Origin of the sequence: Ralstonia sp. GX3-BWBA (assembly GCF_003290055.1) — a bacterium.
GTDB classification, from domain to species: Bacteria; Pseudomonadota; Gammaproteobacteria; order Burkholderiales; family Burkholderiaceae; genus Ralstonia; species Ralstonia holmesii.
On sequence record NZ_QMKS01000009.1, the window covers coordinates 509,559 to 566,159 of the forward strand.

Consider the following 56,601-nt stretch of genomic DNA (forward strand, 5'->3'; position numbering starts at 1 on the left):
AGCGTCTTTGAACGCGATGGCACCTGCGGCGACCAGCGCCGAATACTCGCCGAGGCTATGGCCGGCCACGACGGTCGGCGTCGGGCCACCGGCAGCCTGCCATGCGCGATAGACAGCAACAGCTGCTGTCAGCATGACGGGTTGCGTGTTGGTCGTCAGATTCAGTTCTTCAGCCGTGCCTTCGGCGATCAGCTTGCCGATGTCCTGGCCCAGCGCGTCGGACGCCTCGGCCAACGTGGCCGCCACGGCCGGATGATCGGCAAACGCATTGAGCATGCCGACCGATTGCGAACCCTGGCCGGGGAAGACGAAAGCGAATGTCATGGCTCGTATTGTTCGTTCTGGAAATTCGTCGATCAGAAGCGCAGCAGCGCGGCGCCCCAGGTAAAGCCGCCACCTACGCCTTCGAGCATCACGTGCTGACCGCGCTGGATGCGGCCATCGCGCACAGCAACATCGAGCGCCAAGGGAATCGAGGCAGCCGACGTGTTGCCATGCTCGTCGACGGTCACGATCAGGCGCTCGTTCGAGAGGCCCAGCTTCTTGGTCGTGCCCTGCATGATGCGGATGTTCGCCTGGTGCGGGATCAACCAGTCGACTTGCGAGGCTTCGAGCTCCGCGGCCGCCAGCGCTTCACGGGCAACCTTGTCGAGCACCGTGACGGCCAGCTTGAAGACGGCTTGACCATCCATGTACAGGAAGGCGCTACCCTGAATTGCCCCTGCGGCCACGTTGCCCGGCACGCACAGGATGTTGGCGTGGCTGCCGTCAGCATGCAGCGCAGTCGACAGGATGCCCGGCTCGTCAGAAGCCTGCAGCACCACGGCACCAGCGCCATCGCCAAACAACACACAAGTGGTGCGGTCGCTGAAATCGATGATGCGCGAGAAAACTTCCGAACCGATCACGAGCACGTTGCGGTACGCACCCGAGCGGATAAATTTGTCGGCGGTCGCCAGCGCGTAGACGAAGCCGGAACACACGGCCTGTACGTCGAACGCGGGACACCCGTTGGTGATGCCGAGCTTTTGCTGCACCAGGCAAGCCGTGCTCGGGAACACGAAATCCGGCGTGGAGGTCGCCACCAGGATCAGGTCGAGTTCGGAGCGATCGATGCCGGCAGCTTCGATAGCGCGCTCAGCCGCCTTCACTGCGAGGTCGCTGCACGTAACATCAGGCTCGGCGAAATGACGCGCCCGGATGCCGCTGCGCGAGACGATCCATTCGTCGCTCGTCTCAATACCCTTCTCGGCCAATTGGGCCGCCAGTTCGTCATTGGTAACCCGCTTGGGCGGCAGGTAGCTGCCCGTACCGATGATCCTTGCGAAACGTGTCATGTGCGGTGGGGTGAAATCTGACTCGGGAGCGACGCGTTCAAGCAGCGTCGGCAGCCGGAGTGGAAGTGGAGACCGGCGCAGCGCCCGCTGCGTCATGGTGCGATTCGAACGCCTGCGCAATGCGGGCGATCACGCCGTTAGCCGCAGCGTCGTAGGCACGTTTGATGGCCCATTCGAACGCGTAGGCATCGGCCGAGCCGTGGCTCTTGATGACCAGACCACGCAGGCCGAGCAGCGCGGCGCCATTGTAGCGCCGATGGTCCACGCGCCGTTTGAAACGCGTCAACACTGGCAGCGCCACGACGGCGAGCAGCTTCGTGAACAACGAGCGGCCGAATTCCTGGCGCAGCATCTCACCGATCATCTTGGCCAAGCCTTCGGTGCTCTTGAGCGCTACGTTACCGACAAAGCCATCACAGACAACGATGTCGGTCGTGCCCTTAAAGATGTCGTTGCCTTCAACGTTGCCGAAGAAGTTGAGATCGGAGGCACGCAGCAACTCACCCGCCTGCTTGACGACCTCGTTGCCCTTGATGACTTCTTCGCCGATGTTCAGCAGCCCAACCGTCGGACGAGGCTTCTGTTCAACCACCGACACCATCGCCGAGGCCATCTGCGCGAACTGCAGCAGATGCTCGGGCTCGCAGTCGGCATTGGCGCCAAGATCCAGCACGGTGGTGCCAGCACCTTTCTCATTCGGGATCGCGGTGGCGATGGCTGGGCGGTCAATGCCGTCCAGCGTCTTGAGAACGTAACGCGACACCGCCATCAATGCGCCGGTATTACCAGCGGAAACGCACGCCTGAGCGACGCCGTCCTTGAGCTGATTGATGGCCACGCGCATCGAAGAATCTTTCTTCTTGCGCAGCGCAACCTCGACCGGATCGTCCATCGACACCACCTCGGAGGCGGGAACGATGTGGACGCGCGGGTTCGCGCTAGCGTGAAGTCGCTTAAGCTGCGCCGCAATGGCATCAGGCTGCCCGACGAGCAGCATTTCGACGTCTTCGTGTGCGGCGAGAAAATGAATCGCTGCAGGGATTGTCACGCCAACGCCGTGATCACCACCCATGCAGTCGATGGCAAGCTTGATGGTCATGCGAGTCTGAGTTGCGGTTTCATGTGCGGCTCCGGCCGTTGGCGCGCGTATGGTACACAAACCCGTACACGCATTGCCGAATTTCGCTCAACAAAAAAGCGGCAAATTGGCTTGCCGCTTTTTCGCTTGCATCATGAACCTGTGCGTTCAGACCAGCCCAACACGCTTGCCAGAAAACTGGCAAATCGCATCAGTCGTTCTTGGTCTTCACAACCTTGCGGCCACGGTAGTAGCCGTTCGGGCTCACGTGGTGACGCAGGTGCACTTCGCCGGTGGTCGGCTCGACAGCGACCGGGGCCACCGTCAGGAAATCGTGCGAACGATGCATGCCGCGCTTGGACGGCGACTTCTTGTTTTGTTGAACAGCCATGACTGACTCCTAAGCAATTTGATCAATTTTATCACATCACACGGAGCCGGAGCGTAGCCATTCCGGTAGGCGTGTGAAACGTACTGCCATCAGCGCGCGCAATACTCGCGCACGCCTAATGTTTGGTCTTCAGGTTGGCCAGCACCGCGAACGGCGACGGCTTCTTTTCAGCTTCAGCCTCCTCCGGCAATACCTCATCCGGACAGGCTGCATGACGCGGCGACACCGGCAACGCCAGCAACAGCTCATCTTCGATCTGCGTGATCAGATCAAAGTTGCGCGAGCCGACGATGACATCGGCCTCATCGTCATCCAGCGGAGCGGCATCGGCCTCGGCTTCCGAGCGCATGACCTCCAGGCGCATGCGCACCGGCAGAGGTTGCTCGTACGCTTTGAGGCATCGCTGGCATTGCAGCCAGACCGCACCCTCCACTTCCAGATCCACGAAGAGCCGCTGGCGCGGCAACTGACCGGCGGTGGCTTCCTCGCGCACCAGCCCCTGCAGCTGCCAACGGAACTGCGCGTTGGCGTCAGCCGGAGCATCGGCTGCTTGCTCGGCAAGCAGGCGATGCATGTCGGTCAGATGGACCGCGCCACTTGCCGGCTCGCCTGCGCGAATGAACGCGAAAAGATCGAATGCACGAAAATCCACGAATCGAACCTGCTAAACGCGTTGCTGTTGGTGCGCGAACCGGATCGACCGCCCTGCAGCGCCCGACACCTTGCGCCTGGGCGCCCGGTTTGCGACACTGCGCGGCCAAACCGCGAAACGCGGGATTATAGCGGGCAGAAACCTCTGGCGTCAAAAGGTTTTGCTCAAAATCCACTGCATCTTCAAGCACTTATGACTTCTGCATCGCGTCCGCCGCTAATTCTTGCCTCCAGCTCGCCATATCGGCGGGAATTGCTCGAACGCTTGCGCCTGCCGTTTGAGATCGTGGTACCGAACATTGACGAGACCCCCGCTCCGGACGAGTCACCCGACCGGACCGCTCTGCGCCTCGCCCGGCAAAAGGCGGAGAAGGTCGCAGCGGGCCATCCCGGCGCGCTGGTCATCGGCTCCGATCAGGTCGCCACACTGGACGGCAAGCAGGTCGGCAAACCCGGCGACCATGCCCGCGCACTGGCGCAACTGCACTGGATGCGAGGACGCACCGTCACATTCCATTCAGCGTTGTGCCTGTACGACGGCCGGACCGGGCAGCACCAGAGCGAGGACATCCGCACGCTGGCGACCTTCCGCGATCTTTCCGATGAGGAATTGGACGCCTACTTGCATCTGGAACACCCGTACGACGTTGCAGGAAGCGCCAAATCGGAAGGTCTGGGCATCGCCTTGCTTGAACGCGTGGAGTCGTCCGACCCGACCGCGCTGGTTGGCCTGCCGCTGATCGCCCTGACCAGCATGCTGCGCAACGTTCACTACCCGCTCTTCGCCTGAACCATGGCCGGTACGCTTTACCTCATTCCAAATACGCTGGGCTCGCGCGATGCGGCTGACCCGCTCCCTGACGTGATTCCGGCCGGCGTGCAGCAGGTCACCGCGCGACTCGATTACTTCGTCGCGGAGCATGCCAAGACCGCACGCGCGCTACTGAAGAAGCTGGCCGAGACCACGCCGCTGGCGCGCCCACTGCAGGAAATCACCATCCGCGAGCTGAACGTCAAAACGCCCGAATCGGAGCTGGAAGCGCTGCTGGCGCCGGTGGTTGCCGGCCAGGACGCGGGGCTGATGTCGGAAGCCGGCGTGCCGGCGGTGGCCGATCCCGGCGCGAATCTCGTGCGTCTCGCGCACCGACGCGGCGTGCGCGTAAAGCCACTGGTGGGGCCGAGTTCGATCCTGCTGGCGGTGATGGCGTCTGGCTTGAACGGCCAGAGCTTTGCGTTTAACGGCTATCTGCCGGTCGACGCCGCGGAGCGTAAGACCAAGCTGCGCGCGCTGGAGCAGCTTTCACGCTCAGCGGGCCAAACACAGGTGTTTATCGAAACGCCATACCGGAACGGCGCGTTGCTCGAGGCCATTCAGGCTGGCTGCGCGCCGAGTACGCTGCTATCGATTGCAGTGGACCTGACGCTGCCCGACGAGCAGGTCGTCACACTGCCGGTGAGCGACTGGCGCGCCGACCGCATGAACCTGCACAAGCGGCCGGCAATCTTCTCGCTGCTGGCGCGGTAGCGCGCCTCTTCCCTCTTCTACTCCTTCATCAGCAGCTTGAGCTGGCCCGTAGAGGCCAGCGCCTTCACAGCGCCCGCGCCCATGGCCGTGCCGAGCTTGCGTGCCACGCGCGAGGCGAAGTTTTCCTTGACGGTGTAGTCGACCACGTCCGGAGCCTTGATGACGCTGCGAGCGACGAAATCCGAGCTGCCGATCGCGTCGGCCAGACCAAGATCCACGGCCTTGGCGCCCGTCCAAAACAGGCCCGTGAACAGCATCGGATCGTCCTTCAGACGGTTGCCTCGCCCCTGCTTCACCACATCGATGAACTGCTGGTGCACCTGATCGAGCATCTCCTGCGCATACTGCTTCTGCTGGGGCGACACGGGCGAGAACGGGTCGAGCATCCCCTTGTTCGAACCGGCCGTGAGCAGGCGGCGCTCCACGCCCACCTTGTCCATCAGACCAGTAAAGCCGAAGCCGTCCATCAGCACGCCGATCGAGCCGACGATGCTGGCCTTGTCGACGTAGATTTTGTCGGCAGCTGCGGCCACGTAATAACCGCCTGACGCGCACATCTCTTCGACCACAACGTACAGCGGAATCTTTTTGTACTTGGCGCGAAGACGGCGGATTTCATCGTTGATCATGCCCGCCTGCACCGGCGAGCCGCCCGGCGAATTGATCTTCAGGATCACACCGACGGTGTTGTCGTCCGCAAACGCGGCTTGCAACGAGGCGTTGATGTTCTCGGCGCTGGCGTTTGTATTGGCCGCAATTTCGCCGTCGAGCGTGACAACCGCCGTGTGGCGGCCCGTGCTGACGGTCTCGCCTTCCAGACTGGCGAACGCGTAAATAAGCACCCCGATCAGGCCCAGTGTCACGAAGCGGAAAAAGATGCGCCAGCGGCGCGCGGCGCGCTGCTCACGGACGGTTGCCATCAATACTTTTTCCAGCACCTCTCGCTCCCAGCCGCCGGCCTGCGCGGATGCTGCCGGCGCAGATGCCGATGCGGGCTTACCGGCAGCCGGGTTCCGCAATTCGGCTTCAAGCGGATGATCAGCGTGCTGGGTGACTTCCAGCGCTTCTGATTTGCCTGCACCCTCGTTGGGGGCGTCGTCGGGCCCTTTCGGCGGAATCGAGTCGGTCATAGACAAGGAGAAAAACGGTCGAGAAGAAAAACTGCGCTGCTAGGCAGAAGGTGTTCGCACCGGCGCGGGCACGGGCGCCCGAAATAGCGCATCCGGCTGCCACCAGTCTGCGCCGTCGCGCTCAGCAACCTCAAGCTTGGACAAATGCGAGCCCCGGCAAGGGCCGCCGACGCACCGGCCAGTATCCGGCTCGTAAATGGCGCCATGCGTTGCACACATCAGATACAGGCCCGAACTTTCAAAAAACTGGCCTTCCTGCCAATCCATTTCCATCGGCACATGCGCACACTGGTTCAAATAACCGTGGACGCCGCCCGCGTAACGGACGACAAACGCGCTGACGAGCCGCCCGCGCACCTCCACCTGAAACCGGACCCCCAGGCCGCCATCTTCCAGCGCGGCGCCCTCGCACACACGAATTTGCTCATCCATATCAGGCATGTTGCGTCAGCCAATTGTGTAAATCGGGAACCGACTTGGCGCTATACAGTGGCGTAAGCGAATCCAGCACATCGGCAGGATGCGCGCCGTATGTGACGGCTACGCCGGCGGCGCCCGCATTGGCCGCCATCTGCAGATCGTGCGTCGTGTCGCCAATCATCACCGTGCGCTCGACCTCCATGCCGAGATCGCGCGTGAGCTCGAGCAGCATCGCGGGGTGCGGCTTGGAGAATGTCTCATCGGCGCAGCGCGTGTTGTCGAAGACGCCCGTCAGATTCGTCGCTTCCATCGCACGTTGCAGGCCAACGCGGGATTTGCCCGTCGCCACGGCAAGCAGATAATTCTGGCGGCGCAATGCCTCCAGCATCTCACGCACACCCGGAAACAACACGAGCTGCGCGTCGCGGCTGAGGTAATGGAAGCGATATCGGTCAGCCAGCTTGCCGTAGTCGGCAGGATCGAGGGTCGGCACAGCATATTCGAGGGCATCCCGCAGGCCCAGTCCGATGACGTGGCTCGCCCGTGTATCGTCGGGCACCGGGAGGTCAAGATCCCGGCATGCAAGCTGGATCGACCGGGTAATGGCCGACGTCGAATCCATCAACGTGCCATCCCAATCGAAGACGATCAGATCAAAGCGCTGCTGCGGCATCGGAATCGGGGCCCTGGAAAGCGTTTAGGAAATCGGCACACTCGGCGGGCAACGGCGCATTGAACGTGACGATTTCACCGCTTTGCGGATGCGTCAGCTGCAGGCGATGCGCATGCAAGAACATCCGCGCCAGCCGCGGCGAAGCATTCGCACGGGATAGAGCCTTGTTCAAGGCGAAATCGCCGTACTTGTCGTCACCCAGGATCGGAAAACCGGCGTGCGCGAGATGCACACGTATCTGGTGCGTACGCCCGGTCTTCAGCTCGGCCTCCAGCAATGTGTACGGGCCAAAAACCCCCACCTTGTTGAAGATCGTGTGCGACGCTTGCCCATCCGCCTGTACACGCACCCGGCGCTCGCCTTCCGACGTGGTGTATTTGTGCAGTGGCGATTTGATGTGTTGACGCTTGTGCGGCCAGACGCCTTTCACAGCCGCAAAGTACCGCTTGTCCAACTGACCCTCACGGATCTGCTCATGCAGCGCTACCAGCGCAGAGCGTTTTTTGGCGAGCAGCAGAACACCCGACGTTTCACGATCGAGGCGGTGTACCAACTCCAGAAACTTCGCTTCCGGGCGCGACTGGCGCAATTGCTCGATCACCCCGAACGCGACCCCGGAGCCGCCGTGTACAGCCACCCCGGCGGGCTTATCGATCACCAACAGATGCGTATCTTCGTGAAGGATCGTGAATTCTGCCGCCGGCACCGGGCGCGCGGCTTCTACCTGCTGGGCGATCCGCAGCGGCGGAATACGAACCAGGTCGCCGAGTTTCAAGCGGTATTCGGCATCGATGCGACCCTTGTTAACCCGCACCTCGCCGGAACGCAGGATGCGGTAGATATGGCTTTTGGGCACGCCCTTGGCCACGCGCATCAAGAAATTATCGATGCGCTGCCCTTCGGCGTCCTCGCCGATTTCAACATAGGCGACCGACTTGCCGTCGAGTGCGTCGCCGAGTGTGCCACGTCCGGCCTGTTGAATGCGGCCATCAAATGGATGGCGTAACTCATTCATTTTCAATATAATTTTCTCGCTGGACAGTCGTTTAAGCGCCAGCAACAGCCGGTCGGAACGAAACAACAGGTATTGTACACAGCCACCGTTTCGGTCCGGAACGCGCCGATCTCTCGCCCACTTGTGTTACAAAGCTAATCACGTGGCCGACTAATCGGCACGAAAGCAGCACGCACCGCTGTCCCATCGCGCAGGACGTGAACCAAAGATCACGTCGGCAAGGTCGGCCAGCGTAGAACGAGCAGCTGGTAGAACAGAATTCAAAGGCGGGCGCCACATGGTCATCCATACGGCGCCCGCTTGGTGAAAGAAGCCCTTGCCGCACCAGACTGGTGCCGGCCGGCTGAACATCCGGTTACCGCGTTGCCATGGCGGTCCGGCGGCAAAACTCCAAAAAGCAGCACGCCGCCCGATCTGCCCCGCCGCGGGTTTCGTCCGGACAAGCCGTCCGTCAATTCGCTCTTTGTGGTCGCTTCACGCGACTCGCCGCCGCCGGCCCGCCTGCGAATGCATCGGGCCCGTGGCACGAGTGACAGGACGCGCAACTGGACGCCAACCGCGTCCGCGGACTCCGCCCTGCCATCCATGATGATGCGTGGAATGCCCTCATTTCTTTCACCCGTGCCCCGTCGCGCCTTTTTTGTTGGCCGACACCTCGGCAATTCGTTGACCACCCGCTCCGCCTTTGCGTGCTCCATGAAGCGCCGTGCTTGCACGGCATTGGAGTGAGGTTGCAATGAAACGCATGTTGTTCAATGCGACGCAGCAAGAAGAATTGCGCGTCGCCATTGTCGATGGTCAGAAACTGATCGATATCGACATCGAAACCGCCGGGCGCGAACAGCGCAAAGGCAATATCTACAAGGGTGTCATCACCCGCATCGAACCGTCGTTGGAAGCGTGCTTCGTCAACTACGGCGAAGAGCGGCACGGTTTTCTCCCCTTCAAGGAAGTCGCCCGCGCCTATTTCAAGGACGGTGTGGACGTGCGCGGCGCGCGCATCCAGGACGCCCTGTCTGAAGGCCAGGAGCTGATCGTCCAGGTTGAAAAGGAAGAGCGCGGCAACAAGGGCGCAGCCCTGACCACGTTCATTTCGCTGGCCGGCCGCTATCTGGTGCTGATGCCGAACAACCCGCGGGGCGGTGGCGTGTCGCGCCGCATCGAGGGAGAAGACCGCCAGGAACTGCGCGAGACGATGGCGCAGCTGGAAGTACCGGACGGCATGAGCATCATCGCCCGCACCGCCGGTATCGGCCGATCGGCCGAAGAGCTTCAGTGGGACCTGAACTACCTGATGCAACTGTGGAAGGCCGTTGATGGTGCCGCCGTCGACAATAAGGCCCCGCTGCTGATCTATCTCGAATCCAGCTTGGTGATCCGCGCGATTCGCGATTACTTCCAGCCAGATATCGGCGAAATCCTGATCGATACGGACGATATCTACGATCAGGCCCGCGCTTTCATGAGCGTGGTAATGCCCGACAACATGAATCGGGTGAAGAAGTACCGCGACGACGTTCCCCTGTTCTCGCGCTTCCAGATCGAACACCAGATTGAATCGGCGTACTCGCGCATGGTGATGCTGCCGTCGGGCGGCGCCATTGTGATCGACCACACCGAGGCGCTCGTCGCCATTGACGTGAACTCGGCACGCGCCACCAAAGGCGCCGATATCGAAGAAACCGCCGCACGCACCAACCTTGAGGCTGCCGACGAAATCGCTCGCCAGCTCCGCCTGCGTGACTTGGGCGGTCTGATCGTGATCGACTTCATCGACATGGAGTCGAGCAAGGCCCAGAAGGACGTCGAAACCCGACTGAAAGACGCGCTGCGCCACGATCGCGCCCGCGTGCAGATGGGCAAGATCAGCCGCTTCGGCCTGATGGAGCTGTCGCGCCAGCGCCTGCGTCCGTCGCTGTCGGAAGGCTCACACGTCACTTGCCCGCGCTGTAACGGCACGGGCCACATTCGCGATACTGAATCCTCTGCCCTGCAGGTGCTGCGCATCATCCAGGAAGAGGCGATGAAGGAAAACACCGCCGCGATCCACTGCCAGGTGCCGGTGGAGGTGGCTGCGTTCCTGCTCAACGAGAAGCGCCCGGATATCAACCTGATCGAGACGCGCTTCAAGGTCAACGTGCTGCTGATTCCGAACAAGCATCTGGAGACGCCGCACTACAAGCTGGAGCGCCTGCGCCACGACGATCCGCGTCTGGACGACGACAAGGCCAGCTACAAGATGGCCGAAGAGGCCGCTAAGGAACTGGAAGCCGACACCGCCTACAGCACCCGTAAGGAAGCTGCCAAGCCGCGCCAGGAAGCCGCTGTCAAGGGCATCACGCCGGACCAACCGGCACCCGTGTCGGTGCCGCGCGCTGAGCGCCCGGCTCGTACTGAAGCCGCTCCAGCACCGCAGGCGCCGGCTCCGGTGCCCGCCCAGGGTGGTTTCGTTTCGTGGCTGAAATCGCTGTTTGGCGCCAAGCCGGCCGAGCCGGTGGTGGCTGCGCCCGTCGAAACACCGAAGCAACGTGCTGAAGAAGGCAACCGCCAAGGCCGTGGCAATCGTCAGGACCGTGGTGGCCGTGGCCAGCGCGGCGAACGTGGCGAACGTGGCGAGCGCCAAGGTCAAGGCCAAAACGGCCGTGATGGCAACCGCCAGGGCCGCGAGCGCAACGAAGTCCGCGAAGGTCAGCAACAAGGCCAGCGCGAAGGTCAACGTGACGGCCAGCGTGACGGTCAGCGCGGCAACCGCGATCGCAACCGCCAGCCGGCGCAGGTCGAGGGCGCTGTTCGCGAGACGGCTGAAGCTCGTCAGCCGCAGCAAGGGCAGGAAGTGCGCGGCGAGGGCCAGAACCAGGGCCAAGGCCGCCGCGAGCGCAATCAGGAACGCCGCGAACGCCAGCCGCGTGAAGCCCGTGAGGGTCGTGAGCCGCGCGAGCCACGTGAAAACCGCGAGCCGCGCGAAAGCCGCGGCGAGCGCGACCAACAAGCCAAGGAAGCCGCAGCCGTGGCCGCCGAAGCCCTAATCGACCCGACCGCCGCATCGCAAGTGCCGCAACCGCTGCTCGACACCGCTGCGCCGGCAGAAGGCGTCGTGGGCGAAGGCGTGACTCCTGGAGTGGAAGGCAACGGTGAAGGTGAAGAGCGCCGCCGTCGTGGCCGCCGTGGCCGCAACCGCTATCGTCGTGACCGCGAGGGTGCGGAAGGCGTCCGTGCAGAAAGTGAAGGTGAGGGTGAGGGTGAGGGTGAAGGTGAAGGTGAAAACGAAGGCGCTGAACACGCAGACGAAGCCGTCGCCGAAATGCATGCCGAGCCGGTGCTGCCCGCGACCGTGACGGAACCCGTGCAGACGACGTCGTTCGCACCTGTTGAGAACCCGGCTCCGGTGGTACACGAACCGGTGCATGCTCCGGAAGCTGTCGCACCTGTGTCGGCCCTGCCGCAAGTGCAGCCCGCGGAGCCTGCCCTTGCAACCGCTACCGTAGCGCCTGCCGCAGAAGTGCAAGCGCCTCAAGAGGCCATCGTGACGGCCTTCGCCGAAGTGCCGGCTCCGGTGCCGGCTCCGGTCAGCACGATCGCCAAGGCTTCACCGTTGCCGATCGAGACGCTGCAGAGCGTGCTGGACAACGCTGGCATGACATGGGTCCACACTGACGATCAGAAGCTGCGTGCCTCGCAGGAAGAAGCTGCGCGCACCGTTACGGCACCGCGTGTGCCGCGCGAGCGCAAGCCGCTGCCGCCGGTCCAGCACGGCCCGATGGTTTTGGTCGAAACCAACCGCCCGGCGGGTGGTGCAGACCAGCAGTAAGCAGCACACCGGCGGGTAACCGCCGGGGCAAATACTTGAGGGCGGCTTCGGCCGCCCTTTTTCCTGTGCGCGATATATCGAGTATGAAACCCCACCGCCCGCGCGGAACGGGGGCTGCGCTACACTCGAAGTTGTATCGGATGCAACAGTCCCGCTTCGCGGATTGACGCACCGCACCACACCATGACCGAAACCGTCATCCCCCTCTACGATCTGCGTGATGGCCAGCACCATCGCGCCACGGTGCCTAATGTCCCCAATGTGCTCGTCCCCGCAGAGGGCACGCTGACGGACACGCGCGGCCGCCGGCTGCACGATCTGCGCATCTCGGTGACGGACCGCTGCAACTTCCGCTGCGTCTACTGCATGCCGAAGGACGTGTTCGACAAGGATTACCGCTTCCTGCGGCATTCCGAGCTGCTGTCGTTCGAAGAGATCGAGCGCATGGCGCGGTTGTTTATAGAGCACGGCGTCGAGAAGATCCGCCTGACCGGCGGCGAGCCGCTGCTGCGCAAGGACATCGAACGCCTGGTCGAGATGCTCGCGCGCCTGACCACGGCCGAAGGCAAGCCGCTGGACCTAACGCTCACCACAAACGGCGCCCTGCTTGCACGCAAGGCGCAGTCGCTCAAGGACGCGGGCCTCAGCCGCGTAACCGTCAGCCTTGACGGCATCGACGATGCGACTTTCCGCCGCATGAACGACGTCGACTTTGCGGTGGGCGAAGTGCTGCATGGCATCGAAGTGGCGCACAAGGTCGGACTGGCACCGATCAAGGTCAACATGGTCGTCAAGAAAGGCGACAACGATGACCAAATCGTGCCGATGGCGCGTCACTTCCGTGGCAGCGGGATCATCGTCCGCTTTATCGAATACATGGACGTGGGCACGACCAATCACTGGGAAATGCGTTCTGTCGTGCCCTCAGCGGAGGTCATCAAGCGGCTCTCGGCGGAGTTTGCGATTGAACCCGTGTCGGCCAACTACAGCGGCGAGACCGCCGAGCGCTGGCGCCACGTCGATGGCACAGGCGAAATCGGCGTGATTTCCAGCGTGACGCAGGCGTTCTGCCACGAGTGCACGCGCGCCCGGCTGTCGACCGAAGGCAAGCTATATCTCTGCCTGTTCGCCACAGAAGGTTTCGACCTGCGCGCCCTATTGCGCAGCGGCGCGACCGATCTCGAACTCTCCAACGCGATCCGCACGGTCTGGCAAGGCCGCGCCGACCGCTACTCCGAATTGCGTGCCAGCGGCGAGGCCCATCCGGCCGGCCGGCGCATCGAAATGTCCTACATCGGCGGCTGAACCCGCCAGCATTCAACGACATGATTCCAACATCCGACATCACCGGCCTGATCCTGGCCGGCGGCCGGGGCAGCCGCATGGGCGGCGTCGACAAGGGCCTCCAGACATTTCGCGGCGCGCCAATGGCGATGCACACGCTGATGCGCCTGTCGCCGCAGGTCGGCCATATTCTGATCAACGCCAATCGCAACCTCGCCGCGTATGAATCGTTTGGCGTGCCGGTGGTGGCGGATTCGGTGCCGGACTTTGCCGGCCCCTTGGCGGGCATCCTGGCCGGGCTGGAGCAATGCCAGACGCGCTACCTGCTGACCGCGCCTTGCGATTCGCCCTTCGTGCCGACCGACCTCGCGGCCAAGCTCTCGCAGGCAATGGAGGAGGCCAACGCGCGCATCGCCATGCCGGTGACGATGGAGCCGGATGCGCAAGGTCAACTGCGTCGGCAAGTGCAGCCGGTATTCTGTCTGATCGATGCGCTGCTGGCCGACGACCTGATCGCCTATCTGCAAGGCGGCGGCCGCAAGATCGAAACCTGGGCCGCGCGCCACGCGACGGTGGACGTGTTGTTTGACGACAGCACCGCCTTCGCCAACATCAATACGCTGGAAGAGCTGCACCATCTGGCGGAGCGCCGCTAGAGCGCCAACGCCATCCGATCCCTCATCGACGCCATGACCACCCTCGCCTCTGTCGTTTCGTGCCTGTCCGATTACGATCCGAACGCCCTGCCCGTCGCGCAAGCGCAAGCCATCATGCGCGACTTCGTGCAGCCCGTGAGCGGCGTGGCCCGCGTGCCCATCCGCAGCGCGCTTGATCGCGTGCTGGCCGAAGACGTGCTGTCGTCCATCGATGTGCCTTCGCACGATAACTCGGCGATGGACGGCTTTGCCTTTGCCAGCGCGGAACTTGCAGGCGAGACAGGCGAAGTCTCCTTGCGCGTGATCGGTACGGCGTACGCGGGTGTCGCCTTTGATGGTGCGCCCAGCGCAGGTGAAGCCGTGCGCGTGATGACCGGTGCCGTCATGCCGGCAGGCTGCGATACGGTCATCCCGCAGGAATTCACGCAAGGCGATGCTGAGACCGTCCGCTTTGCTCGCGATGCCGTGCGCGCCGGCGACAACCGTCGTCTGCGTGGTGAAGACCTTGCGCGAGGCAGTGCCGCGCTGTCCGCCGGCCGTACGCTGCGCCCCGCCGATATTGGCCTGCTCGCATCCCTCGGCATCGCCGAAGTGTCTGTGCGCCGCAAGCTGCGCGTGGCGTTCTTCTCCACCGGCGACGAGCTGCGCTCCATTGGTGAGCCGCTCGACGCCGGCTGCGTGTACGACTCCAACCGCTACACGCTGCACGGCATGCTCTCGCGCCTGGGCGTGGAACTGCTCGACATGGGCGTCGTGCGCGACGACCCGGCCGCGCTCGAAGCCGCCTTCCGCACCGCCGCCGAAAACGCCGATGCGATCATCACTTCGGGCGGTGTCTCCGTCGGCGAAGCGGACTTCACCAAACAGATGATGGCCAAGCTCGGCGACGTGACGTTCTGGAAGATCGCCATGCGCCCGGGCCGACCGATGGCGTTCGGGCGCATCGCGTCAAATGGCCGCAGCGCGTTCCTCTTTGGCTTGCCGGGCAACCCGGTGGCGGTGATGGTGACGTTCTATCACTTCGTACGCGGCGCGCTGCTGCGCATGATGGGCGCCACCGACGCCGGCGCACCACTGGTGCCGGCCGTGAGCGCTACCCCAATCCGCAAGCGCCCAGGGCGCACGGAATACCAGCGCGCAATCGCCGCCCTGAATGCTCGCGGCCAGCTTGAAGTCCGCCTGACCGGCCAGCAAGGTTCAGGCGTCCTGCGTTCCATGAGCGAAGCAAATTGCTTCGTCGTGCTCGCACACGAACAAGGCCAGGTCAACGCCGGCGACGCCGTGCAGGTACTGCTGTTCGACGGCCTCGTCTGAGTGGCGTGGCGACGGCGGCTCTTGTGCCGGCTGCAACACCGCATGCTGTCGGTTTTTTGCGTCACCTGCTGGCTGCGGGTATCGGCGCATCGGTCGATTCGCTACACTCTGCGCCAGTTTGATTGTTTCGGATTTGAGCTTGAGCACTGCCATGATGACCAAGGAGATTGCGTATCTTCACCCGGCCCACACCGCACGCGCGCTGGTGCTGGTGTATCTCTGTTTCTCGCTGCCGGTCGTAGGGCTGTTTTTCTTCGTCGGCTTCGTCCGCTACGGTGAACTGCCGACAATTGTCGTGCTCAGCGGCCTGATCCTCAATGCTCTGGTGGGTTTTGGTGCGCTGTGGCTCGCCTGCCACGCCTACAACTGGGTAGCCGAGCGCTTTGGCGGTATCGAGATCCTGCTGCGCGACGTGCCGGAAGAAGCCTGATCGCTTCTGCGCGGGTCAAGAAGAAGGGGCGGAAATATCCGCCCCTTTTCTTTTGCTGACGCCGACGTTCTGTTCGGCCCGGCTTTACTCGGCCTCGGTTTCGTCGTCCTGCGGCACGGCGGTTTCCAGCCCCAGCACGCTCTGCGCGGAATCGCTCGGCAGCGCCTCCACCGCCTTGAGCTTGCGGTTCATCTGGCGCGTCCGCACCTCGGCCTGCTCGATGTTGCTGACGGCCCGCTCCAGCGTTTTCTTGGTCGCGGCCAGCACATCGCCAAACTTTCCGAACTCGCTCTTCACGGCGCCGAGCACTTGCCAGACTTCGCTGGAGCGCTTTTCCAGCGCCAGTGTTCGGAAACCCATCTGCAGGCTGTTGAGGATAGCCGTAAGCGTGGTCGGGCCTGCCACCGTCACGCGGAACTTGCGCTGCAACTCGTCCGTCAGGCCCGGACGGCGCAGCACTTCTGCATAGAGGCCCTCGGTCGGCAGGAAGAGGATGGCGAAGTCGGTCGTGGCCGGCGGCGCGATGTACTTCTCGTGGATGGTCTGCGCCTCTTTGCGCACCGCGACTTCCAGTTCGCGGCTAGCGGTGGCAGCGGCGTCGGCATCGGCCCGTTCCTGCGCGTCGAGCAGGCGTTCGTACTGCTCTTTCGGGAACTTGGCGTCGATCGGCAACCAGACCGTTGCATCGTGATCGGCATCGGTCTTGCCGGGCAGGCGGATGGCGAATTCCACGCGCGCACCGGTACCGTGCACGGTCTCGACGTTCTTGCCGTACTGCTCGGGCGTGAGCATCTGCTCCAGCAGCATCTCAAGCTGAACTTCGCCCCAGGTGCCGCGCGTCTTCACGTTGGTCAGCACCTTCTTCAGGTCGCCCACGCCCTGGGCCAGCGCCTGCATTTCGCCCAGGCCGCGATGCACCTGTTCCAGCCGATCCGACACCAGCTTGAACGATTCGCCCAGGCGCTGCTCCAGCGTGGCGTGCAGCTTTTCGTCGACGGTGCGGCGCATCTCGTCGAGCTTGGTCGCGTTGTTCGCCTCGATGTCCTTGAGCTTCTGTTCCAGCGTGGCGCGCACCTCAGCCAGGCGGCGTTCGTTGCCCTCACCCAATTGGGAGAGCTGCTGCTGCATCGTCTCGCCGAAGCGGCGCAGCGCGTTACCCTGCTCCTCGCGTGCCTGCTGGGCTTGCTGCTGCAGGTTTTGGCGCACGGCTTCGAGCTGCTGCGTGTTCGTCTCAGTCAGCTTGGTGAGCTGCTGCGCAAACGTGTCGATCTGGTTGTTCTGCAGCGTGGCGACGCTGGTGAGCTGTGTCGCCAGCACCTGCTGGAACTGCCCCAGTTGCTGTGCGACGTCGCTGCGGCCGATGCGGGCCGTCTCAGCGATTTCGCCGCGCAGTTCTCGCTCGATGCGTTCGTTGCCGCGGATGAGTTCATCGCGCAGTGCCGCGAGCATCGGCGACGCATCGTTTTCCGCCGGGCGAGACACGCCACGCCAGATCAACACGCATAGCACAGCCACCACGGCTATGCCCAGCAAGGTCAGTAAAGCCAGCCAATCCATATCAGTTTTCGATCAGGAGGACGCGCGCTGCGCGAGCGCATCCGGGTTCAACAAGTTGGGCGGCTGCCCGGCGTGCGGGCCGAAGCCCAGCGCAGCGATCAGGTTATCGGCCGCCAGGTTGGCCATACCCAGGCGCGTGCCCAAGGTGGCACTGGCAATGTGCGGTGTGAGCGCCACGTGCTCGGCCTCCAGCAACGCCGGATGCACCTTCGGCTCGCCCTCGTACACATCCAGGCCGGCCGCGAAGATGCGTTTGTCCGCCAGCGCCTGCGCCAACGCTGCGTCATCCACGATGCCGCCGCGCGCGAGGTTGACCAGCGTAGCGGTCGGCTTCATCTGTGCCAGCTCTGCGGCGCCGATGGCGTGGTGGCTTTCCTTGGAATACGGCAGCACCAGCACGAGGTGATCCGCCTGCTTCAGCAGCACATCCTTGCTGACGTACGTGGCGCGCGTCTCCTGTTCGACTTCCGGCGAGAGCCGGCTGCGGTTGTGATAGATCACACGCATCGAGAAGCCGCTCGCACGCCGCGCCAGCGCCTGGCCGATACGGCCCATGCCAAGAATGCCCAGCGTGCTGCCGTACACCTCGGCGCCAAGGAAGGCGTCGTAAGTCCAGCGCTTCCAATGCCCCTCACGTAGCCAGCGTTCGGATTCGGACACACGGCGAGCGGCGGCCATGAGCAAGGCCCAACCGAAGTCGGCGGTGGTCTCGGTCAGGATATCGGGCGTGTTGGTGGCCAGGATGCCGGCGCGCGTCATCGCCGCGAGGTCAAAGTTGTTGTAGCCGACGGCCATGTTGCACACCGCGCGCAGGGTCGGCACGCGGCGGATCAGATCGGCGTTGATGGTGTCGGCGGCGTTGGACAGCAGGCCCACGCGACCTTGCAAACGCTCCGCCAGGGCTTCGGGCGGATAAGCGACGTCCGCCTGGTTGTCGATCACATCGAAGGTCTCGCGCAAGCGCTCCAGCACTTCGGGAAACATCGCGCGGGTGACAAGGATTCCGGGTTTCATACGTTCAGCACACGTTCGGTTAGCGGAAGAAGACGAAGGTCATCAGAACGAAAATCGGCACGAGAATGCACACAGACCACAACATGTAGCCAAAGAAGCTCGGCATCTGCAGGCCACGGCTTTCGGCGATGGCCTTGACCATCAGGTTGGGCGCGTTGCCAATGTAAGAGTTGGCGCCCATGAACACGGCCGCAGCGGAAATGGCGGCCAGCGTGGAGGCGCCCTCGCTCATCAGCATGCGCGCGTCGCCGCCTGCGGTGTTGAAGAACACGAGATACGTCGGCGCATTGTCGAGGAACGACGACAGCAACCCCGTCGCCCAGAAGTACATTGCGTTGTTCGGCTGGCCCGCGCTGTCGTTGACGAGATGGACGATGCCCGCGAAAGGACCGTCCACGCCGGCCTTGAGCATGGCGATCACCGGCCCGATCGTGATGAAGATGCCGGCAAACAGCTTGGCGACTTCCAGAATAGGCTCCCAGTTGAACTCGTTGCCGGCGCGCGCGCCCCCAGGCGTGAGCCACAGAGAAAGCAGCGCGATCACCACCAGCCCGATGTCGCGCACTACGTTCTGCAGCAGCACCTCGGTGCCCATCACATAGAAGACGATGCCGGGCTTCCACAGCCCGCTCATCAGCACGAGTCCGAGAATGCCTGCCAGCAGCACAAAGTTGACGTTGCCCTCGAAGCGTACCGGGCCGGCGTCGTCCGGCGTGGCGTCGGTGATGTTGGGCAGCTCTTCCTTGCCCGTGTGATAGAGGTAGCTGTCGATGACGAAGAAGATCGCCAGCAGCAGCACCCACATCGTGAGCGTCTGGCGCCACAGATGTTGCGTGGTCCAGAAGAAATCAACGCCCTGCAGGAAGCCGAGGAATAGCGGCGGATCGCCCAGCGGCGTAAGCGCTCCACCGGCATTGGCTACCAGAAAGATGAAGAACACGACGACGTGTGCGCGATGCCGGCGTGCTTCGTTGGCGCGCAGCAATGGCCGAATCAGCAGCATGGCCGCGCCGGTCGTCCCCATGATGCTGGCCAGGGCCGTGCCAAGTGCGATCAAGCCGGTATTGAGCTTTGGCGTGCCGTGCAGATTGCCGCGAATGCAGATGCCACCTGCAACAACGTACAAAGCGGCGATCAGAGCGATGAAGGGAATGTATTCAGCAAGGGCCGCGTGATTGACGGAAGCGATGGCCGCGTCAGAGCCGAACACGATCCCGAACGGGACCAGAAGCGCCAACGCCCACGCCGCCGCGATCTTGCCGTAATGGTCGTGCCATAGCTTTGGCACGACGAGCGGTGCAATGGCAATCGAAAGCAGGATGCCCGCAAACGGCACACCCCACAGCAGATGCAACTCAGCGCCGCTCACATCAGCGGCGCGCGCCAGGCCACAGACAAACAGGAAAACAAGGGGCCAGAGGCGTTTCACGTAGGCGTTCTCCTAATCGCGGGCGCACATCGCAAACGCAACTGCGCCACACAAACAAAGACGCCAGTGTAAACGCCAGAGGTCTGTCGCCCCTTAAACATCCACGGAGGTTTGATGCAGCAACGAGCCCCGAACGCTGTCTCAGGAAGCCGTCACCACGATCACGTGCACGCGGTACGGGCCATGCGCGCCAAGCACGATAGTCTGCTCGATATCACCCGTGCGCGACGGCCCGCTGATGACGTTGGTGGCGCGCGGCAGCTCGCCCCGCTCCGCTCGCATCAGCGCATAGGCGTCTTCCAGATTGGCGACGATGCGCGACTGCGGCACCACGGCGATATGCGTCTCGGGCAGCAGCGCCGTGGAGGCGACATTCTCCGGCCCCGACAGCAGCATCAGGGAGCCCGTCTCGGCAATCGCGCAGAAGCAACCCGTAATGCCGACGAGATCGCTGTGTTCATGATCGGCTTTTGCTTCACGCACGGGCGGACGGAATTCGACGCCGATGCCGGCCGCCGCCCAGTCAAGCGATTGCAACGTTGTCCAAGCCACCGCCTGCGGTTGAAGGTTCAAGCCAGACAGATAGCGGGCCACAGCGCCCGGCACGTCGGATAGCGCGCCCACCGTATCCAGCGTGGAGGCCATCTTCAGTGCCTGCTCGGCGAAATGCGCGGCGAGGTTCTCGGGCACTGGCGGGCGCGGGCCGGCGGGATGGCGCGCGAGGTAATCCACCACGGCGTCGTGCTCACCCTGTGTCGGCTTCTCGGGACGATGCTGCGCATTGCGGATGCGCCCAAAGATGGCATCGCGTGCACGGCTGGTGTCGAGCGGGTCGACGGGGGTGTCCGGTTGTGATTCCATGGCGGCTCCGAAAGATCGGTCGATTATACGAGCCGCTTCGAGCACGATCAGCCAACGCCGTTGAAACTTATTCGGCGCTGGCGTGAGCCTTATTGCACGCCGAACACTTGCTTCAGGTACGTGAGATAGGCCGGATCGTCGCACATGGTCTTCTCCGGCGCATCCGACAGTTTGGCCACCGGTTGGCCGTTGCAGCGGACCATCTTGATGACGATCTGCAGCGGCGTGTAGCCCAGGTCGTTGGTCAGGTTGGTTCCCACGCCAAAGGCCAGCTTGCAGCGGCCGTGGAAACGCTCATACAGGCCGATGACCTTGGGCATGTCGAGACTGTCGGAGAAGATCAGCGCCTTGGACTTCGGCTCGGCACGCATGTCCTCGTAATGCTTGAGCATGCGCTCGCCCCACTCGAACGGGTCGCCGGAATCGTGGCGCACGCCGTCGAAGAGCTTGCAGAAAAACATGTCGAAGTCGCGCAGGAAGGCGTCGAAGCCGTAGGTATCCGACAGCGCGATACCGAGATCGCCGCGATATTCCTTGGCCCAGGTTTCCAGCGCAAAGGTCTGGGAATCGCGCAGGCGCGGACCGAGTGCCTGACAGGCTTGCAGGTACTCATGCGCCATGGTGCCAAGCGGCGTCATGCCGTGCTTCATGGCGAAGTAGACGTTGCTGGTGCCCGCGTACTGGGCGCCGAGCTGCGCACACGTCTCCAGCAGCACATGTTCGTGCCAGGTGTGCGAGAAGCGACGGCGGGTGCCGTAATCGGCAATGCGGCATTCTTCCAGGCCGGGGCGCTTCAGCGATGCCAGCTTGTCGGTCAGGCGGCGTTTGCCCTCCTCCCACTGCGGGTGCGTCTGCGTGCGGCTGAAGAACACCTCGTTGACGATGGCCAGGACCGGCACCTCGAACATGATCGTGTGCAGCCACGGCCCCGCGATGACGATCTCAATCTGCCCATCGTTGCTGGGCGCCTGACGCACGTCGATGTACTTCTCGTTGAGATGAAACAGGTCGAGAAAATCGACGAAATCGCTCTTGATGAAGCGCATCCCGCGCAGGTAATCGAGTTCCGCATCGGTAAAGCGCAGGGTGCAGAGATGGCGGATTTCCGCACGAATCTCGTTAATGAACGGCACCAGATCAACACCCGTGTTGCGGCACTTAAAGCGGTATTCGACGTGCGCGCCAGGAAAGTGATGCAGCACCACCTGCATCATCGTGAATTTGTACAGATCGGTATCGAGCAGCGAGCGGATGATCATCGGACGGCGCCAAAAGCCATATGGACTGGCCGTCATGCTAACCGAAGCCACGCGGGACGCCCGCGGCAGTCACACAAATCCCGGCGCGCAGCCCAGAAAATGGCCGTTTTGGAGTTCCAACCGGACGGGAAACCCCTTGATTCCGCTATAATTTCCGGTTTCCGACCGGATTTTTGCACCATGGAAGCAGAACGCCTCAATGCCATCCAGAACACGTTGGCCGACCTGAAGTCGCGCGCCGACGACCTTCGGAGGTATCTTTGACTACGACGTCAAATCTGAACGTCTAGTTGAAGTCGATAAAGAACTCGAAAACCCCGAGGTCTGGAACGATCCCAAACGCGCCCAGGAGCTGGGTCGCGAGAAGAAGTCGCTTGAAACCGTCGTGCTGGCGCTGACCAAGCTCGATGAAGACCTCACCGGCGGCGCCGAGCTGTTCGAGCTGGCCCGCGAAGAGGGCGACGACGACACCATCGAAGCCATCGAGGCTGACACCGCAGGCATGCGCGCCATTGTCGAAGACATGGAATTCCGCCGCATGTTCTCCGGCCCGATGGACGCCGCCAACTGCTTTATCGACATCCAGGCCGGCGCCGGCGGCACCGAAGCGTGCGACTGGGCGTCGATGCTGCTGCGCCAGTATCTGAAGTACTGCGAGCGCAAGGGCTTCAAGACCGAAGTGCTGGAAGAATCCGAAGGTGACGTTGCCGGCATCAAGAGCGCGTCGATCAAGGTCGAGGGCGAATACGCGTTTGGCTTCCTGCGCACCGAAACCGGCGTGCACCGCCTCGTGCGCAAGTCGCCGTTCGACTCCGCGGGTGGCCGCCACACGTCGTTCTCGTCGATCTTCGTGTATCCGGAAGTCGATGATTCGATCGAGATCGAGGTCAACCCGGCGGATCTGCGTGTCGACACGTATCGCGCTTCGGGTGCTGGCGGTCAGCACATCAACAAGACGGATTCGGCCGTGCGGATTACGCACATCCCGACCGGCATCGTCGTGCAGTGCCAGAACGACCGCTCGCAGCACCGCAACCGTGCTGAAGCGATGACGATGCTGAAGTCGCGCCTGTACGAGCACGAGCTGCGCAAACGTCAGGCCGCTGCCGACGCACAGGAAGCTGCGAAGACCGACGTGGGCTGGGGCCATCAGATCCGCTCGTATGTGCTCGACCAGAGCCGCATCAAGGATCTGCGCACCAACGTGGAAATCTCCAACACGCAGAAGGTGCTGGACGGCGACCTGGATCCCTTTATCCAGGCCAGCCTGAAGCAGGGCGTCTGATCCGAGCCAAACCAGAGCGACTGCCATGTCTGACACGTCCCTGTTCATCCTGACCGGTGCCTCGCGCGGCCTGGGCGCCGCGCTGGCCCAGGCGCTGATGCAACCCGGTCGCCGCCTCATCTGCGTGGCACGCGGCGATAACGCTGAATTGCGCGCGCAGGCAGCAGCCGCCGGCGTGACGCTCGACTGGCACCAGGTCGACCTGTCCGACGCGCATGCCGCCGAGGCCTGGATGACCAAGACGCTTGCCGCCCTGCCCGCTTTTGCCAACGTGACACTGGTGCTGAACGCCGGCGCGGTCGAGCCGATCGGCACCATCGACACGCTGCGTGCCGATACGCTGCTGCCGCACCTGCAACTGAACCTCGCAGGCCCGATGGCGCTGACTGCTGCCCTGCTGCGCGGCACCGCCGAGTGGAACGCGCAGCGCCGCGTGCTGGCGATTTCGTCAGGCGCGGCGCGCCGGCCGATCGCCGGTTGGGCGGCATATTGCACGGGCAAGGCGGGGCTGGACATGTTCGTGCGCGCCCTCAATGCCGATGGCGACGCCAGCGTGCGCGCCGTGGCGCTGGCCCCGGGCGTGATCGACACCGACATGCAACGCACCATCCGTGGCGCCGACTTTGCCGGCGTGCAGCGCTTCCGCGATCTGCACGCGCATGGCGAGCTGGTCTCGCCGCAAGACGCCGCCACGCGCATCGCCGCCTACCTCGTCCGCCCCGATTTTGGCGCGACCGAACTGGACGACCTGCGCAACATCGCCTGAACCGACATTCCTCTCCTCACCATCATGACCGAACAGAACAACCCGGCCGAATCGAACACCGCGGCCGCCGTGCCGGCGCAGGACGACAACAAGATCATCGCCGAGCGCCGCGAGAAACTGGCAGAGATCCGCCAGCAAGGCGTCGCGTTCCCTAATGATTTCCGCCCGACGCACCATGCCGGTGATCTGCAAGCCAAGTACCGCGAGTTGGAGCAGGCTGCGCTGGAAGCCGAACCGGTGCAGGTGGCCGTTGCCGGCCGCATGATGCTCAAGCGCGTGATGGGCAAGGCCAGCTTTGCCACCGTACAGGACGCCACCGACCGCATCCAGTTCTACATCAGCCGCGACGCCGTGGGCGAAGACGTCTACGCCAGCTTCAAGAAGTGGGACCTGGGCGACATCGTGGCTGCGCGCGGCACGCTGATGAAGACGAAGACCGGCGAACTGTCGGTGGCTGTGACGGAGCTGCGCCTGCTCTCGAAGAGCCTGCGTCCGCTGCCGGGCGACTACTACGGCCTGGCCGATCAGGAACAGAAGTATCGCCAGCGCTACGTCGATCTGATCGTGTCGAAGGAAACACGCGACACCTTCCGCGCCCGCACCAAGGCCATGGCCTCGCTGCGCAACTTCATGGCCGGCAACGGTTTCATGGAAGTCGAGACGCCGATGCTGCATCCGATTCCGGGCGGCGCGGCAGCCAAGCCCTTCATCACGCACCACAACGCGCTGGACATGCAGATGTTCCTGCGCATTGCGCCGGAGCTGTACCTCAAGCGCCTGATCGTCGGCGGTTTCGAGCGCGTGTACGAGATCAACCGCAACTTCCGTAACGAGGGCGTGTCGCCGCGACACAATCCCGAGTTCACGATGATGGAGTTCTACGCAGCCTACACGGACTACCGCTGGCTGATGGACTTCACCGAGCAACTGATCCGCCAAGCGGCGATCGACGCCTCGGGCACCGCCACGCTCACCTACCAGGGCCGCGAGCTGGATCTTGCCAAGCCGTTCCATCGCCTGACCATCTGCCAAGCGATCCAGAAGTACGCGCCGCAGTACACCGACGCGCAACTGGCGGATGTCGACTTCCTGCGCGCCGAGCTGAAGAAGTTCAAGATCGACACCAACGCGCCGCAATTCCTGAACGCCGGCGTGGGCACATTGCAGCTCGTGCTGTTTGAAGAAACCGCCGAGTCGCAACTGTGGGAGCCGACCTTCATCATCGACTATCCGGTCGAAGTGTCGCCGCTGGCACGCGGCTCCGACACGCTGCCCGGTATCACCGAGCGTTTCGAGCTGTTCATCACCGGCCGCGAAATCGCCAACGGCTTCTCCGAGCTGAATGACCCGGAAGACCAGGCTGAGCGCTTCCGCAAACAAGTCGAGCAGAAGGACGCCGGCGACGAAGAAGCCATGTTCTATGACGCCGACTACATCCGCGCGTTGGAATACGGCATGCCCCCGACCGGCGGCTGCGGCATCGGCATCGACCGCCTGGTGATGCTGCTCACGGACAGCCCGAACATCCGCGATGTGATCCTTTTCCCGCACCTGCGCCGCGAAGACTGATCGACTCGGTCCTCCATCTCAAAAAACGCTCCTTCGGGGGCGTTTTTTGTTGCCCCGCAGGTGCGCAAATCCCGCGCCCACCCCGCTATTTGTAACATCGCCCCGCTTTGACAATGTGTATCAAATCCTGCCAAGCCATTGATTTTAAATAGAAAAACTGGAGTACAGATGCTTACAAATTAAAACGGCATCCGTTCGGGCGATGGACCACACTGTGATCATCGAAGGGCCGAACCACGAACCAATCACGGGCCGCAGGAGAACGAAGATGACGAACAACATCCAACCGAACCAAGGTCAACAATATGGCGGCACGTCGCCGGGTCAGGTGCCGTCGTCGTCACGACGCATGCATCCGCTGATGACCACGGCGGCTGTGGCTGTCATCATCGCCAGCCTGACTGCGGTGGCCGCCATCACTGGCGTGCTGCCGACCTCGAAGGCTACGCAGGGCAGCACAGATCCGAATGTGGCTGCGCAATCGGCAGCGGCAATGCCGGGCGCTTCGGCCCCGATGGCGCTGGCTGCACCGGGCCAGACCACGCAGCCGAATCAGGCTGCTCCGTATCCGGCGCAGAACATGGCTCCCGCTCCAACGCGAGCCCGTGAGCCGTCGTACGCTGAACGCGCGCCGTCGACCAGTCCGAGCTATGCGCAAACACAGCCGCGCCAGTCGGCCAGCCCATATGCAGGCCATGTGACGTCGGTCACCCCGATCACCACGCAGGGCAAGGAAACCGGCCTGGGCATGATCGGCGGCGCGGTGGTGGGTGGTTTGCTGGGTAACCAGATTGGGCGCGGTAATGGCCGTACGCTGGCGACAGTCGGCGGCGCAGTGGCGGGCGGTTACGGCGGCCACGTGGCGGAGAACTACTACAGCCGCGACACCCAATACCGCGTGAACGTGCGCATGGACAACGGCACGAACCGCAGCTTCACGTACAAGGCCGCCCCGGGCTTCCAGGCAGGCGAGCGCGTGCATATCGAGAACGGTACGCTGGTGGCTGGCTAACTCGCCGTCGCCTTCGCCCCAAAGAAAAACCGGCCTTCGTGCCGGTTTTTTCATGCGTGCGCGTTTAGGCTGCGCGCTTATTCGGCTTCGTCGATCCAGGCTTGCTGGATGGCCTCGAGGAACTTCTCGCCGCCACGCTTGTGGTCGTCGTCGAAGCCTTCCAGCGTGACGACCTTGTTGTGCAAGTCCACAAAATTCAGGCGCGTCGGATCGACGTCGGGGTACTTGTCGTACAGCGCTTCCGCGATCTGCTGGATGTCGTTCCATTTCATGATGGGCTCCCTCCACCGCTGGCCACTCGGCTCAGTGGTTTTCCTTGGCGTGGTTGATCGTGTACTTCGGAATCTCGACGGTCAGGTCGGTATCCGCCACTTTGGCCTGGCACGACAAGCGCGAGTTCGGCTCCAGGCCCCAGGCCTTGTCGAGCAGATCCTCTTCCTTCTCGGTCGCCTCTTCCAGCGAATTGAAACCCTCGCGCACGATCACGTGGCACGTCGTGCAGGCACACGACTTCTCGCATGCGTGCTCGATCTCGATGTCGGCGCCCAACAGCGCGTCGCAGATGGTCGTGCCGGGCTTGGCTTCGATCACGGCCCCTTCCGGGCAGTATTCGACGTGAGGAAGAACGACGATGTGTGGCATGAAGAAACTCGTTCGATAAGTGTGTTTTGGGGGATGCGATCGGCGATCAGCCGAGCTCCTCGATACGTTTGCCGGCGAGCGCCTTGCGAATGCCGCGATCCATGCGGCGCGCGGCGAATTCGTCGGTAGCGTGCGACAGGGCGTCCACGGCGTCCTTGATGGCGCGGTGGTCTTCGCCCTGCATGGTGGTGCGCAGCGAGGCAATTTCGGTGTCGATGGCCGCACGCTCTTCGGGCGACAGCAAATCGCCATCGGCCGCCAGCGCCTGCGACAGTGCCTCCAGCAAGCGCTCGCCTTCAACGCGCTCTTCCGCCAGCGCACGACGACGCATGTCGTCTTCGGCGGATTGGAAACCTTCCTTCAGCATGCGGGCGACATCGTCATCGCCCAGACCGTACGACGGCTTCACAGCAATCGCCGCCTCCACGCCCGACACCGTTTCGCGTGCCGACACCGACAGCAAGCCATCAGCATCCACCTGATACGTCACGCGGATGCGCGCAGCGCCGGCCACCATGGGCGGGATGCCACGCAACTCGAAACGCGCCAGCGAACGGCAATCGCTCGCCAGTTCGCGCTCGCCCTGCAGCACGTGGATCGCCATGGCCGTCTGGCCGTCCTTGAAGGTGGTGAACTCCTGCGCCCGAGCGACGGGAATCGTGCTGTTACGCGGGATGATCTTCTCGACCAGGCCACCCATCGTCTCGACGCCCAGCGACAGCGGGATCACGTCGAGCAGCAGCCAGTCTTCACCCGGCGCACGGTTACCGGCCAGCAGGTTGGCCTGCATGGCCGCACCGATAGCGACCACTTGGTCGGGATCGAGGTTCGTGAGCGGCGTCTGGCCAAACAGCTGGCCAACGGCACGGCGGATGATCGGCATGCGCGTCGCGCCACCGACCAGCACAACGCCCTTGATCTCTTCGACCGTCACGCCCGCATCGCGCAGCGCGCGGCGCACCGGCGACAGCGTCTTCTGCACCAGGTTGGCGGTCAGTTCGGCAAAGGCCTCTGCGGTCAGCACGAGGTGCACGGTCTCGCCGGTGGAGAGCATCGCGTCAATCTCGGTGCTGTCGGCGGTGGAGAGCCATTCCTTGGCGGCGCGTGCCTTGTTCAGCAGCAGGCGCGTATCTTCGGCAGAGAGCGGTTGCAGACCGGCTTGCTCGACGATCCAGCAGACGATGCGCTGGTCGAAGTCGTCACCGCCGAGCGCAGAGTCGCCACCCGTCGACATCACCTCGAACACGCCCTTGGTGAGCTTGAGCACCGAGATGTCGAACGTACCGCCACCCAGATCGTAGACCGCGTAAATACCTTCGGCGGCATTGTCCAGGCCATAGGCGATGGCGGCAGCGGTCGGCTCGTTCAGCAGACGCAGCACGTTCAGGCCGGCCAGCTTGGCCGCGTCCTTGGTGGCTTGGCGCTGCGCATCGTCAAAGTACGCGGGCACGGTGATGACGGCGCCGACGAGCTCATCGCCGAGCGTGTCTTCGGCGCGCTGGCGCAGCGTGGCGAGAATCTCCGCCGACACTTCCACCGGGCTCTTCACACCGGCCACGGTCTTCAACTGCACCATGCCGGGCGCGTCGACAAAGTCGTATGGCGTGTTCTCGATGTGGGCCACATCCTTCAAGCCGCGCCCCATGAAACGCTTGACTGAGATGATGGTGTTCTTGGGGTCACGCACAGCTTCGGCCTGAGCCTTGTAGCCGATGTGGGCACCGCCCGCGGGCAGATAGCGCACCACGGAGGGCAGCAGCGGGCGGCCCTGATCATCGGGCAACACTTCCGGCACGCTGCTGCGCACGGAGGCCACCAGCGAGTTGGTCGTGCCCAAGTCGATGCCCACCGCCAGACGGCGCTGGTGCGGTGCGGGCGATTCGCCAGGTTCGGAAATCTGCAGTAAAGCCATGGGGATGTCTCGATTGCGCGGATGGGCTGCCTGCCGAGGCAAACCCAACATTGTCGCAAATTCTGGGTTTTAGTCTTCCAGCCGGTCGATGGCCTCGGCGGTATCGCGTTCGATCTTTTCGATGAACATCAATTGGCGCACGGCGTCCGCTGCTGCCGCGGTATTGCCATCGCCATTGAGCAAGCCGGACAGCGCCTGATAGCGGGTACGTTTTTCCTTGCGCAGCATGCCAAGCAAACCGTCCAACGCATCGACGTTGCGCTCCACCTTGGCGTCGCCCAGGGCTTCGCGCCATTCCATTTGCTGCATGAGAAACGCGGCCGGCATGGCGGTATTGTTCTCGGCCTGCACGTCGATACCACGCAGGTGCAGCAGATACGTCGCCCGTTTGAGCGGATCTCGCAGCGTCTGATACGCCTCGTTGGCGCGCGTGGCCCATTGCATGGCGACGCGGCGTTCGGCGTCGCCTGCGTGGGCATAGCGATCCGGATGCGCCTGCGACTGCACGGTGCGGTACGCAGCGTTCAGCGCGTCGTCGTCGACCTCGAAGTGCTCGGGCAGACCGAAGAGGGAAAAATGCGTCGTGTTCGCTGACAAGCCGAAATTCATGAATAAAAAAAGCGGCTGCGCCGCCTCGTGTTCCTTATTCGACCGGCTCACCCCGATCGCACTTCAGGCATTCCACAATCACGCCGATCTTGCTGGCGCGCCCGGCTTCGGTTTCAGTCCAGGGCCGCAACTGCCAGGGCGGATCGTGGCGCATGTGCTGCCCATGCCCGCAAGCGAGACGGGCGACCCAGTGGCCTTCCTCGTCCCGCTCGAAACCGACAATCGCCTGCTTCAATGCGCCCCGCTCACACGCGGAACGACTCGCCGCAGCCGCACTCGTCCTTCACGTTCGGGTTGTTGAAGCGGAAACCTTCGTTCAGCCCTTCTCGCGCGTAGTCCAGCTCGGTGCCGTCGATGTACGGCAAGCTCTTCGGATCGACGATCACCTTGACGCCGTTGGACTCAAAGACCTCGTCTTCGGCGGCAATCTCGTCTGCATATTCGAGCTTGTAGGCCAGGCCCGAGCAGCCCGTGGTCTTCACGCCCACGCGCAAGCCCACGCCCTTGCCACGGCGGGTCAGGTAGCGGGAAACGTGCTGCGCGGCCTTGTCGGTCAGGGTGATCATGCTGCGTCCTTTCTATCCAATCCGGCTCAAGCCGCCTTCTGCTCGGCCGAGCCGTGCTTTTCCTTGTAGTCCGCCACCGCCGCCTTGATGGCGTCCTCGGCCAGGATCGAGCAGTGGATCTTCACCGGCGGCAACGCCAGCTCTTCAGCGATGGCCGTGTTGCGGATTTCCAGCGCTTGATCCAGCGTCTTGCCCTTCACCCACTCCGTCACCAGCGACGACGAAGCAATGGCAGAACCGCAGCCGTAGGTCTTGAACTTTGCGTCTTCAATCACGCCCTGCTCGTTGACCTTGATCTGCAGTTTCATCACGTCGCCGCAAGCCGGCGCGCCGACCATGCCGGTACCGACCGTGTCGTCGCCCTTCTCGAACGAACCGACATTGCGCGGGTTTTCGTAATGGTCCAGAACTTGGTTGCTGTAAGACATTTCACACCTCTATCAATCGTTGGCTGGCGCGGGGGCGCCGTTGTTCTCAAACGCCGCGCTTAGTGCGCCGCCCATTGAATGCTGTTCAGATCCACGCCGTCCTTGTACATCTCCCACAGCGGAGACAGGTCGCGCAGCTTGCCGATCTTGTTCTTGAGCAGTTCGACCACGTAATCGACCTCTTCTTCCGTGGTGAAACGGCCCACCGTGAAGCGGATCGAGCTGTGCGCCAGTTCGTCGTTGCGGCCCAGCGCACGCAGCACGTACGACGGTTCCAGCGATGCCGACGTGCAGGCCGAGCCCGACGACACGGCGACGTCCTTGATGGCCATGATCAGCGACTCGCCTTCGACGAAGTTGAAGCTGATGTTGAGGTTGTGCGGCACACGGGCTTCCATGTCGCCGTTCACATACACCTCTTCCATCGTGTTGAGGCCGCGATACAGGCGATCACGCAGCATGCGGATGCGCTCGTTCTCGGTCGCCATTTCTTCCTTGGCGATGCGGAAGGCCTCGCCCATGCCCACAATCTGGTGCGTAGCCAGCGTGCCCGAACGCATGCCGCGCTCGTGGCCACCGCCGTGCATCTGCGCTTCGATGCGGATACGCGGCTTGCGGCGCACGTACAGCGCACCGATGCCCTTGGGCCCATACGTCTTGTGGGCCGAGAACGACATCAGGTCGACCTTCAGCTTTTGCAGGTCGATGCCCACCTTGCCGGTGGCCTGGGCGGCATCCACGTGGAAGATCACGCCCTTCTCGCGGCAGATCTCGCCCAACTGCTCGATGTCCTGAACCACGCCGATTTCGTTGTTTACCATCATCACCGACGCAAGAATGGTGTCGGGGCGAATGGCTTGCTTGAAGACTTCGATATCGATCAGGCCGTTGTCCTTCACGTCCAGATACGTCACTTCGAAGCCCTGGCGCTCCAGCTCACGCGTCGTGTCCAGCACAGCCTTGTGCTCGGTCTTCACGGTGATGATGTGCTTGCCCTTGCTGCTGTAGAAATTGGCAGCGCCCTTGATGGCCAGGTTGTCGGACTCGGTAGCGCCAGACGTCCAGACGATTTCGCGCGGGTCGGCATTCACCAGTGCTGCAACCTGCTCGCGCGCGGTTTCGACGGCCTTCTCGGCTTCCCAACCAAACGGGTGGCTGCGCGAGGCCGGGTTGCCGAAGCTCTCACGCAGGTACGGAATCATCTTGTCGACGACGCGCGGGTCCACCGGCGTCGTCGCGGAATAGTCCATGTAGATGGGAAGTTGCGGGGTGCTCATATCTTGTCTGCCTTGTGTGGGGGGCGATGTTCTTGTGTGGGGCTGGCGTCGTGGCCGGCCTCACGCTGACGCAATCACGACTGCGCCAGACTGAAAACGGAGTTGACCAGCGGCGGGCGCTTGACCGGCTCGGCGGCCACCGACGTGGTGGCAGACGTGTCGACGGCGCGGGCGCGTGTCGGTGCGCGTTCGCGGCGGGCCGGACGTGCTTCACGCATGTCCTGGATCACTTCGGGCTGACGCTCGCGTTGCTGATCGACCAAGTTCTGCAGCGATACCGAATCGAGATACTCGACCATCTTCTGGTTGAGCGTGGCCCACAGATCGTGCGTCATGCAGCGGCCTGTGTGACCGCCGACATGCTCTTCGCCGCCGCAGTTGCCCTTGCCACCGCATTGGGTGGCATCCAGCGGCTCGTCCACGGCGATGATGATGTCGGCAACGGTAACGTCGTCGGCACGGCGCGCGAGGCTGTAGCCGCCGCCCGGACCGCGCACACTTTCCACGATTTCGTGGCGGCGCAGTTTGCCGAACAGCTGCTCCAGATACGACAGCGAAATCTTCTGACGCTGGCTGATGCCAGCCAGCGTGACCGGACCCTGTTCTTGGCGCAGCGCCAAGTCAATCATGGCGGTGACCGCGAAGCGGCCTTTGGTGGTCAATCTCATGGCGTCGGGGAAATACCTGATCGTTTTGCTCAAGTATAAAGGAACCCGACAAAATCGGTCAACTAAGGTGTCGGGGGATTCCGCGTCGCAGCAAGGGGATTTGCAGAGCCCGGAAACCGGGATGGCCACGCGGCAGGCCGTATTGTGGACTAAAACAATCAACCACGTTCGATAGGGCTATCACGCCACTCCCGCGGCGCAACTTGCGGGGCCGTCGCGAAGGCGCCGTCACTGCGGGTTTTTCCTTATGCGGTGAAAAGCGCAATTTGATTGACTTCTGTTACGCGGTAGCCGAGACTGTCAGATACGCAAACGTTTGCGAAGAGCGAGGCGCGATTGCCCTTAGGAACGCCTTATGGCGTGACAAGTAACGATGCCCGCACCCACCCGCCCCAGACAGGCCCCTTCCTGGAGGAGACACCATGGATATCCGCCGTCGCCGCGCCTTGCAACTTAGCGCGGGCTCTGCCGTAGCTGCAGCTCTGCCGTTCCCGTTTTCGCTGGCGTACGCCGCCAACCAGCCGCCCAAAGTGGCGCTGGTCATGAAGTCGCTCGCCAACGAGTTCTTCCTGACCATGGAGAACGGCGCCCGCAAGCATCAGAAGGACCACGCGTCGGAGTACTCGCTGCTGACCAACGGCATTCGCGACGAAACCGACACTGCCGGCCAGATCCGCTTGGTCGAGCAGATGATCGTCGCGCGTGTGGATGCGCTGGTGCTGGCGCCGGCCGACTCCAAGGCATTGGTGCCGGTCGTCAAGAAGGCCGTGGACGCGGGCATTCTCGTCATCAACATCGACAACCGGCTGGACCCGGCGGCGCTCAAGGAGAAAGGGCTCAACGTACCCTTCGTGGGGCCGGACAACCGCAAGGGGGCAAGACTCGTGGGCGACTTCGTTGCCAAGTCGCTCAAGCCGGGCGATGCCGTGGGCATTATTGAAGGCATTCCGACCACGACGAACGCGCAACAGCGCACCGCCGGCTTCAGGGATGCGGCCGAAGCCGCCAAGCTGAAGATCGCGGGGGTGCAATCGGGCGAATGGGAAATCGACAAGGGCAACAAGGTGGCGGCCGCCATGCTGCGCTCAGAACCTGACCTGAAGGCCCTGCTGTGCGGCAACGACAACATGGCCATCGGCGCCGTATCGGCCGTGCGCGCGGCGGGCAAGCTGGGCAAGGTGCTGATTGGCGGCTATGACAACATCGACGCCATCAAGGCCATGCTGGCTGATGGGCGTGTCGTTGCCACTGCTGATCAGCACGCCGATCAGCAAGCCGTCTACGGCATCGAGACCGCCCTGAAGGCGCTGGCCGCCAAGACGCCGCAGGCGAAGCTGTCGGGTGTCGTCGAGACACCGGTCAACCTCGTCACGCGTACGTAACGCCACAGACCGGCAAGCCGCCGCCAGCCATGTCTGCCGCTTACGAACCGCGCCCGCCGCTGCTGCGCGTCTCCGCCGTCAGCAAGCACTACGCCGCCCCCGTGCTGCGAGATATCGATCTCGACGTGCACGCGGGCGAGGTGCTTGCGCTCACGGGGGAGAACGGCGCCGGCAAGAGCACGCTTTCCAAGATTCTCTGCGGGCTGGAGACGGCGACGTCGGGTTCCATGACGCTGGGCGGCACGCTGTACGCACCCGATTCGCGCAGCGCTGCCGAAGCGCTGGGCGTGCGCATGGTGCTGCAGGAGCTGAGCATGGTGCCCACGCTGACGGTGGCCGAGAACCTGTTCCTCGGCGAACTGCCCCGGCGGCTGGGTTTTGTGGATCGCGCTGCGCTGCGCCATCGGGCCGAACAGGCGCTTGCACGCGTTGGTCTGGACCTCGATCCCTGGACACCCGTACACACGCTCGGCATCGGCCACCGGCAGATGATCGAGATTGCCCGCGCGCTGGCCAGCGCATGCCGGGTGCTCATCCTCGACGAGCCGACGGCGATGCTGAGCGCGCACGAAAGCGCCACGCTGTTCGAGCGCATCGACGCCCTGCGCCGCGAGGGCGTGGCCATCCTCTATATCTCCCACCGCCTGGACGAACTGGCGCGCATTGCCGATCGCATCGTTGTGCTGCGTGACGGCAAGCTGGTCACCGATGCACCGGCGGCCACGGTCACGCAGGACGCACTCATCCAAGCGATGGTCGGCCGCGACGTGGCCGCCTCATCCGAAACGCAACGGGCCGCGCGCGAGCCGTGGCTTGGTGACGGCTCGCCGGCGCTGCGGGTGACCGGTCTGACGCGTGCGCCAGCCGTGCGCGATGTGAGCTTCGACGTGGCGCCCGGAGAGATCTTCGGCATCGCCGGCCTAGTGGGTGCGGGCCGCACGGAATTGCTGCGGCTGATCTTCGGGGCGGACCGCGCGGATGCGGGCACCGTCGAAGTCGGCTCGCCGCTGGCGCCTGTGCGCATCCGTTCGCCCGGCGACGCGGTACGTCACGGCATCAGCTTGCTCACCGAAGACCGCAAGGACGAAGGCCTGATGTTGAGCCTGCCCATCGCGACCAACATCGCGCTGGGCAACATGCCCACCGTCACGAAGCGCGGCTGGCTGCAACCGGCGCGCGAGCGTGCGCTGGCGCAGCGGCACATCGGCGCATTGCGCATCCGTTGCGCTGGGCCCGAGCAACCGGTCGGAGAACTCTCCGGCGGCAATCAGCAGAAGGTTGCGATTGCCCGGTGGCTGGAGCGCGACACGCCCGTGCTGCTATTCGATGAGCCGACGCGAGGCGTGGATGTCGGCGCCAAGTTCGACATCTATACGCTGCTCGACGCGCTGGCCGCGCGAGGCAAGGCGCTGGTCGTGGTGTCGAGCGATCTGCGCGAACTCATGCAACTGTGTGATCGCATTGGCGTCATGCGCGCCGGGCGACTGACACACATCTTCCAACGCGACGGCTGGAGCCAGGACGCGCTGCTCGCCGCCGCTTTTGGTGAATCGGGCGAATCCGATTCACGTGCATCACAATCGCCCTCGGAGACCGCAGATGCGCTCTGATTCCACCCTGCCCCCGACGCCGCCCACACCGGCTGCCGGCACGCGCGCGGCGCTGGGCATGTCGCTCGGCACCATCGGCGGGTTGCTCGCTGCGCTGGTCGCCATGCTGGTGCTGTTCAGCACGCTGTCGCCGACGTTCTTCTCGCTGCCCACGTTCACCACCATCGCCAACGAGATCCCCGACCTGCTGGTGATGGCCGTGGGCATGACGTTCATTCTGATGATCGGCGGCATTGATTTGTCGGTCGGCTCGGTGCTGGCGCTGGCGGCTTCGGTGCTGTCCGTTGCCATGACCCAGTTCGGCTGGGGCTTGTTGCCGGCGGCGTTGGCGGGCGTGGTGCTGGCAACGGCGGCGGGCATGCTGACCGGATCGGTCACGGTGCACTGGGGTATTCCGTCGTTCATCGTGTCACTGGGTGTGTTGGAAATGGCGCGCGGCCTCGCCTACAGCCTCACCGATTCGCGCACGGTGTACATCGGCAGCGCGGTCGACTGGCTGGCCAACCCCATCGCGCTGGGCATTGCGCCGTCGTTCCTGATTGCGATTGTCATCACGATCGTTGGCCAGATCGTGCTGGTGCGCACGGTGTTCGGCCGATACCTCGTGGCTATCGGCACCAATGAAGAAGCCGTACGGCTGGCGGGCGTGAATCCGCGCCCCTACAAGATTGCGGTGTTCGCGTTGATGGGGCTGCTCTCGGGCCTGGCCGCGCTGTTCCAGGTGTCGCGCCTGGAAGCGGCCGATCCGAACGCCGGCGTGGGCATGGAACTGCAGGTGATCGCGGCCGTGGTGATCGGCGGCACGAGCCTGATGGGTGGGCGCGGCTCGGTCGTGCGCACGCTGTTCGGCGTGCTGATCATCTCGGTGCTCGAATCGGGCCTCGCACAGATCGGCGCCTCCGAGCCCACCAAACGAATCATCACGGGCGCGGTCATCGTCGCGGCCGTGGTCATGGATACCTATCGCAGCAAGCGCAACCGCAGCAAGCAACATTAAGAGACAGAGGAGATCGTCATGGCAACCATCAAGGACGTGGCCGCATTGGCCGGAGTTTCGTTCACCACCGTCTCGCACGTCATCAACAACACAAGACCGGTCAACGCGGAGACGCGCAAACGCGTGGAAGAAGCCATCCGAGCTACGCGCTATGTGCCCAGCGCCGTGGCGCGCTCGCTCAAACACCGCACTACGCGCACCATTGGCGTGCTCGTGCCCACCGCCACCAACCCGTACTTTGCGGAGTTGGCGCGGGGCATTGAAGATGTGTGCGCCGCCGCGGGCTACAGCGTCATCCTCTGCAATTCCGACGACGACCCCCGCAAGCAGCGCGACTACCTGCGTGTGCTGATGGAAAAACGCGTCGACGGCATCATCGTCAGCAGCGCCGGGCCGGACACGGCATTGGTTGAAGCGCTTGGTGAATCCGCTCTGCCCATCGTGATGGTCGACCGCCCGACCGAAGGCATCCAGGCCGATCAGGTGCAGGTCGATCATGAAGAAGGCGCCTACATGGCGACCAAGCATCTGCTGGACCTCGGCCACCGCCGCATCGCCTGCATCAGCGGGCCGTCGGCACTGAGCGTGACGACAGAGCGCCTGGCCGGTTTCCACCGAGCGCTACGCGAAGCCGGCGTGCCGGAAGCCTCCGCCCGCATTGCCGAAGGCGATTTCACCAGCCCCGGCGGCTACCGCGCCGCACGCCAGTTGCTGACCGAAGGCGAGATGCCCACGGCCATCTTTGCCGGCAATGACCTGATGGGCATCGGTGCGCTGCGCGCCGCGGCGGAACTGGGCATTCCCGTGCCGAAGGCGCTGTCCGTGATGGGCTTTGACGACATCGAACTGAGCCGCTACGTCTATCCGGCGCTGTCCACGGTTGGCCAATCGATCCGCCAGCTGGGCGAGACCACCGCGCAGACGCTGCTTGAACACCTCGGCGACAACGCCTTGCGCCATCCTGTGGAAGAGCACCGTGCGCGCCGCATCGTGCTGCCGCCACGCCTGTCTTTGCGCGAGTCGACGGCCGAACCCGAACGCCCAGCCCGCGCAGCCTGATCCCGCATTCCTTTCACGCTTTCAACGTAGTTTTTGCCATGGTGGCCAAGCGCCCTTCCGCCTCTTCCGCCCACTCTGCTGCCGACGTGCTGATCGTCGGCAGCCTGAATATGGATCTCGTGATCCGCACGCCGCGCTTGCCGCGTCCCGGGCAAACGGTTGCTGCGCCTGCGCTGGAAACCATCCCGGGCGGCAAGGGCGCCAACCAGGCCGTGGCGGCTGCGCGCCTGGGGGCGCGTGTCGCCATGCTCGGCTGCGTCGGTGACGACCCATACGGCACCGCACTGCGCGACGGCCTGCGCCGCGAGGGCGTGGACACGTCGATGGTGTCGGTGCACGCCGGGGCGGCTACCGGCATCGCCTGTGTGACCGTGGCCAACAGTGGCCAGAACACCATCGTCATCGTGGCCGGCGCCAACGAATTGCTGACGCCAGCCATGATCGAAGCGCAGCGGGCTGCGTTCGAACGCGCACGCGTGATCGTCTGTCAGTTGGAATCTCCGCCGGATGCGGTGGAGTGCGCGCTCAAGCTCGGGCAGCGGCTTGGCAAAACGGTCATCCTGAACCCGGCGCCTGCCATCGGCCCACTGCCCACCCCATGGATTGCGGCCTGCGATTTCCTGATCCCGAACGAAACCGAAGCCGCGCTACTGACAGCCCGCACCGTCGATTCGCCCGAAGCCGCACTGGATGCCGCCGCTGATCTGCATGCACAAGGTGCGCGGCACGTGATCGTCACGCTGGGGGCGCGCGGCGTGGCTTACGTAGATGCGCAGTCGCGCCTGTTGATGCCGGCACCGATCGCGCACGCCATCGACACCACGGCTGCCGGCGATACGTTTGTCGGCGCGCTGGCAGCGGCACTGGCGGAAGGCGTAGCGCCCGATACGGCCATCGAATTCGGGCAAGCTGCGGCGGCAGTGTCAGTCACGCGGCTCGGCGCGCAGCCGTCCATTCCGTTCCGCAGCGAGTTGGGCGCGCCTGCCGCGCCCGCAACCCACTAGACCTAGACCGGCGTGCTGCTGGGCGGCGTGCTCACAGTCGGGGCACGCGGCACCAGCAGGCACAGCGGATCGCGCAAGATGCGGCGCCACACGGCACTCGTCACGCGCTTGCGATCGACCCCGCGCAGGTTGCGCGAGCGCATCGCCATGTTAAAGGCCAGCGCAAACGACACCAGGACGTTCAGCACACCCATCAGCGCAATGCCGGCCACGGCCAGCCAGAACGGCGCCGTATGCATCACGCTGGGGCCCAGCACGCCCACGGCGGTTGCCACCGCACCGGTCGACAGCGTGACGTGACGCACTTCCATATGCGGGCCGAAGAAGGACAGGATCTCGGGCCCCAGCCCCAGCATGAAGCCCAGCGACACGTTGGCGACAATGCCCGACAGATTGCGCTTCCAGAAGCTGGCAACGCGCTGCGCGCCCTGCGTGCCGACCATGAAACGCAAGCGCCGATGGTAGGCAATCACGTCATGCACACGATGCAGCGCGAACCAGTTGTCGGCCCAACCCGCCGCCAGGCTCGACGCCCACAGCAACACGCCCGTGAAGATCGCGTACAGCGGCGTCGGCCCAAGAATCGAGAACGAATCGATGGTCGCCATCGCCTTCGCTGCCGAAATCAGATCGGCATGGAAGAAACGCCCGGCCAGCCACTGCACCAGGAAAGCCACCGGCGCCACGGCCACAAGATTGCCCGCAATCGCCGCCGCGTTGGAGCGGATCATGGCGACCGTGTCGTCGACAAAGCGGTCCAACCCTTCCTGGCGGCCCACCTGGTCGAGCCGGTGCGCCAGCGCAGGGGCCGTCATGGCGGGTTGTTTGGTGGCCAGCGTGAAATGCGCGAAATGGATGCCGAGAAAGCTGACCGCATAGTTGATCGACGCGAACAACCCTTCGGTAAAGCGCGACAAATGCGCCCCGGTGATGAAGAACTTGATGTACACCGTGGCCGCCGTAATGACGCCGCCGCCGGCTGCAGCCTTGACCATCGCGCCGTATTCCTTGCCGTCGCGGGTAATGTAGTGTTCGCCACTCTCCGCAGAGCGCTCGACCACCTTGCGCGCCAGATCAGCAAACGTGGAGCGGATCAGATACCCCACGCTGCGGCGATGCTGGCTGGCCGACACCAGCTCGGCCGTCATATGCACGAAGCGACGCGAGCCCTGCGTGTCCGCCCATGCCGTGAGCAGCAAATCGATGCGGCCCAGCCACGCCTTCATGCGCTCGACCTGGAACACGACTTCCACCGAGACGCCGTTCTCGTCCAGATGCTGATACACGCCGGTCGTAGCCGTGCGGCAGCGGTCCAGCACGGCGCGAAAGTAGTTGAGTTCCTGCAGGAACCGCGCGGGGCTCGCAAGCTCCGTGTTGGGTCGTTCCAGGAAGATCGCGTTGGCTGCGTCGGCCAGCAGATAGAACGGAGAATCGGTGAGTTCCGCATGGTCCATGCGGCTGCGGATACCGCGCGACAAACCCGCCGCACGGACCTGGCTGATCAGGATCTGTATGCCGATGCCAAGGCTGCGCTCCAGGCGTGTCTGGCCAGCAGCATGATCGGCGTCGGTCATCCCCGCGCGGAACAGCGCGTAAAGGCGCGTGACCAGTTCGTCGTCCAGGCCATCCACCCACTGAGCATCGGTCGGCCCCACAAACAGCAGTGCAAACAACGTTGCCAGCTGCGGCTGATTGGGTGCTGGCGGCAGCAAGCGCACCTGCCAGCGGTCGATCAACTCGCTCCAGAAACCCGAGCGTGACGACAACCCCGTATCGCACAGCAGCGACACCGGATCGTTGTCCTGCACGATGCTGCGCAATGTCTGCCCGACGCGTTCGGCCAGGGCCGGATTGTTCTCCAGCACCTGCAGCAGATAGCGCAGACGTGCATAGCGCCAAGACTCTGATGCGGCACCAACGGGCCGCTCCGCCCGGCGCAGCCAGTAAGCCAGCTCGATCAGCCATTCATTGCGTTCGGCCAGACTGCGCGTGGGTTCGAACTGGGCGAGGATGGCATCGAGTTGACGGCTGGCGTGCCGGGAAGCGCGCCACTTGCGCCACGGGTTAAGCAAAAAATTGAACATCGAACTCCCTTGATGGCGGACGCGTGCAGTCGAGCGCTGCAGCACGTGCCGATTCCCCGGTCAGGCGACGCGCGGCGCCTGAATTTGATCTGAAATGGTGCCAACAGCAACCCCCGCCGCCTACGGCAAGGCGGGAATCCGACAACGCAAGTGGCCGTGCAGTTCAGGCAGCCGGAACGATATGGTCTTCGCCGCTCGCGCCAAAGAGCTGCGACTTGAGCTTCGCAAGCTGATCGCGCACCGCCGCCGCCTTTTCGAATTCGAGGTTCTTGGCGTGGTCGAGCATCTGTTTTTCCAGGCGCTTGATTTCCTTGGACGCCTGCTTCTCGCTCATATCTTCGTACTTGGCGGCCTCTTGCGCGGCCTTCAGTTCGGCGCGCGCATCATCGACGTTGTACACGCCGTCGATGATGTCCTTGATGCGTTTGACGACGCCACGCGGCGTAATGCCGTGCTCCTCGTTGTGAGCGATCTGCTTGGCACGGCGGCGCTCGGTTTCGCCAATCGCTTTCTTCATCGAATCGGTCATGCGATCGGCATAAAGGATGGCGGTGCCGTTCACGTTCCGCGCGGCGCGGCCGATCGTCTGGATGAGCGAGCGCTCGGCGCGCAGGAAACCTTCCTTGTCGGCATCCAGAATCGCCACGAGCGACACCTCGGGAATATCCAGCCCCTCGCGCAGCAGGTTGATACCGACCAGCACATCGAACGTGCCCAGGCGCAGGTCACGGATGATCTCCACGCGTTCCACGGTGTCGATGTCCGAATGCAGGTAGCGGACTTTGACGCCGTTCTCCGACAGGAACTCGGTCAACTGCTCGGCCATGCGCTTGGTGAGCGTGGTCACCAGCACGCGCTCGCCAGCTTCGACGCGCACGTGAATCTCAGACAGAAGATCGTCGACCTGCGTCGTGGCCGGGCGCACCTCGATCGTCGGGTCGACGAGGCCTGTGGGGCGCACGACCTGCTCGACGACTTCCGTGCCAGCCGTCTTCTTTTCGTAATCCCCCGGCGTGGCAGACACGAACGTCACCTGCCGCATCTTGGTCTCGAACTCAGCAAATTTGAGCGGCCGGTTGTCGAGCGCGGAAGGCAGTCGGAAGCCATATTCGGCCAGCGTTTCCTTGCGCGCGCGGTCACCGTTGTACATGCCGTTGAGCTGACCGATCAGCACGTGCGATTCATCGAGGAACATCAACGCATCGGGCGGCAGGTAGTCGACCAGCGTCGGCGGCGGTTCGCCCGGCGCGGAGCCGGACAGATGGCGCGAATAGTTCTCGATGCCCTTGCAGAAGCCCAGCTCCTGCAGCATCTCCAGATCGAAGCGCGTGCGCTGCTCCAGCCGCTGCGCTTCCACCAGCTTGTTTTCCTTGTAGAAGAAATCGAGCCGTTCGCGCAGCTCGGCCTTGATGGTCTCGATGGCGCGCAGCACGGTCTCGCGCGGCGTCACGTAGTGGCTCGACGGGTACACCGTGAAGCGCGGAATCTTCTGCCGCACGCGCCCCGTCAGTGGGTCGAACAGTTGCAGCGATTCGACTTCATCGTCGAACAACTCCAGGCGCACGGCCATCTCGGCGTGCTCGGCCGGGAAAATGTCGACCGTGTCGCCACGCACGCGGAACGTACCGCGCTGGAAATCCGTCTCGTTGCGCGTGTACTGCATGGCGATCAGGCGTGCGATCACGTCACGCTGGCTGACCTTGTCACCCGCGCGCAGCGTCAGGATCATCTGGTGGTATTCGCTCGGGTTGCCGATACCGTAAATGGCCGACACGGTAGCCACGATCACCACATCGCGGCGCTCCAGCAGGCTCTTGGTGGCGGAGAGCCGCATCTGCTCGATGTGCTCGTTGATCGACGAATCCTTCTCGATGAACAGGTCGCGCTGCGGCACATAGGCTTCAGGCTGGTAGTAGTCGTAGTACGAGACGAAGTATTCGACCGCATTGCGCGGGAAGAAATCGCGAAACTCCGAATACAGCTGCGCCGCCAGCGTCTTGTTCGGCGCAAAGACAATGGCGGGCCGCCCCACCTGGGCGATCACATTGGCCATGGTGAAGGTCTTGCCCGAGCCCGTCACGCCCAGTAGGGTCTGGTACGACAGGCCGTCGCCAATGTTCTCGACGAGCTGGCGGATCGCCTCCGGCTGGTCGCCGGCCGGCGGATACGGCTGGTACAACTGGAACGGCGAGCCCTCGAAAGTCACAAACTTCGACTCATCGTGCGGGCTGGGGACTTGGCTCAGATCGGTCATGGCGGCGGGTAGGATGGCAGCGCAGTAAGTCGACAAAGTGACTCGCACGCCCTCAGAAAGTGAGGACGGCAGCGGCAATTGCAACCAATCGTCTAGTGTAGCGTGCAGCCCGAGCAATCGTTTGGACAGCCGGACCCGCACATCTGTATTGGCCGTTCAAACGCTTTAGGCGCCTGTTCTGCAAGGATTTTTCGGGCGATTAGAGCCTGTATTCGGTACAATCGATCTTCGTGCGCGCCTCGTTGTACATCAGGCGCCGGGCGACCCGCCCCGGAGCCCATGCCGCACCGCCTGCAAGATCCCACCGAATTCCGAACCAACCGATCGAGACATCTCATGTCGCTTTTCTCCGCCGTCGAACTGGCTCCGCGCGATCCCATCCTGGGCCTGAATGAAGCTTTCAACGCCGATACCCGCACCACCAAAGTGAATCTGGGCGTGGGCGTGTACTTCACCGACGAAGGGAAAATTCCGGTGCTGCGCGCCGTGCAGGAAGCCGAAAAGGCCCGCCTGGCCGCCGCTGCCCCGCGTGGCTACCTGCCGATCGAAGGCATTGCCGCCTACGACCAGGCTGTGCAGAAGCTGCTGTTCGGCGCTGAATCGCCCCTGATCACCGAAGGCCGCGTCGTCACCGCACAAGCCCTGGGCGGCACCGGCGCACTGAAGATCGGCGCCGACTTCCTCAAGCGCCTGTACCCGAACGCCAAGGTCGCCATTTCCGACCCGAGCTGGGAAAACCACCGCGCGCTGTTCGAGTCGGCCGGCTTCGAAGTCGTCAACTACGCGTACTACGATGCCCCGTCGCACGGCTTGAACTTCGCCGGCATGATGGATTCGCTCAACAGCTACGCGCCGAACACGATCGTCGTGCTGCACGCCTGCTGCCACAACCCGACGGGCGTGGACATGACCACCGACCAGTGGAAGCAGGTCGTGGAAGTCATCAAGGCCAAGAACCTGATTCCGTTCCTCGACATGGCCTACCAAGGCTTTGCCGACGGCATCCAGCAAGACGGCCTGGCCGTGCGCCTGTTTGCTGAATCGGGCCTGCCGTTCTTCGTTTCCAGCTCGTTCTCGAAGTCGTTCTCGCTGTACGGCGAGCGCGTCGGCGCACTGTCGATCGTGACGACCAGCAAGGACGAGGCCACCCGCGTGCTGTCGCAAGTCAAGCGTGTGATCCGCACGAACTACTCGAACCCGCCGACGCACGGCGGCACGATCGTCGCCAGCGTGCTGACGAGCCCCGAGCTGCGCGCGATGTGGGAACAGGAACTGGGCGAAATGCGCGACCGCATCAAGTCGATGCGCAACGCACTGGTCGACAAGCTGGCCGCCAAGGGCGTGAAGACCGACTTCTCGTTCGTGAAAGCCCAGCGCGGCATGTTCTCGTATTCGGGCCTGACCTCCGCGCAAGTGGATCGCCTGCGCAACGAGCATGGCATCTACGCTGTGTCGACCGGCCGCATCTGCGTGGCCGCGTTGAACACGCACAACATCGACGCCGTGGTGAACGCCATCGCTGACGTCCTGTAAGGTGCGGTAGGCGTCACGCCTTAGGTGCAATTGCAAAAAGAAAAGCGGCTTCGGCCGCTTTTTTGCTGCATGGGACTAGACTGACACGGGCGCATCATAGAGCCACGCAACACTCTGTTATCAGGGTTTATGCTGCATCGCAGTAACATGCGCCTAGGTGCATAATCGTTTGCGTCGCCCCCGCCACCAGAGACCGGTCCAGCCATGCTTTACCAGCTTCATGAATTCCAGCGCGCCCTGCTCAGCCCCATGACGGCTTGGGCCCAAGCGACCGCCAAGACCTTCACCAACCCACTGAGTCCGCTGTCCCTGATGCCCGGCGCGCAACGCTACGCCGCGGGCTATGAACTGCTATACCGCCTGGGCAAGGAGTACGAGAAGCCGGAATTCGGCATTCGCTCCGTCAGATCCAACGGCCGCGACATTCCCATCGTCGAACAGACCATCGTCGAGAAACCGTTCTGCCGCCTGATCCGCTTCAAGCGCTACGCCGACGACGCCGAGACCATCAAGCTGCTCAAGGATGAGCCGATCGTGCTGGTGTGCGCGCCGCTGTCGGGCCACCACTCCACGCTGCTGCGCGACACCGTGCGCACGTTGCTGCAGGATCACAAGGTGTACGTGACCGACTGGATCGACGCTCGCATGGTGCCAACCGAAGAAGGTGCCTTCCACCTGTCGGACTACATCAACTACATCCGCGAGTTCATCGATCACATTGGTGCCGACAAGCTGCACGTGATCTCGGTGTGCCAGCCGACCGTGCCCGTACTGGCCGCCATCTCGCTCATGGCCTCGGACGGCGAGAAGACGCCGCGCACGATGACCATGATGGGCGGCCCGATCGATGCGCGTAAGAGCCCGACCGCGGTCAACTCGCTGGCGACCAACAAGTCGCACAGCTGGTTCGAAAACAACGTGATCTACACGGTGCCGGCCAACTATCCGGGGCACGGCCGCAAGGTTTATCCGGGCTTCCTGCAACACGCCGGCTTCGTGGCGATGAACCCGGACCGCCACCTGTCATCGCACTACGACTACTACCTGAACCTGATCGAGGGCGACACGGAAGACGCTGAAGCCCACGTGCGCTTCTACGACGAGTACAACGCCGTGCTCGACATGGCGGCCGAGTATTACCTCGAAACCATCCGCGACGTGTTCCAGGAATTCCACCTTGCCAACGGCACGTGGGTGGTGGAAGGCAAGCCGGTGCGCCCGCAGGACATCAAGAGCACCGCGCTTTTCACCATCGAGGGCGAGCTGGACGACATCTCCGGCAGCGGTCAGACCGAAGCCGCGCATGGCCTGTGCACCGGTATCCCCACCGCGCGCAAGCAGCACCTGACGGCGCCCAAGTGCGGCCACTACGGCATCTTCTCGGGTCGCCGCTGGCGCGAGCAGGTGTATCCGCAACTGCGTGATTTCATTCGCCGCAACGAAGAGAGCGCTCCGCGCATCAAAGCAGTCGCGTAAGCCTTAAGCATCCAAGAAAAAGCCTCGCACCCGCGAGGCTTTTTTTTTGTCACGCGACGATGCTTCAGCCGATCAGTCCTTGGGCCGATCCAGATACGCCAGCAACATCTTGATATGCAGTTGCGCGAAGGCTTCGTGCTCGTCGGCAGAGGCAATGTCGCGGCCCACGACGGCGCTGATCGTGTAGCGATTGGACAGCACGTAATAACCCAGCGCCGAGATCGTCAGATACAGGCGCGACACATCGACGTCCTCTCGGAAGATGCCGCTGCGCTGGCCACGCTCGACCACGCCGCGCAGCACATCAATGACCGGATTGACCAGCTCGACCAGGTGCGGCGACGTCTTCAGATGCCGTGCCTCGTGCAGGTTTTCGCTGTTGAGCAGACGGATGAACTCGGGGTTCTCGTAATAGAAGTCCCAGACGAACCGTGCAAGCTGAATGACTGCCTCACGCGGGTCCGACGACTCGATCTGCACCTGCTCCTCCGCCTCTTTGAAGCGGAAATACATGTGTTCGAGCACGGTCAGAAAAAGCTTTTCCTTGCTGCCGTAGTAGTAGTACAGCATGCGCTCATTGGTCTCAGCGCGGCGGGCGATGGCGTCGACGCGGGCGCCGGCAAAGCCGCCCCGCGAAAACTCTTCGATGGCAGCAGCAAGGATACGTCGGCGCGTGCCGGCGGGGTCACGACGCGTGCGGGGTGCGGCGGATTCGCCATGAGCATCGACTTCGATGTCGGCGATGGGCGCGGCTGGGTGAGACGGCATGGCACGTCGGTCCGTTTAGAACGCAGGAATTATGTCATAGGGTTAAGACATGCCCGCCGTATGCGATGTCAGGGCATGCACGCCTTGCGCGGGGGCCAAATCGGCGATAATGGCAGGCTATTCAAACGACAAGTCCCATCGTGGTTTCCTTGGTCCCCGCAGTGGCCGCATCCCTGGCCGACCGGCTCGAAAACCTCCTGCCGCAAACGCAATGCACCAAGTGCGGCTACAACGGCTGCCGCCCCTACGCTGAAGCCATGGCCAACGGCGAGGCGCTACCCAACCGCTGCCCACCCGGCGGCGCGGAAGGTGTCCGCCGGCTGTCCGACGCGCTCGGCCGCACAGGTGATCTGTTGCCGCTGGACCCTTCCAACGGCATCGAGCAGCCTCGTGCCGTCGCCGTCATTGACCCGGAACGCTGTATCGGTTGCACGCTGTGCATTCAAGCGTGCCCGGTCGACGCCATCGTTGGTGCGCCCAAGGCGATGCACACGGTGCTGGAAGACTGGTGCACCGGTTGCGACCTCTGCGTGCCGCCCTGCCCCGTCGATTGCATCGACATGATCCCCGTCACCGGCGAACGAACGGGCTGGGACGCCTGGAGCCAGCAGCAAGCCGATGTCGCGCGGGACCGCTACGTCTTCCGCAACGCACGCCTCAAGCGCGAACAAGCCGAAAACGAAGCGCGCCTTGCCGCCAAGGCCGCGGCCAAACTCGCTGCCGTCAGCGCCGAACAACCGGCTGACGACGCCGAACTCGCCGCACAGGCCCGCAAGAAGGCGATCATCCAGGCTGCGATTGAACGCGCGCGCCAGAAGCAGGCCGAGATGGCCGCGCGCGGGCAAGGTCCGCGCAACGTGACCGACGTGTCGGCGGATGTGCAAGCCCAGATTGACGAGGCCGAAGCGCGCCGCAAACGCATCGCCAGCCAGATCGAACACGGCACCAAACCCGACGCGGACAAACCCTGAACCCTGCCCGACGATGAATCCCACCAAGCGCCACGCCATCTTCGAGACCCTGCGCGAGAACAACCCGACGCCGACCACCGAGCTGGAATACACCACGCCGTTCGAGTTGCTGATTGCGGTGCTCCTTTCGGCGCAGGCGACCGACGTTGGCGTGAACAAGGCGACGCGCAAGCTGTTCCCGGAGGCCAATACGCCCGCCAAGCTGCTGGCGCTGGGCGAGGAAGGCATCACCGAATACATCAAGACCATCGGGCTGTATCGCACCAAGTGCAAGCACATCCTGCAGACGTGCCGCATCCTGCTCGACCAATACGGTGGTGAAGTGCCGCGCGACCGCGCCGCGCTGGAAGAACTACCGGGTGTGGGCCGCAAGACGGCCAACGTAGTGATGAACACGGCTTTCGGCGAACCCACGATTGCCGTGGACACGCACATCTTTCGCGTGGCCAATCGCACCGGGCTGGCACCGGGCAAGAACGTGCTGGAAGTCGAGCTGAAACTGCTGAAGGTGGTGCCGGAAGCGTTTCGCCAGGACGCGCACCACTGGCTGATCCTGCATGGGCGCTACGTGTGCAAGGCGCGCAAGCCCGAGTGCTGGCATTGCGCCATCGAGCCACTGTGCGAATTCAGGCCGAAGACACCGGCGCCGAAGGAATAAAAAACGGGGACCGCCGCTGCTGAAGCGAGTCCCCGTTTTCTTTGCGCGACCAGTTGTCGATCAAACGATCTTGCACGCCTCTTCGAACGACAGGCGCGGGTTGCGCGGATGCAGCTTTTCGGCGTCGCCGTAGCCAATGTTCATGATGAAGTTGACCTTCCACTGGCCATCAGGGAAGAACGTCTCGTTCACCTTGTTGGCATCGAAGCCGGCCATCGGGCCGCAGTCGAGGCCCAGGGCACGCGCGGCGAGCACCAGATAGCCGCCCTGCAGCGAGCCGTTCATCAGCGCAGCCGCATTGATCTTGGCCTGATCGCCGGCGTACCAGGAACGCGCATCGGTATGCGGGAACAGCTTGGGCAGTTGCTCGTGGAATTGCGTGTCATACGCAACGATCACGGCCACGGGCGCCTGGCGAGTCTTTTCCTGATTGCCGGCCGACATGCACGGAATCAGGCGCTCCTTGGCGGCCGCGCTCTTGACGAACACGAAGCGGGCCGGCGTGCTGTTGGCGGCAGTCGGGCCGTACTTCACGGTGTCGTACAGCGTGTGCAGAAGTTCGTCGTCGACCGGCTTATCCAGCCACACGTTGTGGGTACGGGCTGCGTGGAACAGTTGGTCCAGCACGGACGGTTCAAGCATCGGCATTGCAAGGTGCTCCGGAAAGAGTTGAGGAGCGCATTGTAATGCGCTGTTTCCGCGCGCGCCGGACACCTGCACGCCCCGGATGGACATCCGGCACCCGCCAGGGCACAGATGCTTTAGAAAAAACGGCATGCCTTGTTTGTATTTAATCGCACTTATTGCGACGCGCCATGGCATGGGCATGGTGATTTTTACAGCCCATCGCACGCAATGAAAAAGAGCCCTTTACAACGGTTTGCTTACGAACTACTTTTTGGTTCGTCATTGTATTACCCGCAGGGTTGGACGTATCGGATTCGCGCCTGGTTTTAAAACAGGTGCGTGGCCGCATTCATCCCCACGTTTTCGCACAGCCCCTCCCAGGCTTTGCGCAAACCCCTGAGGGCTTTATCCCAAGGTCGTTTCTTTTTGAAATCCCCTCGGATTTCAGGGGCCTCTTTTGCCCAATAAAAAGCAATTGAATTAATTTCCGCGGACAAGGCGGGAAATCAGAATATTCGTTTCGCGCCACAGAGAAATGAAAAAACGCAAAACGAATATGGAGCCCACTTAAAACTAAGCGTTTTAAGTGATGTCGTTCGTCACCCTGAAGAAGGCCATTATCGCCATGAAAAAATCCAGGTTATCGACCAGTGATTTTGCAGGATTGTCTCGAACCCTTGGTGTATCGTTTGCGGCTGCGGCGCTGTCAGCCGTGCTGCTGGCGGGTTGCGGCGGCGGAGACTCGTCCGCCACGGCCAACCCCAGCGGCGTTGCCGCCAACGCCGGCAACGCAACCACCCAGCCGGTGACGGCCGCCGTGCCGCCCGACCAGCCTTACGTCGACCCGAACGTCTACGGCACCGGGCCCAACGACGCCCTGGCTGCCGACCCGGGCGAGAGCGCAGCCATCACCCACCATACAGTCACAATCGGTGGCAAGAGCATCGCCTACACGGCCACCGCCGGCCACCTGACGACCATCGACCCGGTTACGTCGCAATCCAACGCGACGATGTTCTACGTGGCGTACACGCAGGACAACCCGGACCCCTCGAAACCGCGTCCGGTGACGTTCTTCTATAACGGCGGCCCTGGTTCGTCGTCGGTGTTCCTGCTGCTCGGCTCGTTCGGGCCTAAGCGCCTGCAGTCGTCGTTCCCGAACTTCACGCCGCCGGCGCCGTACAAACTGCCCGACAACCCGGACAGCCTGCTCGACCGCTCCGACCTCGTGTTCATCAACCCGGTCGGCACTGGTTATTCAGCCGCCATTGCACCGGCCAAGAACAAAGACTTCTGGGGCACCGACCAGGACGCGCATTCCATCGACCGCTTCATCCAGCGCTACCTGACCAAGAACTCGCGCTGGAATTCGCCCAAGTTCCTGTACGGTGAGTCGTATGGCACGGCGCGCAGTGCGGTGCTGTCGTGGGTGCTCCATGAAGACGGTATCGAACTGAACGGGATCACGCTGCAATCGTCGATTCTCGACTACGCGAATGCGCTCTCGGCCGTCGGCACCTTCCCGACACTCGCCGCAGATGCCTTCTACTGGAAGAAGACGACACTCAACCCGGCACCGACCGATCTCGACAGCTACATGGTCCAGGCCCGCAACTACGCCGACAACACGCTCGCACCGCTGGCGCAAGCGCCGAGCGCCGCGGATGGCGGCTTCGTCAACGTGCGCCTGAACCTGAACCTGGCGACGGCGCAGACGATGGGCTCGTACATCGGCACCGATCCGGTCTCGCTGATCCAGACGTTCGGCAATCCGGCGGCGCTCGGCAACGTACCGTCGCAGAACAACAACCCGCCGTACACGTTCTTCCTGACGCTCAACCCAGGCATCCAGATCGGCCAGTATGACGGCCGCGCCAATTACACGGGCCAGGGCATCGCGCCGTTCATCCTGCCGAACTCGGGCAGCAACGATCCGTCGATCTCGAACATCGGTGGCGCGTATACGGTGCTGTGGAACAGCTACCTGAACACCCAGCTCAAGTACACGTCGACCTCCTCGTTCGTGGACCTGAACGACGCCGTGTTCAACAACTGGGACTTCAGCCACATCGACCCGACGGGCGCCAACAAGGGCGGTGGCAACACGCTGTACACCGCCGGCGACCTCGCCTCGACGATGAGCCTGAATCCCGACCTGAAGGTGCTGCAGGCCAGCGGCTATTTCGACGCCGTCACGCCGTTCCACCAGACCGAGCTGACGCTGGCGCAAATGCCGCTCGACCCGACGCTCAAGGCGAAGAACCTGACGATCAAGAACTACCCGTCGGGCCACATGATCTATCTGAACGATGCGTCGCGCACCGCGCTCAAGGGTGACCTCGCTTCGTTCTACGATGGCGTGATGGCCGATCGTCCGGCCCTGATGCGGGTGCAGAGCCTGCAACGCCTGCCGGCCGGGCAGAAGAAGTAATCGCCTCAAGGCAGAAAGCAAAACCGCCCAGTTCACGCTGGGCGGTTTTTCTTTGGAGTGAGGATCCGGCTTCAGGCCATGTCATCCACGCTGTGGCCGGCAGGTTTCGCGTCTGCACGCGTGAGCCAGAGCACGCCCGCCAGGATCAATGCGCCGCCCGCCATCTGCATGGGCGCGATCGATTCGCCGAGCAGCAATGCCGCCAGAAGCACCGTCACCACCGGCTCCAGCGTGGACAGCATCGACGCCTGCGCCGCTCCCAGCTTCTGCAAGCCGGCAAAGAACGTCAGGATCGCCACCACCGTCGACAAGCCCGCAATGGCCAGTGCCGCCGCCCAGCCACCCAACGTGCCGGGCAGGTGCGCAGGCGCGCCGGCCAGCGCCATGCTCGTGTAGACGACGGCCGCAGCGGTACAGATGACGGTCGTACACGCCAGAGGATCCAGCCCGCGCGTGACACGTGCACCGACCGTGATGTAGATCGAGTAGATCACCGCGGAAGCCACACCCAGCGCAATACCGAGCAGGCTACCGCCCGAGAGGCCCGCGCCGCCCACCGTCAGCCCCGCCCCGACCGAGCACAGCCCCAGCGCGATGATCGCCGTGGCGGTCAGCCGCTCGCGCAGGAAAATCGCCGCCAGCACCGTCACGAACATCGGATACAGATACAGCAGCAGCGCCACCAGGCTGGCCGGCGCGTAGTTCAATGCCGTGAAAAACGCGAACGACTGCCCCGCGTAGCCGATGCCGCCCATTGCCGCCAGCCCCGCCACGCGCGACCACGGCGGTATGCCGATGCGACGAACACGCATCACCACCATCAGCGCCGCCGCCGCGATCACGAAGCGCACGATCAGCAGACCGACCACATTGGCACCACTCGCATAGGCGTAGTGCGTGAAGATGGCCATCGCGCCGAATGAAGCGGCGGACACGGCGATCAGCAGCACGCCGAGGAGCTTGTCGGCGGCGCGCGCGGCGAGGGAGGAATCGGTCGGTTGTCTCATGGCGTGCGGCGTTTTTGTTTGGGGTCGCCGTCTGCGGGTGCGGGGCGCCATTGTAGCGTCGGCGTCTCGCCAAGCTGCCGGCGGGCATCCAGGCGCGCCGGTACAATGGCGAAATCATGTTCAATCCCTCCCGCGACGAAGTCCGTCAATTCTTCTGCGGCGCGTGGCGCAAGCACCGCCAGGCAGAAATCCTCACGCCGCTCGAAGCCATGGCGCTCGACTGGATGCTGCAGCATCCCGAATACCACGACACCCTGGAAGCCGGCGACGAAGCGCTCGCCCGCGACTACACGCCGGAAAGCGGCCAGAGCAACCCGTTCCTCCACCTGTCGATGCACCTGTCGATCAGCGAGCAGGTATCGGTGGATCAGCCACGCGGTATTCGCGCCGCTTATGAAGCCCTGGCCCAGCGGCTCGACTCGCCTCACGAGGCACAGCATCAGGTGATGGAATGCCTGGGCCAGATGCTGTGGACGGCGCAGCGCACCGGCCTGCCTCCCGACGGCGAGGCCTATATCGAATGCGTGCGCAAACGCGCCACTGCCCGCTGAATCCGACGCCATAAAAAAACCGCTCCGAAGAGCGGTTTTTCTTTACCGGCGATGCCGCATTACTTCTTGAGCACCAGCGAACCCGGCAGCGATTCGATGTACGCGGCAATGTCCTTCAGCTCGGCCTGCGTGAACGGACGTGGCTTGCCATCGGCGCCGATGGTCGCGGGGTTGCTGTTGACCTGGCCTGCCATGATGGCGTTGCTGCGGCCCACCAGCGGGTTGTTGCTGGTCTGATAGGCCAGCAGCGCGTGATAGATGTAGTCGCCGTGCTGGCCGGCGAGCTTCGGATAGTCCGGCGAAATCGGAGCGTTCAGGCCAGCACCATGGCAGGCCACGCAGGCGCCCTTCTCCACCAGCTGCTTGCCCTTTTCAATATCGGCAGCCTGTGCCGACACGGCCGCGGCCAGCATCAGCGCGCCCAGATTGAACGAGATTGCGAGCGAGATCTTCTTCATGTTCTTCCTCGTCACTTCTGGGGGTTGTTCTGGGTAGCGGCCGTCTGCTGCGAGTAATACGCGGCAAGGTTGGCGATGTCCTGGTCGGTCAGCGAGCCGGCGATGGCGCGCATGGTCGGGTGCTTGCGGTCACCCTTCTGATACGCATGCAGCGCGCTTTCGATGTACTTGGCGTTCTGGCCGCCCAGATAGGGCACGCGATACACCTCGGGGAACGACGTCTTGTAGTCGGGGATGGCATGGCAGCCGATACACATGGCGACCTTGTTTTCGGCGGCGGCCGCGTTGCCCTGAACGTCGGCTGCGGCAGCGCTGTTGGCTGCGGCGGACAGTACGCCGAATGTGCCCAAGGCGGCCACCATGGTGAGGATCTTTTTCATCTCGTTCTTAAGCGTGGAGTTTCAGAATCCTGCTCGCCCTGCCGGCTTGGCTCGTCTCAGCCGGCTGTCTCGCTGGGCGCATTCACCCGCCGTTGGCAACTGGCCAGAGGACGGTCATTTGAGGTGCGTCAAACCGGCGCATTGTACCGCACCGTTTTTTTGCCAGTCCAGTTAGGGCTCCCGTGACTTGACAGCAAGGAATGGCGGGGCCGCCCGCCCCCTGCGGCCGCCCGGCGTCAAACAGCCAAATGCTCTTATACTGGCCGTTTCCAAATCTTTTACCGCTCAGTAGGCTTGCACGATGAACACCACCACCTCGCCTGCCCCATCCGACCAGCGCTCACGCTTCGACGGCTCCGACCAGTACGTCGCTACCGATGACCTCAAGCTCGCCGTCAATGCGTCGATGACGCTGCAGCGCCCGCTGCTCATCAAGGGCGAGCCGGGCACGGGCAAGACCATGCTGGCCGAGGAAGTGGCCGCCGCGCTGGGCATGCCGCTGCTGCAGTGGCACGTGAAATCGACCACCAAGGCGCAGCAGGGCCTGTACGAATACGACGCGGTCTCGCGCCTGCGCGACTCGCAGCTGGGCGACAAGGAAAGTAGCAACCGGGTCCACGATATCCGCAACTACATCGTCAAGGGCGTGCTGTGGCAAGCCTTCGAGGCGGATAAACCTGTCGTACTGCTGATCGACGAGATCGACAAGGCCGACATCGAGTTCCCGAACGACTTGCTGCGCGAGCTGGATCGCATGGAGTTCTACGTGTACGAAACGCGCGAAACCATCCGCGCCAAGCACCGCCCGCTGGTGATCATCACGTCGAACAACGAGAAGGAACTGCCCGACGCCTTCCTGCGCCGCTGCTTCTTCCACTACATCAAGTTTCCGGATGCCGAGACGATGCAGGCCATCGTCGACGTGCACTACCCGGGCATCAAGCCGGCGCTCGTGAAGGCCGCATTGGACGCGTTCTACGAGATGCGCAATCTGCCGGGGCTGAAGAAGAAGCCCTCGACATCCGAGCTGATCGACTGGCTCAAGCTGCTGTTGGCCGAAGATATTCCGCCGGAATCGCTGCGCAGCCAGGACAAGAACGCCGCGATTCCGCCGCTGCACGGCGCGCTGCTCAAGAACGAGCAGGATGTGCACCTGTTCGAGCGCCTAGTGTTCATGAATCGCGCCAACCGCTGAGCGAGTCCGACCATGCCGCGCCTGATCGAGCCCATCACGCTGTCCGGCCAGCACGCTTGCCTGGAGCCGCTCGGGCCAGAACATCTGGATGACGTGCGCGCCGCGGCCGCTGATGGTGAGCTGTGGAAGCTCTGGTACACCTCGGTGCCCTCGCCTGACAAGACCGGCGATTGGCTGGCCATTGCCCTGGACATGCGCGAACGCCTCGGCGCCATGCCATTCGTCGTGCGCGAGATGCGCGATGGGCAACCCGGCAAGGTGGTCGGCGCCACACGCCTCTTCAACGTGGATGAAGCCAACCGCCGGCTGGAAATCGGCCACACGTGGTACGCAGCATCTGTCCAACGCACGGCCGTCAACACGGAATGCAAGCTGTTGCTGCTCACGCACGCGTTCGAAACGCTGCGCTGCATTGCGGTGGAATTCCGCACGCACTGGATGAATCACCAGAGCCGCGCGGCCATCGCCCGGCTGGGCGCCAAGCAGGACGGCGTGCTGCGCAATCACCAACGCATGCCGGACGGCAGCTTCCGCGACACGGTCGTGTTCTCGATTATCGAATCGGAATGGCTGACCGTGAAACGCCATCTGCAATACAAGCTGGAGCAACCGCGCGCCTAAGCGCCGGAGGACCACCATGCTCATCGATTTCTTCTTCACGCTGCGGCACGCCAAGCTGCCGGTCTCGGTCAAGGAATACCTGACGCTGCTTGAAGGGCTCAAGCAGCAGGTCATCGCGCCGTCGCTCGACGAGTTCTACTTCCTGGCGCGCATGACGCTGGTAAAGGACGAAAAGCATTTCGACAAGTTCGACCAGGCGTTCGGCGCCTACTTCAAGGGCGTGGAAGGTGCGGTGGATTGGCGCGCGGACATCCCGCTGGACTGGCTCATCAAAAAGCTGGAGCGCGAGCTGTCACCAGAGGAGAAGGCCAAGATCGAAGCCATGGGCGGCCTCGACAAGCTGATGGAGCGCCTGAAGGAACTGCTGAACGAGCAGCACGAGCGCCACGAAGGCGGCAACAAGTGGATCGGTACCGGCGGCACGTCGCCCTTCGGGCACGGCGGCTACAACCCGGAAGGCATCCGCATCGGCGGGCCATCGAAGGGCAACCGCACCGCCGTCAAGGTATGGGAAGCACGCGCATACAAAGACTACGACGACACCGTCGAACTCGGCACGCGCAACATCAAGGTGGCGCTGCGGCGCCTGCGCAAGTTCGCGCGTGATGGTGCGGACATTGAGCTGGACCTGGACGACACGATCCACTCCACTGCCGCCAACGCCGGCCTGCTCGACATCAAGATGCGCCCCGAGCGGCACAACAACGTCAAGGTGCTGATGCTGATGGATGTGGGCGGCTCGATGGACGACCACATCAAGCGCGTGGAAGAGCTCTTCTCCGCCGCCAAGACCGAGTTCAAGCACCTCGAGTATTACTACTTCCACAACTGCGTCTACGAATGGCTGTGGAAGAACAACCGGCGCCGCCACGCGGAGCGCTTCTCCACGTGGGACGTCATCCGCAAGTACCCGCCGGATTACAAGCTGATCTTCGTGGGCGACGCGACCATGAGCCCGTACGAAATCCT

55 protein-coding genes (2 of these 55 running past the window's edge) are annotated in these 56,601 nt (G+C 63.4%); 25 read left to right on the forward strand and 30 right to left on the reverse strand.

The features are described from left to right. The 5 genes from fabD to DOD19_RS10005 all read right to left on the reverse strand — a co-directional run. Positions 1-324 carry the 5' end (the start) of an ACP S-malonyltransferase gene (gene fabD / locus DOD19_RS09985; protein WP_112185275.1) on the reverse strand. 606 nt of this gene lie to the left of the window's left edge, so the window shows 324 of its 930 coding nt (coding positions 1-324); the start codon lies at positions 322-324; its stop codon lies beyond the left edge, outside the window. Positions 325-356: 32 nt separating this feature from the next. After that, entirely contained in the window at positions 357-1,337 is a 981-nt protein-coding gene (locus DOD19_RS09990) for a beta-ketoacyl-ACP synthase III (RefSeq protein WP_112185277.1), read from the reverse strand. Positions 1,338-1,374: 37 nt separating this feature from the next. After that, complete coding sequence (gene plsX / locus DOD19_RS09995) at positions 1,375-2,436, reverse strand: phosphate acyltransferase PlsX (RefSeq protein ID WP_112185279.1); 1,062 nt, start codon at positions 2,434-2,436, stop codon at positions 1,375-1,377. Between the two features lie 190 nt (positions 2,437-2,626). Next, complete coding sequence (gene rpmF / locus DOD19_RS10000) at positions 2,627-2,806, reverse strand: 50S ribosomal protein L32 (protein WP_024976110.1); 180 nt, start codon at positions 2,804-2,806, stop codon at positions 2,627-2,629. 115 nt (positions 2,807-2,921) lie between these two features. Further along, positions 2,922-3,458, reverse strand: a complete 537-nt coding sequence (locus DOD19_RS10005; RefSeq protein ID WP_112185281.1) for a YceD family protein — start codon at positions 3,456-3,458, stop codon at positions 2,922-2,924. 192 nt (positions 3,459-3,650) lie between these two features. Between DOD19_RS10005 and DOD19_RS10010 the strand changes: the two genes are divergently transcribed. After that, positions 3,651-4,247, forward strand: coding sequence for a Maf-like protein (locus DOD19_RS10010; protein WP_024976112.1), 597 nt, complete (start codon positions 3,651-3,653; stop codon positions 4,245-4,247). Between the two features lie 3 nt (positions 4,248-4,250). Beyond that, positions 4,251-4,982 carry an SAM-dependent methyltransferase gene (locus DOD19_RS10015; protein ID WP_024976113.1) on the forward strand — a complete coding sequence of 244 codons (732 nt, stop codon included), beginning with the start codon at positions 4,251-4,253 and terminating at the stop codon, positions 4,980-4,982. A gap of 17 nt (positions 4,983-4,999) precedes the next feature. On the opposite strand, the gene DOD19_RS10020 is transcribed toward DOD19_RS10015, so the two are convergent. Genes DOD19_RS10020 through DOD19_RS10035 form a run of 4 tightly spaced genes read right to left on the reverse strand, consistent with a single transcriptional unit; the run spans position 5,000 to position 8,220 of the window. Continuing rightward, entirely contained in the window at positions 5,000-6,112 is a 1,113-nt protein-coding gene (locus tag DOD19_RS10020; protein WP_112185283.1) for a S49 family peptidase, read from the reverse strand. Positions 6,113-6,151: 39 nt separating this feature from the next. Further along, positions 6,152-6,553, reverse strand: a complete 402-nt coding sequence (locus DOD19_RS10025; protein ID WP_112185285.1) for a Rieske 2Fe-2S domain-containing protein — start codon at positions 6,551-6,553, stop codon at positions 6,152-6,154. Continuing rightward, positions 6,546-7,205 (reverse strand): HAD-IIIA family hydrolase, encoded by a 660-nt coding sequence (locus DOD19_RS10030; RefSeq protein ID WP_024976116.1) that lies wholly within the window; start codon positions 7,203-7,205, stop codon positions 6,546-6,548. The genes DOD19_RS10025 and DOD19_RS10030 overlap by 8 nt, the downstream gene beginning before the upstream one ends. After that, complete coding sequence (locus DOD19_RS10035; protein ID WP_112185287.1) at positions 7,186-8,220, reverse strand: RluA family pseudouridine synthase; 1,035 nt, start codon at positions 8,218-8,220, stop codon at positions 7,186-7,188. Before DOD19_RS10035 ends, DOD19_RS10030 begins: the two co-directional genes overlap by 20 nt. Before the next feature lie 736 nt (positions 8,221-8,956). Between DOD19_RS10035 and DOD19_RS10040 the strand changes: the two genes are divergently transcribed. The 5 genes from DOD19_RS10040 (at position 8,957) to DOD19_RS10060 (ending at position 15,712) form a co-directional block, all read left to right on the forward strand. Continuing rightward, positions 8,957-12,028, forward strand: coding sequence for an Rne/Rng family ribonuclease (locus tag DOD19_RS10040; RefSeq protein WP_112185289.1), 3,072 nt, complete (start codon positions 8,957-8,959; stop codon positions 12,026-12,028). A 183-nt stretch (positions 12,029-12,211) separates the two neighbouring features. Then, positions 12,212-13,333, forward strand: coding sequence for a GTP 3',8-cyclase MoaA (moaA, locus tag DOD19_RS10045; RefSeq protein WP_112185291.1), 1,122 nt, complete (start codon positions 12,212-12,214; stop codon positions 13,331-13,333). Between the two features lie 20 nt (positions 13,334-13,353). Next, positions 13,354-13,968, forward strand: a complete 615-nt coding sequence (gene mobA, locus DOD19_RS10050) for a molybdenum cofactor guanylyltransferase MobA (protein ID WP_112185293.1) — start codon at positions 13,354-13,356, stop codon at positions 13,966-13,968. A 33-nt stretch (positions 13,969-14,001) separates the two neighbouring features. Then, positions 14,002-15,282, forward strand: a complete 1,281-nt coding sequence (glp, locus tag DOD19_RS10055) for a gephyrin-like molybdotransferase Glp (RefSeq protein WP_112185295.1) — start codon at positions 14,002-14,004, stop codon at positions 15,280-15,282. A 151-nt stretch (positions 15,283-15,433) separates the two neighbouring features. Then, positions 15,434-15,712 (forward strand): hypothetical protein, encoded by a 279-nt coding sequence (locus DOD19_RS10060; protein WP_004635681.1) that lies wholly within the window; start codon positions 15,434-15,436, stop codon positions 15,710-15,712. An 84-nt stretch (positions 15,713-15,796) separates the two neighbouring features. Here the strand turns inward: DOD19_RS10060 and DOD19_RS10065 are convergent, their stop codons facing one another. The 5 genes from DOD19_RS10065 to pncB form a co-directional block, all read right to left on the reverse strand. Beyond that, positions 15,797-17,269, reverse strand: coding sequence for a DNA recombination protein RmuC (locus tag DOD19_RS10065; RefSeq protein ID WP_024976122.1), 1,473 nt, complete (start codon positions 17,267-17,269; stop codon positions 15,797-15,799). Between the two features lie 12 nt (positions 17,270-17,281). After that, positions 17,282-18,283 (reverse strand): D-glycerate dehydrogenase, encoded by a 1,002-nt coding sequence (locus DOD19_RS10070; RefSeq protein WP_112185297.1) that lies wholly within the window; start codon positions 18,281-18,283, stop codon positions 17,282-17,284. A 19-nt stretch (positions 18,284-18,302) separates the two neighbouring features. Continuing rightward, the gene (locus tag DOD19_RS10075; protein ID WP_112185299.1) at positions 18,303-19,712 is read right to left on the reverse strand and encodes a sodium:proton antiporter; all 1,410 of its coding nucleotides are present in this window, start codon (positions 19,710-19,712) and stop codon (positions 18,303-18,305) included. Positions 19,713-19,853: 141 nt separating this feature from the next. Beyond that, complete coding sequence (locus DOD19_RS10080) at positions 19,854-20,573, reverse strand: lactate utilization protein C (RefSeq protein ID WP_024976125.1); 720 nt, start codon at positions 20,571-20,573, stop codon at positions 19,854-19,856. Positions 20,574-20,662: 89 nt separating this feature from the next. Further along, positions 20,663-21,832, reverse strand: coding sequence for a nicotinate phosphoribosyltransferase (gene pncB / locus DOD19_RS10085; RefSeq protein ID WP_112185301.1), 1,170 nt, complete (start codon positions 21,830-21,832; stop codon positions 20,663-20,665). A gap of 180 nt (positions 21,833-22,012) precedes the next feature. On the opposite strand from pncB, the gene prfB reads away from it, so the two are divergent. The 4 genes from prfB (at position 22,013) to DOD19_RS10105 (ending at position 26,464) form a co-directional block, all read left to right on the forward strand. Beyond that, positions 22,013-23,117, forward strand: a protein-coding gene (gene prfB, locus DOD19_RS10090; RefSeq protein WP_102064856.1) for a peptide chain release factor 2 whose coding sequence is annotated in 2 segments (ribosomal slippage) — positions 22,013-22,093 and positions 22,095-23,117 — 1,104 coding nt in all. Because the reading frame shifts where the segments join, the coding sequence is not laid out codon by codon here. Positions 23,118-23,142: 25 nt separating this feature from the next. Continuing rightward, a complete protein-coding gene (locus DOD19_RS10095) occupies positions 23,143-23,883 on the forward strand; it encodes an SDR family oxidoreductase (protein ID WP_024976128.1) in 741 nt (246 codons plus the stop codon). Positions 23,884-23,907: 24 nt separating this feature from the next. Next, positions 23,908-25,452, forward strand: coding sequence for a lysine--tRNA ligase (lysS, locus tag DOD19_RS10100; protein ID WP_045204415.1), 1,545 nt, complete (start codon positions 23,908-23,910; stop codon positions 25,450-25,452). 268 nt (positions 25,453-25,720) lie between these two features. Continuing rightward, entirely contained in the window at positions 25,721-26,464 is a 744-nt protein-coding gene (locus DOD19_RS10105; protein ID WP_112185303.1) for a glycine zipper 2TM domain-containing protein, read from the forward strand. A 77-nt stretch (positions 26,465-26,541) separates the two neighbouring features. Here DOD19_RS10105 and iscX read toward each other — a convergent pair whose 3' ends face one another. From iscX to iscR, 9 genes are all read right to left on the reverse strand, one after another. Then, positions 26,542-26,736 (reverse strand): Fe-S cluster assembly protein IscX, encoded by a 195-nt coding sequence (iscX, locus tag DOD19_RS10110; RefSeq protein ID WP_009238557.1) that lies wholly within the window; start codon positions 26,734-26,736, stop codon positions 26,542-26,544. A gap of 31 nt (positions 26,737-26,767) precedes the next feature. After that, on the reverse strand, positions 26,768-27,106 hold the full coding sequence (gene fdx, locus DOD19_RS10115) for an ISC system 2Fe-2S type ferredoxin (protein WP_024976131.1): 339 nt from the start codon (positions 27,104-27,106) through the stop codon (positions 26,768-26,770). A 46-nt stretch (positions 27,107-27,152) separates the two neighbouring features. Beyond that, positions 27,153-29,018 (reverse strand): Fe-S protein assembly chaperone HscA, encoded by a 1,866-nt coding sequence (gene hscA, locus DOD19_RS10120; RefSeq protein WP_112185305.1) that lies wholly within the window; start codon positions 29,016-29,018, stop codon positions 27,153-27,155. Between the two features lie 69 nt (positions 29,019-29,087). Further along, entirely contained in the window at positions 29,088-29,627 is a 540-nt protein-coding gene (gene hscB, locus DOD19_RS10125) for a Fe-S protein assembly co-chaperone HscB (RefSeq protein ID WP_112185307.1), read from the reverse strand. Positions 29,628-29,661: 34 nt separating this feature from the next. Next, positions 29,662-29,862 (reverse strand): DUF3565 domain-containing protein, encoded by a 201-nt coding sequence (locus DOD19_RS10130; protein ID WP_024976134.1) that lies wholly within the window; start codon positions 29,860-29,862, stop codon positions 29,662-29,664. Between the two features lie 10 nt (positions 29,863-29,872). Then, complete coding sequence (iscA, locus tag DOD19_RS10135; RefSeq protein WP_024976135.1) at positions 29,873-30,193, reverse strand: iron-sulfur cluster assembly protein IscA; 321 nt, start codon at positions 30,191-30,193, stop codon at positions 29,873-29,875. Between the two features lie 26 nt (positions 30,194-30,219). Beyond that, entirely contained in the window at positions 30,220-30,621 is a 402-nt protein-coding gene (gene iscU / locus DOD19_RS10140) for a Fe-S cluster assembly scaffold IscU (protein WP_004635709.1), read from the reverse strand. A gap of 59 nt (positions 30,622-30,680) precedes the next feature. After that, positions 30,681-31,898 carry an IscS subfamily cysteine desulfurase gene (locus DOD19_RS10145; RefSeq protein WP_024976136.1) on the reverse strand — a complete coding sequence of 406 codons (1,218 nt, stop codon included), beginning with the start codon at positions 31,896-31,898 and terminating at the stop codon, positions 30,681-30,683. Positions 31,899-31,972: 74 nt separating this feature from the next. Then, positions 31,973-32,566, reverse strand: coding sequence for a Fe-S cluster assembly transcriptional regulator IscR (gene iscR, locus DOD19_RS10150; RefSeq protein ID WP_024976137.1), 594 nt, complete (start codon positions 32,564-32,566; stop codon positions 31,973-31,975). Positions 32,567-32,988: 422 nt separating this feature from the next. On the opposite strand from iscR, the gene DOD19_RS10155 reads away from it, so the two are divergent. The 5 genes from DOD19_RS10155 to rbsK are packed head-to-tail and all read left to right on the forward strand — an operon-like array spanning position 32,989 to position 38,618. Then, entirely contained in the window at positions 32,989-33,948 is a 960-nt protein-coding gene (locus DOD19_RS10155) for a sugar ABC transporter substrate-binding protein (protein ID WP_112185309.1), read from the forward strand. Positions 33,949-33,977: 29 nt separating this feature from the next. Continuing rightward, positions 33,978-35,558 carry a sugar ABC transporter ATP-binding protein gene (locus DOD19_RS10160; protein WP_112185311.1) on the forward strand — a complete coding sequence of 527 codons (1,581 nt, stop codon included), beginning with the start codon at positions 33,978-33,980 and terminating at the stop codon, positions 35,556-35,558. Continuing rightward, complete coding sequence (locus tag DOD19_RS10165; RefSeq protein WP_112185313.1) at positions 35,548-36,555, forward strand: ABC transporter permease; 1,008 nt, start codon at positions 35,548-35,550, stop codon at positions 36,553-36,555. Before DOD19_RS10160 ends, DOD19_RS10165 begins: the two co-directional genes overlap by 11 nt. Positions 36,556-36,573: 18 nt before the next feature. Further along, positions 36,574-37,614 carry a LacI family DNA-binding transcriptional regulator gene (locus DOD19_RS10170; RefSeq protein ID WP_024976141.1) on the forward strand — a complete coding sequence of 347 codons (1,041 nt, stop codon included), beginning with the start codon at positions 36,574-36,576 and terminating at the stop codon, positions 37,612-37,614. 38 nt (positions 37,615-37,652) lie between these two features. Continuing rightward, positions 37,653-38,618: a ribokinase gene (gene rbsK, locus DOD19_RS10175; RefSeq protein WP_024976142.1), complete on the forward strand. Its 966-nt coding sequence runs from the start codon at positions 37,653-37,655 to the stop codon at positions 38,616-38,618. 2 nt (positions 38,619-38,620) lie between these two features. On the opposite strand, the gene DOD19_RS10180 is transcribed toward rbsK, so the two are convergent. Beyond that, positions 38,621-40,702, reverse strand: a complete 2,082-nt coding sequence (locus DOD19_RS10180; RefSeq protein WP_112185315.1) for a recombinase — start codon at positions 40,700-40,702, stop codon at positions 38,621-38,623. Positions 40,703-40,865: 163 nt separating this feature from the next. Further along, on the reverse strand, positions 40,866-42,956 hold the full coding sequence (uvrB, locus tag DOD19_RS10185; protein ID WP_024976144.1) for an excinuclease ABC subunit UvrB: 2,091 nt from the start codon (positions 42,954-42,956) through the stop codon (positions 40,866-40,868). Between the two features lie 336 nt (positions 42,957-43,292). On the opposite strand from uvrB, the gene DOD19_RS10190 reads away from it, so the two are divergent. Both DOD19_RS10190 and phaZ read left to right on the forward strand, forming a co-directional pair. After that, entirely contained in the window at positions 43,293-44,489 is a 1,197-nt protein-coding gene (locus DOD19_RS10190) for an amino acid aminotransferase (RefSeq protein ID WP_024976145.1), read from the forward strand. A 204-nt stretch (positions 44,490-44,693) separates the two neighbouring features. Continuing rightward, positions 44,694-45,965 carry a polyhydroxyalkanoate depolymerase gene (gene phaZ, locus DOD19_RS10195; RefSeq protein ID WP_112185317.1) on the forward strand — a complete coding sequence of 424 codons (1,272 nt, stop codon included), beginning with the start codon at positions 44,694-44,696 and terminating at the stop codon, positions 45,963-45,965. Positions 45,966-46,037: 72 nt separating this feature from the next. Here the strand turns inward: phaZ and DOD19_RS10200 are convergent, their stop codons facing one another. Beyond that, positions 46,038-46,733, reverse strand: a complete 696-nt coding sequence (locus DOD19_RS10200) for a TetR/AcrR family transcriptional regulator (protein WP_024976147.1) — start codon at positions 46,731-46,733, stop codon at positions 46,038-46,040. 140 nt (positions 46,734-46,873) lie between these two features. Between DOD19_RS10200 and rsxB the strand changes: the two genes are divergently transcribed. Together rsxB and nth are read left to right on the forward strand one after the other, a co-directional pair. Further along, entirely contained in the window at positions 46,874-47,704 is an 831-nt protein-coding gene (gene rsxB / locus DOD19_RS10205; RefSeq protein WP_024976148.1) for an electron transport complex subunit RsxB, read from the forward strand. A 13-nt stretch (positions 47,705-47,717) separates the two neighbouring features. Next, positions 47,718-48,362: an endonuclease III gene (gene nth / locus DOD19_RS10210; RefSeq protein ID WP_112185319.1), complete on the forward strand. Its 645-nt coding sequence runs from the start codon at positions 47,718-47,720 to the stop codon at positions 48,360-48,362. Positions 48,363-48,422: 60 nt separating this feature from the next. Here nth and DOD19_RS10215 read toward each other — a convergent pair whose 3' ends face one another. Continuing rightward, entirely contained in the window at positions 48,423-49,010 is a 588-nt protein-coding gene (locus DOD19_RS10215; protein WP_024976149.1) for a malonic semialdehyde reductase, read from the reverse strand. Positions 49,011-49,614: 604 nt separating this feature from the next. Here DOD19_RS10215 and DOD19_RS10220 point away from each other — a divergent pair. Further along, positions 49,615-51,420 (forward strand): peptidase S1, encoded by a 1,806-nt coding sequence (locus DOD19_RS10220; protein ID WP_200869039.1) that lies wholly within the window; start codon positions 49,615-49,617, stop codon positions 51,418-51,420. 71 nt (positions 51,421-51,491) lie between these two features. Here DOD19_RS10220 and DOD19_RS10225 read toward each other — a convergent pair whose 3' ends face one another. Then, positions 51,492-52,427: a DMT family transporter gene (locus DOD19_RS10225; protein WP_112185323.1), complete on the reverse strand. Its 936-nt coding sequence runs from the start codon at positions 52,425-52,427 to the stop codon at positions 51,492-51,494. A gap of 116 nt (positions 52,428-52,543) precedes the next feature. Between DOD19_RS10225 and DOD19_RS10230 the strand changes: the two genes are divergently transcribed. Then, positions 52,544-52,978: a DUF1841 family protein gene (locus DOD19_RS10230; RefSeq protein ID WP_024976152.1), complete on the forward strand. Its 435-nt coding sequence runs from the start codon at positions 52,544-52,546 to the stop codon at positions 52,976-52,978. 59 nt (positions 52,979-53,037) lie between these two features. Here DOD19_RS10230 and DOD19_RS10235 read toward each other — a convergent pair whose 3' ends face one another. Both DOD19_RS10235 and DOD19_RS10240 read right to left on the reverse strand, forming a co-directional pair. Then, positions 53,038-53,436 carry a cytochrome c gene (locus DOD19_RS10235; protein WP_009238577.1) on the reverse strand — a complete coding sequence of 133 codons (399 nt, stop codon included), beginning with the start codon at positions 53,434-53,436 and terminating at the stop codon, positions 53,038-53,040. Between the two features lie 11 nt (positions 53,437-53,447). Beyond that, positions 53,448-53,816 carry a cytochrome c gene (locus DOD19_RS10240; RefSeq protein ID WP_024976153.1) on the reverse strand — a complete coding sequence of 123 codons (369 nt, stop codon included), beginning with the start codon at positions 53,814-53,816 and terminating at the stop codon, positions 53,448-53,450. Positions 53,817-54,117: 301 nt separating this feature from the next. On the opposite strand from DOD19_RS10240, the gene DOD19_RS10245 reads away from it, so the two are divergent. The 3 genes in view from DOD19_RS10245 to DOD19_RS10255 are tightly spaced (at most 16 nt apart) and all read left to right on the forward strand, a layout consistent with a single transcriptional unit that may run on beyond the window. Continuing rightward, the gene (locus DOD19_RS10245; protein ID WP_112185325.1) at positions 54,118-55,011 is read left to right on the forward strand and encodes a MoxR family ATPase; all 894 of its coding nucleotides are present in this window, start codon (positions 54,118-54,120) and stop codon (positions 55,009-55,011) included. A gap of 12 nt (positions 55,012-55,023) precedes the next feature. Further along, positions 55,024-55,632, forward strand: coding sequence for a GNAT family protein (locus tag DOD19_RS10250; protein WP_024976155.1), 609 nt, complete (start codon positions 55,024-55,026; stop codon positions 55,630-55,632). 16 nt (positions 55,633-55,648) lie between these two features. Continuing rightward, a protein-coding gene (locus tag DOD19_RS10255; RefSeq protein WP_004629032.1) for a VWA domain-containing protein crosses the window boundary here: on the forward strand, positions 55,649-56,601 show its 5' portion. It continues 223 nt past the right edge of the window; 953 of the gene's 1,176 nt are visible here — the first part of the coding sequence; the start codon lies at positions 55,649-55,651; its stop codon lies off the right edge, out of view.

Excerpts from the sequence above, each read along its gene's own strand:
- DOD19_RS09990 (WP_112185277.1), bottom strand. The coding sequence starts at position 1,337 with ATGACACGTTTCGCAAGGATCATCGGTACGGGCAGCTACCTGCCGCCC.
- plsX (WP_112185279.1), bottom strand. The coding sequence starts at position 2,436 with ATGACCATCAAGCTTGCCATCGACTGCATGGGTGGTGATCACGGCGTT.
- rpmF (WP_024976110.1), bottom strand. The coding sequence starts at position 2,806 with ATGGCTGTTCAACAAAACAAGAAGTCGCCGTCCAAGCGCGGCATGCAT.
- DOD19_RS10010 (WP_024976112.1), top strand. The coding sequence starts at position 3,651 with ATGACTTCTGCATCGCGTCCGCCGCTAATTCTTGCCTCCAGCTCGCCA.
- DOD19_RS10015 (WP_024976113.1), top strand. The coding sequence starts at position 4,251 with ATGGCCGGTACGCTTTACCTCATTCCAAATACGCTGGGCTCGCGCGAT.
- DOD19_RS10020 (WP_112185283.1), bottom strand. The coding sequence starts at position 6,112 with ATGACCGACTCGATTCCGCCGAAAGGGCCCGACGACGCCCCCAACGAG.
- DOD19_RS10025 (WP_112185285.1), bottom strand. The coding sequence starts at position 6,553 with ATGCCTGATATGGATGAGCAAATTCGTGTGTGCGAGGGCGCCGCGCTG.
- DOD19_RS10030 (WP_024976116.1), bottom strand. The coding sequence starts at position 7,205 with ATGCCGCAGCAGCGCTTTGATCTGATCGTCTTCGATTGGGATGGCACG.
- DOD19_RS10035 (WP_112185287.1), bottom strand. The coding sequence starts at position 8,220 with ATGAATGAGTTACGCCATCCATTTGATGGCCGCATTCAACAGGCCGGA.
- DOD19_RS10040 (WP_112185289.1), top strand. The coding sequence starts at position 8,957 with ATGAAACGCATGTTGTTCAATGCGACGCAGCAAGAAGAATTGCGCGTC.
- moaA (WP_112185291.1), top strand. The coding sequence starts at position 12,212 with ATGACCGAAACCGTCATCCCCCTCTACGATCTGCGTGATGGCCAGCAC.
- mobA (WP_112185293.1), top strand. The coding sequence starts at position 13,354 with ATGATTCCAACATCCGACATCACCGGCCTGATCCTGGCCGGCGGCCGG.
- glp (WP_112185295.1), top strand. The coding sequence starts at position 14,002 with ATGACCACCCTCGCCTCTGTCGTTTCGTGCCTGTCCGATTACGATCCG.
- DOD19_RS10060 (WP_004635681.1), top strand. The coding sequence starts at position 15,434 with ATGATGACCAAGGAGATTGCGTATCTTCACCCGGCCCACACCGCACGC.
- DOD19_RS10065 (WP_024976122.1), bottom strand. The coding sequence starts at position 17,269 with ATGGATTGGCTGGCTTTACTGACCTTGCTGGGCATAGCCGTGGTGGCT.
- DOD19_RS10070 (WP_112185297.1), bottom strand. The coding sequence starts at position 18,283 with ATGAAACCCGGAATCCTTGTCACCCGCGCGATGTTTCCCGAAGTGCTG.
- DOD19_RS10080 (WP_024976125.1), bottom strand. The coding sequence starts at position 20,573 with ATGGAATCACAACCGGACACCCCCGTCGACCCGCTCGACACCAGCCGT.
- pncB (WP_112185301.1), bottom strand. The coding sequence starts at position 21,832 with ATGATCATCCGCTCGCTGCTCGATACCGATCTGTACAAATTCACGATG.
- DOD19_RS10095 (WP_024976128.1), top strand. The coding sequence starts at position 23,143 with ATGTCTGACACGTCCCTGTTCATCCTGACCGGTGCCTCGCGCGGCCTG.
- lysS (WP_045204415.1), top strand. The coding sequence starts at position 23,908 with ATGACCGAACAGAACAACCCGGCCGAATCGAACACCGCGGCCGCCGTG.
- DOD19_RS10105 (WP_112185303.1), top strand. The coding sequence starts at position 25,721 with ATGACGAACAACATCCAACCGAACCAAGGTCAACAATATGGCGGCACG.
- iscX (WP_009238557.1), bottom strand. The coding sequence starts at position 26,736 with ATGAAATGGAACGACATCCAGCAGATCGCGGAAGCGCTGTACGACAAG.
- fdx (WP_024976131.1), bottom strand. The coding sequence starts at position 27,106 with ATGCCACACATCGTCGTTCTTCCTCACGTCGAATACTGCCCGGAAGGG.
- hscA (WP_112185305.1), bottom strand. The coding sequence starts at position 29,018 with ATGGCTTTACTGCAGATTTCCGAACCTGGCGAATCGCCCGCACCGCAC.
- hscB (WP_112185307.1), bottom strand. The coding sequence starts at position 29,627 with ATGAATTTCGGCTTGTCAGCGAACACGACGCATTTTTCCCTCTTCGGT.
- iscA (WP_024976135.1), bottom strand. The coding sequence starts at position 30,193 with ATGATCACCCTGACCGACAAGGCCGCGCAGCACGTTTCCCGCTACCTG.
- iscU (WP_004635709.1), bottom strand. The coding sequence starts at position 30,621 with ATGTCTTACAGCAACCAAGTTCTGGACCATTACGAAAACCCGCGCAAT.
- DOD19_RS10145 (WP_024976136.1), bottom strand. The coding sequence starts at position 31,898 with ATGAGCACCCCGCAACTTCCCATCTACATGGACTATTCCGCGACGACG.
- iscR (WP_024976137.1), bottom strand. The coding sequence starts at position 32,566 with ATGAGATTGACCACCAAAGGCCGCTTCGCGGTCACCGCCATGATTGAC.
- DOD19_RS10155 (WP_112185309.1), top strand. The coding sequence starts at position 32,989 with ATGGATATCCGCCGTCGCCGCGCCTTGCAACTTAGCGCGGGCTCTGCC.
- DOD19_RS10160 (WP_112185311.1), top strand. The coding sequence starts at position 33,978 with ATGTCTGCCGCTTACGAACCGCGCCCGCCGCTGCTGCGCGTCTCCGCC.
- DOD19_RS10165 (WP_112185313.1), top strand. The coding sequence starts at position 35,548 with ATGCGCTCTGATTCCACCCTGCCCCCGACGCCGCCCACACCGGCTGCC.
- DOD19_RS10170 (WP_024976141.1), top strand. The coding sequence starts at position 36,574 with ATGGCAACCATCAAGGACGTGGCCGCATTGGCCGGAGTTTCGTTCACC.
- rbsK (WP_024976142.1), top strand. The coding sequence starts at position 37,653 with ATGGTGGCCAAGCGCCCTTCCGCCTCTTCCGCCCACTCTGCTGCCGAC.
- DOD19_RS10180 (WP_112185315.1), bottom strand. The coding sequence starts at position 40,702 with ATGTTCAATTTTTTGCTTAACCCGTGGCGCAAGTGGCGCGCTTCCCGG.
- uvrB (WP_024976144.1), bottom strand. The coding sequence starts at position 42,956 with ATGACCGATCTGAGCCAAGTCCCCAGCCCGCACGATGAGTCGAAGTTT.
- DOD19_RS10190 (WP_024976145.1), top strand. The coding sequence starts at position 43,293 with ATGTCGCTTTTCTCCGCCGTCGAACTGGCTCCGCGCGATCCCATCCTG.
- phaZ (WP_112185317.1), top strand. The coding sequence starts at position 44,694 with ATGCTTTACCAGCTTCATGAATTCCAGCGCGCCCTGCTCAGCCCCATG.
- DOD19_RS10200 (WP_024976147.1), bottom strand. The coding sequence starts at position 46,733 with ATGCCGTCTCACCCAGCCGCGCCCATCGCCGACATCGAAGTCGATGCT.
- nth (WP_112185319.1), top strand. The coding sequence starts at position 47,718 with ATGAATCCCACCAAGCGCCACGCCATCTTCGAGACCCTGCGCGAGAAC.
- DOD19_RS10215 (WP_024976149.1), bottom strand. The coding sequence starts at position 49,010 with ATGCCGATGCTTGAACCGTCCGTGCTGGACCAACTGTTCCACGCAGCC.
- DOD19_RS10220 (WP_200869039.1), top strand. The coding sequence starts at position 49,615 with ATGAAAAAATCCAGGTTATCGACCAGTGATTTTGCAGGATTGTCTCGA.
- DOD19_RS10225 (WP_112185323.1), bottom strand. The coding sequence starts at position 52,427 with ATGAGACAACCGACCGATTCCTCCCTCGCCGCGCGCGCCGCCGACAAG.
- DOD19_RS10230 (WP_024976152.1), top strand. The coding sequence starts at position 52,544 with ATGTTCAATCCCTCCCGCGACGAAGTCCGTCAATTCTTCTGCGGCGCG.
- DOD19_RS10235 (WP_009238577.1), bottom strand. The coding sequence starts at position 53,436 with ATGAAGAAGATCTCGCTCGCAATCTCGTTCAATCTGGGCGCGCTGATG.
- DOD19_RS10240 (WP_024976153.1), bottom strand. The coding sequence starts at position 53,816 with ATGAAAAAGATCCTCACCATGGTGGCCGCCTTGGGCACATTCGGCGTA.
- DOD19_RS10245 (WP_112185325.1), top strand. The coding sequence starts at position 54,118 with ATGAACACCACCACCTCGCCTGCCCCATCCGACCAGCGCTCACGCTTC.
- DOD19_RS10250 (WP_024976155.1), top strand. The coding sequence starts at position 55,024 with ATGCCGCGCCTGATCGAGCCCATCACGCTGTCCGGCCAGCACGCTTGC.